We start from the raw sequence: 45,360 nt of genomic DNA on the forward strand, positions 1-45,360 counted from the left end.
GCCGTGTGAAAGTAGGACACCGCCAGACTCCCCTCAAGAAAGCCCAGCTCATACGAGCTGGGCTTTTTGCTTTGTGCCGGCGGAATGCATCCTCCATCGCGCCCACCTTCCCCCTCCGCAGACGGCAAGAAAAAGGCCGGATTACCGGCCTTGGTGCTGCGCGTTTCTCCCTCTCACACTGACGGCTTGGCTGAAGAGCTGGCTGTGGCGTCTTAGCCTGCTCCCTACAGGCCATACCATTCGGAAGTAAAGAGAAGTCCGTCATTGAAGGAGAGTGACGGGCATGGGGAAGGGCAGATGATCGGCCTCCACACGCCGATCGGGGGATGTCAGTGCAACTTCACTTGGGGTTCGGCGCGCTTGGAAAGCAGCCGGCCTATCGTCGCCAGGCACGTCCTTCCCAGCCCATACAGGGCCATCTTGTGCTTGCTGTAGAGCGACAAGTACATCAGGCGTGCGAACTGCCCCTGGATAAACAGGCTCTTGCGGGACAGGGAGCTCATCAGGCTACCCACCGTGCTGTATTTGCCCAGCGAGATCAGCGAGCCCAGGTCGCGATAGGCAAATGTCCGCAGCGGTTTGCCCTGTAGTTGCCGTTTCAGGTTCGCGAGCAACAGGGTGGCTTGCTGGTGGGCGGCTTGGGCGCGAGGCGGTACCCAGCCTTGCTTCTCTTCCCAAGGGCAAGCAGCGCAATCCCCAAGGGCAAAAATAGCCGGATCCAAGGTGGTCTGCAGGGTGGGGGTGACCAGCAGTTGATTGAGCCGATTGGTTTCCAGGCCGTCCAGCCGGGAGAGGAAGTCGGGTGCCTTGACTCCTGCGGCCCAGACCACCAATTCCGACGGGATGAGCTTGCCACTCGCGGTTAGCACGGATGTCTCGGTCACCTCGGTGACCTTTTCTCCCGTCAAAACCGAAACGTTGAGCTTTTGCAGCAGGCACCGTGCGTTGTGCGACAGCTCGGGGGGCAGGGCGGGCAGGATACGGTCTCCGGCCTCGATCAGGGTCAGCCGGATGTCCCGGTCGGGGTCGATGCTTTCCCGCCCATACGCCACCAGTTCACGCGTCGTGTTGCGCAGTTCCGCCGCCAGTTCGACACCGGTGGCCCCGGCGCCAATGATGGTGATCTGCAGTTGCTCGGGGCGCAGCGGCCCGTTTTGCAGGCTGGCGCGGACACAGGCGTTGACCATGCGCTGATGGAAGTGCGCAGCCTGTTCCGGGGTATTCAGGCTGATCGCATGTTGTGCAACGCCCCGGGTACCAAAATCGTTGGTGCCGCTGCCGACGGCCAGCACCAGGGTGTCGTAGGAAATCCGGCGGCGCGGAATCAGCTCCTGTCCGTCGGCATCTAGGGTGGGAGCGACATGGATGACCTTCTCTGCACGGTCCAGCCCATCCATGCGGCCCAGACAGAAACGGAAGCCGTGCCACCGGGCTTGAGCCAGGTAGTCGAGTTCTTCTTTGGCCGGTGTCATGCTTCCGGCTGCAATTTCGTGTAGCAGGGGTTTCCAGATATGGGTGCGGGAGCAGTCGACCAGGGTGATTTCGGCTTGTTGCCGGCGTCCCAGGGTGTCACCTAGCCGCGTTGCTAGCGCCAGCCCGCCGGCGCCTCCTCCCACAATGACGATTTTCTGCATGTTGGACGTGGGCATCGGTGTCTCCTGAGGTGCGTTTGCCTGGCCATGCTTCCTCGTATGCACAATTTGCCTTGTTGGCGGTAATGCGGAAGGGCCGTTAGAATGGCCTGAAATGAGGCCGTTAGCGGCTAATTTGCCCGGTGTGTGCCACCTTCGGCAAACGATATAAATTCAGCACATTGTGAGTGATGGGAACAATAGGTGAGGCGGAAGATACCGAGCATCGAGGCGCTGCAGGCGTTTGAAGCGGCGGCACAGCACCAGAGCTTTACCCGGGCCGCGGAAGAATTGGCTTTGACACAAAGCGCCGTCTGCAAGCAGATCGCGACGCTGGAGGAAATGCTGGGGATTGCCCTGTTTAATCGCATCAAGCGGCGCGTCAGTCTGAGCGAGGCGGGCCAGGTCTATGCCCGGGAGGTGCGGGAGCATCTCGACCGACTGGAGCGCAGCACCTTGTCCATCATGGCGCATCAAGGTTCGGGCGGCGTTATCGAACTGGCGGCGATCCCCACCTTCGCCACGCGCTGGCTGATCCCGCGCCTGCCCGGGTTTTACGCCGAGCACCCCAATATCACGATCAATATTACCACCCGTTCCGATACCTTCATTTTTGCCGACACCGTTTTCGACGCCTCCATTCATTTCGGGACGGGGGTCTGGCCCGGCGCCCATGCCGATCATCTGTTTGGCGAGGAAATGATCCCGGTTTGCAGCCCGCAGCTGCTGGCGCGGCATCCTTGTCCGCAGCCGCAGGACCTGGTCAAGCTGAAGCTCCTGCACCTGTCGGCACGGCACGATGCCTGGCATAAATGGTTTGCCGCGGCCGGGGCCAGCGACCTGAACGCCATGGTCGGCCCGCGCTACGAGCTGTTTTCGATGCTGGTGGAGGCGGCCCGGGCGCAAATGGGGGTCGCCTTGGTGCCGCGTTTTCTGGTGCAGGAAGAGATCCGCTCGGGTTCGCTGGTGACACCCTTCGATATCCCGATGCAGAGCGAGATGGGCTATTTTCTGGTCTACCCGGAAAGCAAGCAGGAGGCCAAAGTCCTTCAGGCTTTTGTCGGCTGGTTGCTCGAGCAAGCCGAGCAGTATCGTTTACAGCTTCAGCCGTAGCGCCGGCCTTCGTCCAGGGCGAGCCCGCCAGGTGCCAACAGACAAGCCCACTACGCCGGCACGCTTCTGATCGGAGGGCGTGCGATGCAGGATGTGTTGGGGGGCCTTGGCGGCGCCTCGCCGGGATGCCGGGTCAGATCGACACGAAGGGCCGGTCTTTGAGCGAGGCTTTGAACCCCTCGACGACCTCGTGCACCTTGCCCCAGCTCGGCAGGGCCTTCATTCGGTTTAACCAGCGTCGCACGTTGGGGTAGTCCAGATATTCGCAGCGTACCAGTTCGCCCACCGCGACCATCTCGGCGCCGACGTAGTCGGCGAGGGTGATCGTGTCGCCGCAGAGAAACCGTCTATCGGGGCCGATCAAGTCCTTGTCGAGGATGCCGAGCCAGTGCTGGGCTCTTTGCTTGCCCCAGGCAATGGTCCCAGCATGGGCCTCCTCGGTTGGACGTTTGTGGTGAGGGAACAATTGCGGGTAGACCAGACCGTAGCCATGGTCCTTGTAATAGTTGCTGTAGAACCACTCCATGGCCTCGTCGACGCGTGCCCGTTGCTTCAGGTCGGCGGGGTAGGCCAACGACTGGGTCATGCCGGCAAGATAGCGAATGATGGCCCCGCTTTCCGTCAGCACAAAGCCGTCGTCATCCAGCACAGGGACCAGGCAACTGGGGTTGATGGCCTGGAACTCGGGCTTGAGGTGTTCGCCGGTCATGAGGTCGACCAGCTGATAATCCAGTGGGATCGCCTCTTCGGCCGCGAACATCATGATGATGCGGCTCGTGGTCGAGGCGGGGTGGTAATAGAGTTTCATCGCGAATTCTCCAAAGGCGGACGTGGGCGTCTCAGGGCCTGGTTCTAGGCGCATTCACCGCAGGGCATGCCGGTTGCTGCTGGAGGATGACGCCACGGAGGCGGGCAACCCCCATCAAATGCGCGGGTAATCGATCGTGACCGATTTGTTGCGCGGTGTGGCCGAACCCCCTGTCCGTGGCGCCGCTGCGCCGGTATTTAGCCCGGCCAGGCAGGCGACGACCTCGTGCGCCGATCTATCCTGCCGGAGCGTTGTGGTGCGCTTTTTCGGTGCGGTCCGCCGTGGTCAGCATGCCCTGGAAAAATGACATGGCTGAGGGTGCCGTTTCATCCTGATTGGACGCTAGTTGCTGGTGGGGTGGATTGCAAGAAAACGGTCCTCGTCTTTCTCTCTCCGCCCGGTGTTGGGTTGGGGGTTAGGGCGAGGCAGGTCGTGCCGGGATGCTGCATTGTTTACCGATAGTAAACAAATTCTTTCTCATAGCATGGTTTTTCTGAATTCTCCGAAGCGATAAATTTTGCATATGAAATTTGCAAAGGGGGGATTTCCCTCCTGGCTTATTAACACATCGGAGTTCATATGAAAAAAGTTGCATTCGTTGTTGCCGGGCTGCTGGTGGCCGGCTCGGTTTTCGCCAAGGACAGCTACGTTGCGCCCACGGACGCCCAGGTTCAGGCCTGGCAGGCCGAACAGGGTAAAATCAAGGCCAGTTACGCTCAGCTGCCGTCGGCAGAGCAAGCCCGCCTCAGTCAGCAGAATGCCTATTGGTCCGCACGCTGGGTCAAAGAGAACCAGGCCAGTCGTTAAGTTTCGTGGGGCGTCAGCCCCCGCTGCCTGTCTCCAGGCTCGATGATCGGGCCGTGAGTTGTCAAAAGGCTGAGCCACCCGGCTCGGCCTTTTTCCTTGCAAGGAGGGGAAATTCAGTCCCTCAGACACGCCAGGTGAGCCGGGTCATGGCGCGGCTTCGGGTTGGCTGGGTTTCATCTCCTTCATCAAGGCGAATGCCTCGTTCTGTCCGACGATCTTGATCGTCATCGGGTCCCCCGCGAAAGGGAATGCCCAGGAGCGTCCCGGGCTGTAACCCACCACCAAGTAGTAGGTTTTGCCCGATTCGGCTTCCAACGTGGCGACCCGTTTCCCTTGTGGGAAGGCCTTGAATCGGAATTCGTGATGGCCTGCTCCGATCGGCAGGGTTTTGTAGGTGAGGCGTGGCAGACTGGCGATTTCAGATCCGTTGTCAGTAATATCCTGGTTGCTGGGCAGCAGGGTTGGGCCACTGATGTTCATGACCACCAGCGTGGCGGATTCGGCGACCTCCTCCGAGGCGGGCGGTGCCTCTGCCGACATGTCAGTCTGCGCCCAAAGCGCCGTGCTCAGGCCCAGCCCGCAGGCGGCAGCAAACCAACGGCAGTTCCTTCTCCAGTTGTTCATGCCTCCTCCTCGTCAAATCGGTTGCGCCTTAAAACTTTTATTTGCCGCTCCCGTGCTTGTCAACCTCGGAACATCAACATGGCAGGGGTGCCATGTCGCGCCCGGTAAGGCCTGTCGGCGTATGGCATGTCGGGTGAGTGAGCTGCGGCTGCTCTTGCGTTAGGATCGAACAAAAGACAGGAGAGTCACATGCCCACATCCATTCCCTCTGCGTGCACGGGTTCCAATCGGTATGCGGTGCGTACTGTCTATCCATGAAACGCTTGCGGCGGGGGCGCTTCGGTTGGCGGGCGGCGAGGGTAGGGGATTACGCGGTGAAGACCAAGGCTGTTAAGCTCGCTGTGACGCACGAGCCGGATTCGAGGCCATGCCGGACTGACCACCATTCCTTGGGTCTGGGTATGGCTTTCCGCAAATCGATTCAGCGGCGACCAGTGGCCACCAAGAAAACATAAGGAGAAATCGGATGAAGCGTCGCTTTGCCACCCTGATGGCAGCGTGTGTTGTCAGCATGGCCGCCCCCATGGCCATGGCGGCCAAACCGCTGGTGTTCTGTGCCGAAGCGGCACCTGAGGGTTTCGATCCGGCGTTGTGGGACAGCGCCTTGACCTATAACGTCACGCGGCAGATTTTCCAGGGCCTGGTGCGATTCAAGCACGGCGGCACGGCGCTGCAGCCGGCCCTGGCAACCGGCTGGGAGGTCTCGGACGATGGTCTGGAGTACACCTTCCACCTGCGCCGCGGCGTCAAGTTCCACCGCACCGACTACTTCCAGCCCAGCCGCGACTTCAACGCCGACGACGTGGTGTTCACCGTCACCCGCTGGATCAATCCGGAGGCGCCGTTCAACAAGGCGTTCCGAACCCAGCTGCTGGGCCCCAACGCCAACGGTATCGCGCAGAGCGTGGCCGCGGTGAAGAAGGTCGACCCTTACACCGTCACGCTGCGGCTGAAGGAGCGCAACTCGACCTTTGTCAATTTCCTGGCGATGGGGTTTGCCGGCATGCAGTCTGCCGAGTATGGCGCCAAGCTGTTGGCCGAAGGGCGAGCCGCCGACATCAACCTGAAGCCGATCGGCACCGGCCCCTTCCTGTTCAAGGGCTATGCCAAGGACGCGGCGGTACGCTATGCCGCCAACCCCGGCTACTGGGGCAAGAAACAGAAAACCCAGAGCCTGGTGTTTGCCATCGTCACCGACCCGCAGGTGCGGCTGCAGAAGCTGAAGAGCAACGAGTGCCAGGTGGCGGCGGCGGTGCGCGAGGCCGATCTGGACGGCCTCAACGGCGCGCCGGGGGTGAAGGTCACCTCCACCGGGGCGATGAACATCTCCTACCTCGCCTACAACCTGCAGCGGCCGCAACTGGCCAATCGCGATGTGCGCGTGGCGCTCGACATCGCCATCGACCGTGATGCGCTGTTCCGCGTGATGTTCCCCAAGGGCGGGGCCATCCAGGCGATCAACCCGTTCCCGCCGTCGGTGTGGAGCTGGAACGGCAAGAACCGGAACGAGTACAACCCGGCGAAGGCGCGGCAGTTGCTGGCCAAGGCCGGCTATCCAGACGGCTTCGCCATCACGCTGTGGGCGCTGCCGGTGCAGCGGCCGACCAACCCCAACGGCAAGCTGATGGCGCAGATGATCCAGCAGGATTGGGCCAAGATCGGCGTGAAGACGACCATCCAGAGCTTCGAGTGGGGCGAGTACCTGAAGCGCGCCGCGCAGGGTGAGCACGATGTCTACATGAGCGGCTGGACCAGCGACGCCGGCGACCCGGATGACTTTTTGTGGGGCACGCTGTCGTGCAGCGTCAGCAAGAATGGCCAGCGCTTCTGCAACAAGGAGTTCGACGAGCTGCTGTTGAAAGCGCGCCAGACCAGTGACCAGCGCCAGCGCAGCGCCTACTACCTCAAGGCGCAGGAAATCTTCAAGCGCGAACGGCCGTGGATCACCGTCGCCCATTCCAAGATCTACATTCCGCTGCGCAACGACGTGGAGGGCTTCGTGATGAACCCCAACGGCTCGTTCGACTTCGAGGACGTCTACCTCAAATAACCCCGGCCACGACGCGCCGCGCGCCGTACCCGCCGCCGGCGCGGCGGGTCACGCCCGCTTCATTTCACATCCTGGCGCAGGAGATGAAAAAACCGCGGCTGACCGAGCATCTGCTCAACAACCTCTTCTTTGACACCTGCGTCTACCTCCAGCCGGGCATCGACCCGGAGACCGGCCACTATTACGACGACACCAAGCGCTACATCGAGGCGGCCGACCTAACTGCCGAAGAGCGCCAGCAGATCTACGAGGGCAATACGCGTCGCGTGTATCCGCGCCTGGATGCAACCCTGAAGGCCCAAGGCCGTTAATAACCGCAAGAAAAATCCTCCCTGCATTGGTGCGCTCGCGTGCGAATCTTTGATTCGCCCAGCAAACGCGTGCCGTACTACTTGTATGTAACTTTGCAGAAACTTCGGCTACGCCTCGTTTTCTGCGGCGGCGCGCCTAGCAGGGATCGCTACGCTGTAGTTGTTAGCGGTTCTTTATCTAGGAAGTGAATATATCTCAAGCAATGAACCCACTGGGCGTGGTGAGGCGCAGCATCGAGCGCGCCGACCCGGCCGCCGTCGAGAAACTGGCGCGCTTCGGCGTGGCCACCCACGAGGCGATGGGCCGCGTCGGCCTGATGAAACCGTACATGCGCCCGATCTACCAGGGCGCCAAAATCTGCGGCACCGCCGTCACTATCCTCTTGCAGCCTGGTGACAACGTGGCGGCCGAGCAGTTGCGCCCGGCCGCTTGGGTGATAGTCGGATCGGGCGTCCGGCATCGCGGTGATACTGGATGTTGAAATGTTATAGCTTGAGCTAGATCAAGCTTCATAAGGATGGCATAATCCGGCGCCGGCTTATAAGTGTTACAAGCAAATAATGGCAAATACATTGGCTGTAACTTACAAAATGCATACTGAATAAACCAGCCCACCCGGAATCGCTTAAGTCATGACACACCTGCCAGACCATCAGCCCGATACCTGTCTCACCCCTGTTTCCGCATTTCCCCTGACCGAACTGCAGCACGCCTACTGGCTCGGTGAGCAGGATGCCTACCGCCTGCATACGCCGGCCTTCCTGCATCGCTGCTTTTTCACCTCGGTACTGGACGTTCCCTTGCTGGAGCGATCCATTCTCGCGGTGGTGCGCTCGCAGCCCTCGCTCACGGTCGAAATCCTGAGCGACGGCACCCAGCGCCCGTTGCCGCCGCCGGAGCGCATCGCGCTGCCGCTCAACGACTACCGCCATGTCACACCGGACGGGGCCAGGGCCTACCTGGCCGAGCGCAAGGCCACGCTGGAGTCCGAGCTGCCGCCGTTCGGATGCGGTCTGCAGTTTTCCTGTTTCATCGACCAGGTGGCCGACGGCTACTACGTCCACTTTCTGTTCCGCCTGATCGCCTTCGATGCGATGTCGATGTGGCTGTTCCTGAACGATATGTGCGGCGTCTACCTCGGGCGTCCCACTCCCCAGCCGCAAGCGGCGAGCTTTGCCGATTTCGTCCAGCTGCGCCGCCAGCAGACGCGCACACTGGGCTACCAGCGTTCGCTGCAGCACTGGCAGGAGCGCGCCAAGGAGCTGCCCAACGCGCCGGAGCTGCCGCTGGTCGATCACGACGCGATTCCGGAGAAATCGGAGTTCCGCCGCATCCGCATCAGCCTCAACGCCCGCCAGGTCGAGGCGCTGTACGAGCAGGCGCGCCGCTGCGGCGTCAGCGTCAACAGCCTGTTGTGCACCATGTACGCCGATGTGCTGCGGCTGTGGTCGAAAAACGCCTCGTTCATCATCAACATGCTGGCGACCCACCGGCCGAACGACGACGACCGCTTCGCCCGCGTGTTCGGCAACTTCGGCAGCACCATGCCGGTCGAGGCGGTGGAGGTGGAGGGCGGCCTGCGCGAGCGTGCCCGCGCGCTGCAGCGCAAGATGTTCCGCGACCTGAAACACATGCAGGTCTCCGGCGTCGAGGTGATCCGCGCCATGGGGCGCAGCGGCAGCGTCGTGCCGGCCATGCCGGTGGTATTCGCGAGCTCCTTGGGTCTGCCGATGGGCGAGCTGCTGAGCCCGGTCGATCTGGGCTGGGAAATCCGCGCCGGCGGCCTGCAGACCCCGCAGGTGCTGCTCGACTGCCAGGTGTACATGGACGGCGAGCAGCTGACCCTGAACTGGGACTACGTGGTCGAGGCCTTCCAGCCGGGCGTGGTCGAGGACATGTTCCAGGCCTTCGGCGATCAGCTGCTGGGCCTGATCGACGGCAGCAGCGCCGACACCCCGCAACTGCCGTGCGTGCCGCAGCGGAACCTGGCCGCGCGCCAGGCCGCCAACGCCTCGGCAAAGACGCTGCCGACCGGGCTGCTGCACGACTTCTTCGCCGCCGCCTGCCGCCAGTACCCGCAACGCGCGGCCATCATCAGTGACGCGCGCACCCTGTCGTACGACGAGCTGTGGCGCCTGACCACCCGCCTGGCCGCTCAGCTGCGCGACAACGACGTTGGCCGAAACGATTTGGTCGCCATTGTCGCGCGCCGCGGCTGGCGCCAGGTAGCGGCGGCGATGGCCACGGTGCAGGCCGGCGGCGCCTACCTGCCGGTGTCCAGCGAACTGCCGGCCGAGCGCAAGGCCTGGCTGACCGGCCAAGAGGGTGTGAAAGTGGCGCTGGTCGAGCGCGACCTGGCCGATGGTTTCGAGCTGCCGGCCGGTGTCACCATGCTGATTCTGGAAGACGTGCTGTCCGACGGCGAGCCCGGCCCGGCGGTTGAGCTGGCATCGGTGCAGGGCGAGCTGGACCTGGCCTACGTGATCTTCACCTCCGGCTCCACCGGCCAGCCCAAGGGCGTGATGATCGACCACCGCGGCGCGGTCAACACCATCCAGGACATCATCGATCGCTTCGGCCTGACGCCGGAAGACCGCGTGATCGGCATCTCGGCGTTCAACTTCGACCTGTCGGTGTACGACATCTTCGCCAGCCTGGGCAGCGGCGCCGCGCTGGTGTTGCCGCCGTACAGCGAAACCCCGTCGCCGGACGACTGGGCGCGCATGGTGCGCGAGCACCAGGTGTCGGTGTGGAACACCGTGCCGGCGCTGCTGGAGATGCAGATCGAGTACCTGGGCGCGCGCGCCGCCAGCGATCTGGCGTCGCTGCGCCTGGTAATGCTCAGCGGCGACTGGATTCCGGTCAGCCTGCCGGGGCGCCTGGCCGCGCAGCTGCCGCACACCGTGCTGATCGGCATGGGCGGCGCCACCGAGGCGTCGATCTGGTCCAACTACTTCGTGGTCGACCGTGTCGATCCGAGCTGGAAGAGCATTCCCTACGGCTGGCCGCTGGCCAACCAGCACTTCCACGTGCTGACCCGCGACCTGCGCCACGCGCCGACCGGCGTGCCGGGCGAGCTGTACATCGGCGGCATCGGCGTGGCCAAGGGCTACTACAACGACCCGGAACGCACCGCCGCCAGCTTCATCACCCACCCGCAAACCGGCGAGCGGCTGTACCGCACCGGCGACATGGGGCGCTACCACGACAGCGGCTACCTCGAGTTCCTCGGCCGCAACGACGACCAGGTGAAAATCCGCGGCTTCCGCATCGAGCTGGGCGAAATCGACGCCGTGCTCGACCGCTGCCCGGGGGTGCGCAGCGCCGCCACCATCGTGCGCCAGGGCCACAGTCAGGACCGCCAGCTGGTGACGCTGTACGTGCCGGAACACGACGAGGTCGGTGAGGCCGCGCTGCGCGAACATCTGGCGCGCACGCTGCCCGACTACATGGTGCCGGCACAGTTCATCGCACTGGAGCAGATTCCGGTGACCGCCAACGGCAAGGTCAACCGCAAGGCGCTGGCCGACATCGCCGCCGCGCTGCCGCCCGCCTGCCGCGAGAAGCGCGCGCCGCGCAACGCCGACGAGCAGCGCCTGGCCGGTATCTGGCAGACGCTGCTGGGCAGCGACGCGCCGGGCATCGACGACAACTTCTTCGAGCAGGGCGGCACCTCGCTGTTGGCGGTGCGCCTGCTCAACGCCATCGCCGCCGAGTTCGGCAAGAGCCTGCCGCTGGCGTCCCTGCTGCGCCACGGCACCATCGTCGCTCAGGCGGCGCTCTTGGCGCAGGACGCGTCGGCCTCGTCCGGGCGCAGTCCGCTGGTCGTGCTGCGCGACGGCAGCGAGAGCACGCTGGTGGTGGTGCACCCGGTGGGCGGCAACGTGCTGTGCTACCGCGAACTGACCGCGCTGGTGCCGGACGGCATGGCCGTGCTGGCGCTGCAGTCGCCGGGCGACGGTAGCGAGCGCGAGGTCGCCGAACTGGCCGCGCGCTACATCGAGGCGCTGTCCGGCCAGCTTGGAGCGTGGCGGCCGCTGCATCTGCTGGGGTGGTCGATGGGCGGTGTCATCGCCCAGGAAATGACGCGCCAGCTGGAAGCTAGCGGCATCGCCCCGCTCGGCCTGACCCTGATCGACAGCTGTCAATCGGCCGACAGCCGCACCGCCAGCCGTCTGGAAGGCTACGCGCTGCTGCGCAACTTCGTGCGCGATCTTCTGGGCAGCACCCCGGTGCCGGAGGCCTTTGCCGCCATCGAGACTCTGGACGCGCGTCTGCAGCCCGAGGCCGCCCTGGCCGTGCTGCGCGAAACCGTGGCGAGCGCAGGCCAGCTCTCGCTGCCGGAGTTCGTCACGCTGCTCGGCGAATACCAGGCCAACTACAACGCCCTGATACGCCATGCGCCGCACGCGATCAGCACGCCGACGCGCCTGTTCCGCGCCACCCGCAAGCAGCAGTTCCCGCTGCTGACCCCCTTCGCCATGCCGGATGGCGGCCACCTGGAGGTGGTGGCGATGGACGAGGATCACTTCTCCATCGTTCAGGGCGAGGCGCTGCGCGCGATCGTGGCTCAGGTGTTGCGCCAGGGCAGCGGAGCGGACCAAACGTTGGCCGAACAACCGCTGCGCTGAGCACGCCCCCCGATAAACCTCGCGATACGCACCCGGCCGCTCAATCCCGGCGCCCGCCGCTGGCGGCGCCGCGGTGTGACCGTGCCGGACACGGCTGCCCGCCGCTCTGGCGGGCAGCACACCGGATACCCTACGGAGTTGTTGCATGACCAACAAAACTGAGCTTTCTCCCGGCTCGCCCCTGCCGACGGGACAGGCCCCGTCCCAAGCCGCGGCTTCCGGCCGCGGCGCTCGCAAGGGGCGCCTGATTCTGGCCCTGATCCTGCTGGCGACGGCGGCGGTGGCCGGCCGCATGTGGTGGCGCAGCCATTACTTTGAAGAAACCGACAACGCCTACCTGGCCGGCCACGTCAGCACCATCTCGCCGCGCATTGCCGGGGTGGTGCACAAGGTGCTGGTGAGCGACAACCAGCTGGTGCGCGCCGGCGACCCCTTGCTCGAACTGGACGCGGCCGACCAGGAAGTGAAGATCGCCCAGATCAAGGCGCAGATCGCCCAGACCGACGAGCAGGTGCGCCAGATCGCCGAACAGCTGGAACAGTCCCGTGCCGAAGCGCAGGCCGCGCAGGCGCTGGTGGCGCGCGCCGCGGCGCAGTTCCAGCGCAACGACGCCGAAGCCAGGCGGGTGAGCGCACTGCACGACGTGCAGCTCAAGTCGGTGTCGAAGTCCGAGCTGGAAAGCGCCATCGCCGCGCGCGACAGCGCCGCGGCCGAGGCGCAGGCGCAGCAGTTCCAGGCCAAGGCCGCCAGCGCCAAGAGCGGATCGGTGGAAGCCGCCCGCGCCGCCGCGCTGGCGCAGAAAAAGGTGCTCGCCGCCCAGCTGCGCGACGCCGAACTCCAGCTCAAGTACACCCGCATCGTCGCCCCGGTCGACGGCCGCATCGGCAAGAAGAGCGTGGAGGTGGGTACGCGGGTGCAGGCCGGCCAGCAGTTGCTGGCGATCGTCCAGGACGGGGTCTGGGTGAACGCCAACTTCAAGGAAACCCAGCTGCACGACCTGTACCCCGGCCAGCAGGCGACGGTGAAGATCGACGCCTTCCCGGGGCAGGCGTTCAGCGGCAAGGTCGACAGTTTCGCGCCGGCGTCGGGCGCGCAGTTCGCGCTGCTGCCGCCGGATAATGCCACCGGCAACTTCACCAAGATCGTGCAGCGTATCCCGGTGAAAGTGCTGCTCGATCCCAACGACATCAAGGCGATGGGCGGGCGTCTGGCGCCCGGCATGTCGGCGTTCGTGGAAGTCGACCTGCGCCAGGGTGCTCCAGCGGCAGGCACGGTGCGCTGATGGCGGCCATGGCTGAAAAAACCGCCGTCGCCGCGCGCCCCATGCCGCCGCCCGCCGCCGTGCTGCCGCTGCCCGAGCCGGCGGTCGACACGCGCACCTGGATCGCCATTTTTGCCGCGATCCTCGGGGTGTTCATGGCGATCCTGGATATCCAGGTCACCAACGCGTCGCTGCGCGAGATTCGCGGCGCGCTGTCGGCCACGGTGGAGGAGGGGTCGTGGATGACCACCTCTTACCTGGCGGCCGAAGTGGTGGTGATTCCGCTCACCGCCTTCTTCGTGCGGGTATTCGGCGCGCGGGTCTACATGTTTGGCAATGTCGTGCTGTTCCTGGTGTTTTCCACGCTGTGCGGCTACGCCTGGAACCTGCCGTCGATGATCGTGTTCCGCGCACTGCAGGGCTTCACCGGCGGCGCGCTGATCCCGACGGCGATGACGCTGATCCTGACCCGGCTGCCGCCCTCCAAGCGCACCATCGGGCTGGCGTGGCTGATGCTGTCGAGCACCATGGCGCCGGCCTTTGGCCCGACGCTGGGGGGAGTGCTGACCAACTTCTACGGCTGGCCGTCGATCTTCTTCATCAACTGGGCGCCGGGCGTGCTGATGCTGGCCGGGCTGGCCTACGGCCTCAAGCGCGAGCCGCTGCAGTTGAAGCTGTTGCGCGAGGCCGACTGGCTGGCGATCACGGCGATGACGGTCGGGCTGGGGTCGCTGATCGTGTTCCTCGAAGAAGGCAACAGCAAGGACTGGTTCGCGTCCGATCTGATCCGCGCCTGCGCGCTGGCGGCGCTGCTGGGCATCGTGGCGTGGGTGGCCATCCTGCAGAGCCGCGGCAAGCCCTTCGTCAACCTCGCGCTGTTCGCGCGCCGCACCTTCGGCGTGTCGTCGCTGGTCGGCGCGGCGGCCGGCATGGGGCTGTACGGCTCGACCTTCGTGCTGCCCCTGTTCCTGTCCGAGATCGCCGGTTACAACTCGCTGCAGATCGGCGAGGTGATCATGTGGATGGGGCTGCCGCAGATCGTGATGATGCCGCTGGCCGCGGCGTTCGCGAAGCGCTTCGACAACCGCGTGATCTGCTCGCTCGGGCTGCTGCTGTTTGCCGGCTCCTGCTTCATGAACGCCACCATGGACGCCACCACCGGCTACGACCAGCTGGTGTTCTCGCAGGTGCTGCGCGCGCTCGGCCAGCCGCTGATCGTGCTGACCTTGTCGAACTTTGCCATCCACCGTATCGAGGCGGCCAACCTGTCGTCGGCGTCCGGCCTGTACAACATGTCACGGATTCTCGGCGGCGCGGTCGGCACCGCGGTGCTGGCCACCACCATCACCTGGCGCGAGCACTTTCACTCGGCGCGTATCGGCGAGTCGGTGTCGCTGTTTTCCGACGCCGTGCAGGAGCGCCTGGGGCAGCTCACCAGCCAGTTCCTGGCGGGCAGCGGCGACCCGGTGGCCGCCCGGCAGCAGGCGCTTGCCGCCCTCGATCACCTGGTGCGCCGCGAAGCCTACGTCTTGGCCTACACCGACAGCTTCTTCATTCTGGGCTGCGTGCTGTTGGCCTCGATTGCCGTGATGTGGCTGGCCGACCGGGTGGTCGCCGGCGGCAAATGACCGCCTGGCGTAACGATTCAAGAGAAAGACCATGTTGAAAAAAACCATGATCTGCACGGCGCTGGCCTCGCTGCTGGCGGGCTGCGCCACCCCGGCGCTGCAACCGCCGGCGCCGACCGAGCTGGTGCCGGCGAGCTACCAGCACGCCGGCGCGCCAGCGGCGCACGACCTACCGCGCCAGTGGTGGCGGCTGTACCACGACGCCACGCTGAACCAGCTGGTGGAAACCACGCTGCGCGACAACCCCTATACCCAGGTGGCGCACCTGCGCCAGATCGCCGCCGAGGCGCAGACCCGGCTGGCCAACGCCGACCGCTTGCCGCAGCTGAACGCCGGCGTCGGTTTCAGCAACTCGCGCACCTCGACCAATACCGCGCTGGGCCAGATCCTGGGCCATCAGACCATCAGCGGCGACAAGATCACCACCGGCTTCGACGCCGCCTGGCAGATCGACGTGTGGAACCGGGTCGGCTACGCCGTGGCGGCGGCCAAGGCCGGGGTGGAGGCGGAGCAGGCCTTCGCCCGCATGGTCGAGCAGACGCTGAGCTGGGAGGTGGCGACCACCTACTGGCAGTACCGCCTGGCCGAATCCGACCTGGCGCTGTTGACCGACATCCGCCAGCAGCGCGCCGAGGCCGAAAGCGTGCAGACTGGACGCTTCGACGCCGGGCTGAGCAGCGAGCTCGACCTGGCGCGGGCGCGCCTCGAACTCAAGAATGCCGATGTCGAGATCGAGGACGCCCGCAAGCGCCTGAGCCTGGCCGAGCACGAGCTGGCCACGCTGACGGTCAAGCCGGTGGCGGCATTCAGCGTGCCGCGCGATGCGGCGTACCGTCTGCCGGATGTGCCCGCGATCAGCCCCGGCCTGCCGGCGTCCATCTTGCGCCAGCGCCCGGACCTGGCGCAGTCGGCGCAGAACATCCGCGCCTTGCTGGCGCAGAAGGAAATCGCCGACACCGCGTTCTACCCGTCGATCAGCCTCACCGGCAACTTCGGCTTCGCCTCGATGGAGCTGCGCAACCTCACCAACAGCGATTCGCGCCAGTTCACCCTGGGGCCGCTGGCCATCTCGCTGCCGATTCTCGACGGCGGCCGCCTCCGCGCCAACCAGAAAATCGCCGGCGCACGCTACCAGGAGGCGCTCAACGTCCACAAGGTGCAGCTGTTGATCGCGCTGCGCGAAGTCGACGATGCGCTGACCGAGGTGGAATCGTGCCGCACCCAGGCCGGGCTGCTCGACGCGGCGCTGGAATCGGCGCGGCGCGTGTCCCTGCTGGCCAAGGCGCGCTACGACAAGGGCGCAGTCAACTACCTGGAAGTGACCCAGGCCGAGCGCGACCTGTCGACGGCCGAGCTCAAGTTCCGGCGCAACCAGCTGAAGGGGCTGCTGGCCTCGACCCAGCTGGTGTACGTGCTGGGCGGCGGCTGGCAAGACGAGGCGACGCCGACGCACTGAGCGGCGGCACCCTACAGGAATCCGTACCCAAACTACCTACTTGTGTTCATTTTTTATCGGGTGAAACCATGTTCTATCAGAAAAATCTGCCGCTCTGGGAGCGGGTGCTGCGCGTCCTCGCCGGGATCGTCGTGATTGCCGTGACTCTGTCTCTGCCACTGGCGGGCTGGCTGCGCACGCTGATCATCGCTAGCGCTGCCGCCTTCCTGTTCTTCGGCTTCATCGGCTTCTGCCCGGCTTGCGCCCTCGTCGGCCGCAAACTGGACGCCAAGAAATAACCGGCGGCTACCGGGCCGATGCGGCCCGTTACCCTCATACAGAGCAACACACCATGATTCAAACCATCGACACCATCATCATCGGCGGCGGGCAGGGCGGCCTCGCCACCAGCTATTACCTGAAGCAGCAGGGCCGCGAGCACCTGATCCTCGAGCAATCCGACCAGGCCGGTTCGGCCTGGCGCGACGGGCGCTGGGATTCCTTCACGCTGGTCACCCCGAACTGGGCGTTCCGCCTGCCGGGAGCCGAGTACAGCGGCGACGCGCCGGGCGGCTTTCTGCAGCGCGATGAAGTGGTCGACATCTTTGCCGGCTACGCCGGGAAGTTCGATCTGCCGCTGCGGCTCAACACCCGGGTGAGCGCGGTCGAAGCCTGCCCGGAGGGCGGCTTCTGGGTGCGCAGCGCGGACGCCACCTACCAGGCCCGCCACGTGGTGGTGGCCACCGGGCTGTTCCAGACGCCGCGCATCCCAAGGTTGGCCGAACACGTTCCGGCCGACGTCGTCCAGCTGCATTCGGGCGACTACCGCAACCCGGCCCAGCTGCCCGAGGGTGGCGTGCTGGTGGTCGGCAGCTCGCAGTCGGGCTGCCAGATCGCCCAGGAACTGCACCAGAGCGGCCGCCCGGTCTACCTGTGCACCAGCGGGGCGGGGCGCATTCCTCGCACTTATCGCGGCCGCGACATCTTCGCCTGGGCGGCGCAGATGGGCTTTTCCGAGCGCACCGTCGACCAGCTGCCGAGCCCCAAGGCCAAGTTCGCCGCCAACCCGCACATGGCCGGCAAGACCGACGGCGGCAGCCTCAACCTGCACCAGTTCGCGCGCGACGGCATCCGCCTGCTGGGGCGTCTGCAGGATGTGCAGGACGGTAAGGCGCTGCTGGCCGGCGACCTGCACGACAACCTGGCCAAGGCCGACAAGTTCGAGGCCGACATGCTGCAGGGCATCAACGCCTACATCGCCCAGGCCGGCATCGAGGCGCCGCTCGAAGCCGTGCCGCGCTGGCTGGACGGCTATGCGCTGGAGGCGCCCCGCGAGCTCGACCTCGCGGTGAGCGGCATCCGCACCATCATCTGGGCGATCGGCTACGACTTCGACTTCGGCCTGGTGAAATTCCCGATCTTCGACGAGGACGGCTACCCCATCCAGCACCGCGGCCGGACCGCGCAGCCGGGGCTGTACTTCGTCGGCCTGCCGTGGCTCCACAAGCAGAAATCGGGCCTCCTGGCCGGGGTGGCAGAGGACGCCGCCCACATCGTCCAGAGCATCTGCGCCGAGCCGGTCGGCGCCGCGTGAGCTTCGCCGTCGGTCGGGCCTCCTGCGGACTGGCCGACGGGCTGTGCGGTAAGCTTGAGTCGAAGGGGGCAGGGCGATGCTGATCGACGACACCCCCGTCAGCCTGCGCCTGGAGCGGCTGCGCCCGGGCATCGGGCCGCAGCTGTTCGCCGGGCCGCAGCCCGTAGAAGTGCCGGCCTGGCCGGGAACCGCGTTGCGCCAGCTGTCGCTACGGCGACTGGATACGCTGCTGGACGGGCTGGCGCTGGCCGGCGTGGTGCCTGCCTGCGCGCAGGCCATCCGCCCCCATCAACTGGCCCATCTAGCCGGGCGGCTATGCGCCGAAGCCGCGCTGCACGCGCTCACCGGCCGCTACCACTCTATTGGCCGGCAGCCTGACGGCGCGCCCTGCTGGCCGGCGGGCGTGCTGGGCTCGATCACCCACGATGCGCACGGTGCGCTGGCGCTGCTGGCGTACCGAAGCGACTACCGCTGGCTGGGCATTGACGTGGAGCCACTGCTCGACGACGCCGGCTGCGAGGCGGTGCGCCATGCCTGCCTGACACCTCGCGAGCGCCGCTGGCTGGCGGCGGCCCGGCGGCCGGCGGCAGAAGCGACGCTGCGCTTCTCGGCCAAGGAAGCCTACTACAAGGCCGTGCACCCGGTGCTGGGCGGACCGATGGGCTTTCTCGACGTCGAGCTTGCCCCGCTCGAGCCCGACCGCCAGACGTTTCGCGTCGTGCCGGCGGCCAACCCCGAGGCACGCGACGGCCTGCCCGTCCTCGAAGGCCGCTTCGTGGAAGAAGGCGGCCGCGTGGTGGCCGTTATCGCGGTCTAGCTGCCGCGAGGCGGAAACCTCCACTGCGGTTGCCGAAATACGCGCCGGCGCGGGAGCGTGATGGCCGAGGGGCCGCGTGAAAGGAAGCGCTACGGCGCCGGGAGGGGGCATGTTCGGGATGCCTGCGTTCATCATCGCCTGACTGGCTGATGGATTGGCCCCGGGAGAGGGCATGAAAAACACGGCACGATAATGACGTTGGGCTACAATCGAGGCATGAAAACCCGACTCTATCCTCGTTGGCCGTTCGTCCCGTGCCGCCACCACGGCACTCCAGGGCAAGGGGTGCCGGCTGTCGCGGCCGTCCTGATGACGTTCACCTCGTGGTTGGCGATAGCGCTTGCCCTGCTGGCGGGGCCGGCTTTCTCCGCTCAGGCCGCGACCATCGAATTTGTTGCGCAGGCAGATGGCACCACGCGGGTCGATCTGTTCGGCGACAAACCCTGGTCGGAAACAATCCTGGTGGACATGTTCCCCCGCGAGGCAATGGCCTGGTCAAATCAGCAATGGCCGGTGATCCAGGACATCGACAGTGGGAAGCGCACGACGATCGGCCTGCTCCGGCTCTACCCGGGGCAAAGGCTGACCGGCCGCACCCACGCCAAACCCGGCAAGTCCAGCGCGCCTTCCCAGGGCTACTATCCCTACCAAGTGCCGGCTGATGCGGGCACGTTCTCCGAGGATGGCCGCTATCGTCTGAGCAGTTTCCAGGAACATATGATCGTGGCCAGCCGGGGAGGGGTGATCGCCGCCCTGGAGGCTACCGACCTTCCTTCGGCGCGTTTCCTGCGCATTGTTCATGACGATGGGTCGGTCGGAAGTTACCTGGGCCTTGCCCCGTATCCCGCCAGTCAGCCAGGTGTCCACGTCGATGCCGGCCAGCCCTTGGGGGTGAATCTGTCCAACCTGGAGTTTCAGTTCAGTGTCGAAATTCCGACGACCCGTTTTGTGCCGGGCGACCAGTACACGCTACAGCCGATAGCCAAGTGGGTTCGCGAGGACGGTCAACGCGCCGCCCCCCAGCCGCCATCTGCCGCAATGCAGGGCAACGCCGATAGTCTGGCAAGGCTTAGCAGGCTGCCTGATGGGCGAGAAGGAGCCGCCGCCTCGATCCCCATCCCGCCGTGGGCCAAACGCCTTCTCGTTATTGTCCTCGTGGCCAGCCTGCTGTGGTTCCTGTGGACCCTGCGCGTTCCGCGCCGGGCACGGTCCGAGCGCTTGCGGGAAGGGGAAACGTCCTACCGGCATTCGGCCTACCAACCGGGGCGCGCCAACGAGCCGCATTTGGATGCCTACGCCCGCCTGCTGCGCGCCGTGCATGGCGATGTGTCCCGTGCGGAAGCGCTGATGAATTATGAAATCAAACGCGGATCGAAGCGTTCCCGTGCCGCCCTGGATGCGCTCGATCGTCTCATCCGGGATCGTGGCTATTGAGGGCATCCGTTGCGTTGTTCCAAGGGGAGAGGGCTTCGTCTGGCGATACCCAGTCGCTGGTTTGTTCGCTAAAGTGAGCCATTGACCGAAAAATTGCCTCAATCAGGCCAGGCCCCCGTTAAGCCCTATGCGTATCCCACCGCTGAAAAGCATTATTGCGTTCGAGAGTGTCGCAAGAACAAAAAGCGTCAATCGCGCGGCCGAAGAGCTGGGCCTGACGGCATCCGCCGTGAGCCATCAGATTGCCAACCTCGAATCGAAGATTGGTCGCCCCCTGTTTACCCGCATGGGAAGAGGCCTGGTGCTGACCCCCATCGGTGAACAGTATCTCTCCGAGGTAACGGGGTCGCTGGCCGATCTCAGCCGCGCCACGGAACGCGCGGCCAATCAGAGCGAGGTCGACATTCTGCGGGTGCATTCCAGTCCCAGCTTCGGGCTGATGTGGCTGCTGCCGCGCCTGACCTCGTTCCAGGAGATGAACGGCGATATCCAGTTGAACCTGGCCTGCTCGTACGAGGATGTCTCGTTCACGGGCGGCTATTACGACGTCGATATCCGTTATGGCTATGGGTACTGGAAAGACGTCGAAGTCAGGACGCTGCGCAATGAATACATCACTCCGCTGGCCTCGAAGGATTACCTCGCGAAATACCCGATCAAGACGCCGGAGGACTTGCTCGGCCAGCGCCTGATTTTTTCCGAGACACCGTTAGTGAAGTGGCAACAATGGTTCGGCCGCCACGGCGTAGCGGCTGCGCATACCACGTTCGACTTTTCATTCGACCGCTCCTACATGTCGCTGGAGACGGCCGCGCTGGGCATCGGCATCGCGCTGGAGAGCACGCTGCTGGCCTCGGTGCATCTGCAGCGCGGCACCCTGGTTCCCGTGTTTGGCGAACTCTATGCCGTCGAAGTGGGTGCACACCATCTGGTTTGTCCGTCGCAGAATGCCGATCTGCCCCGCGTGGCCCGATTCATCGAGTGGATTGAAAAGCAGTTGGGCCCCAAAAAAACCTGAGCTTTCGCCTTTTCCGCTCTTTTCTGCCATAACACGCTTCCTGGTCGGGGGCGTGTTTCCTGTCGCGAGCAAATCCGACAACCGATTTCACACCTGAAAATTTCTCAGCAATAGTTGAACGGGACTGCGTTGATCCTCCTCGTTGCCGGATGCAAAGTTGAGCCACAACAAAGTCACCTGGAGACAATGATGTTGCTCGAAAACAAGGTAGTGATCGTAACTGGCGCGGCTTCTCCGCGTGGCATCGGCAAGGCGACCGCCAGAGTGCTGGCCGCCAACGGCGCGCGCGTCGTGATTCTGGACCTGCGCGAAGAGGATGCCGTGGCGGCGGCGCGCGACCTGGGCGAAGGCCACCTCGGCCTCGCCTGCAACGTCACCCGCAAGGAAGACTGCCTGGTGGCCGTGGAGGCCGTGCTGCAGAAGTATGGCCGGGTGGATGGCTTGATCAACAATGCCGGCATTACCCAGCCGCTGCGAGTGATGGACATCGCGGCGGAGAATTTCGACGCCGTGGTCGATGTGAACCTGCGCGGCTCCCTTTACATGTCGCAGGCCGTGATCCCGCACATGAAGAAGCAGAGCAGCGGCAGCATCGTCTGCATGTCGTCGGTGTCCGCGCAGCGCGGCGGCGGCATCTTCGGCGGCCCGCACTACAGCGCCGCCAAGGCCGGCGTGCTGGGCCTGGCGCGCGCGATGGCGCGCGAACTGGGCGGCGACAACGTGCGCGTCAACTCCATTACTCCGGGGCTGATCCAGACCGATATCACCGGCGACAAGCTCACGCCGGAAATGCGCGCGGAGATCATCAAGGGCATCCCGCTCAACCGGCTCGGCAACGCCGAGGATGTGGCCAATGCCTGCCTGTATCTGATCAGCGATCTCTCTTCCTATCTGACCGGGGTGACACTCGACGTCAATGGCGGCATGTTGATCCACTAAAACCGATAACGAGCCCGTCGCCATGAACGGCGGGCCGCCATGCCCGGAATGAAACCGGAGCATCTCTGGAGGAGAAAACCATGAAGTCAAAAAGCATCGCCGCGCCCAGTGCCGGCGGCATCACGATGCCTCATCAATCGGCGGATGCCGAGGCCAGACTGTACGCCAAGGTGCAGTGGCGGCTGATCCCGTTCCTGATGTTGTGTTACCTGGGCGCCTATCTCGATCGCGTCAACGTCGGCTTCGCCAAGCTGCAGATGCTCAACGACCTGAAGTTCAGCGAGACCATTTATGGCCTTGGCGCCGGCATCTTCTTCCTGGGCTATTTCTTGTTCGAGGTGCCCAGCAACATCATTTTGCATCGAGTGGGGGCGCGCAAATGGCTCGCCCGCATCATGCTCACCTGGGCGTTGATCTCGGCAAGCTTCGTGTTTGTCAAAACCCCAACCTCGTTTTACGTCATGCGCTTCCTGCTCGGCATGGCCGAGGCGGGCTTTGCGCCAGGGGTCATCCTCTACCTGACTTACTGGTTTCCGTCGGTACGCCGCGCCAAGGCCTTGTCGATGTTCTTCATGGCCATTCCGCTGGCGGGGATCGTTGGCGGCCCCTTGTCCGGCTATATCATGCAAGCCTTCCAGGGCTATCACGATTTGGCGGGCTGGAAATGGCTGTTCATGCTGGAGGCGCTGCCGTCCCTGGTGCTCGGCGTGGCGATCCTGTTCTATCTGGAAAACGGCATCGATGAGGCCAAGTGGCTCAACGACCAGGAAAAGGCGCTGCTCAAGCACAATGTCGCCAGCGAGGGCGCGCACAAGGTCGAGCACCTGTCGATTGCCGCCTTTGTTCAAGACCGTCGCTTGTGGCTGATGGCGGCCATCTACTTCTGTGTCGTGCTCGGCCAGTACGGGCTCACCTTCTGGCTGCCCACCATCGTCAAGAAAGCCGGCGTGCAAGACCCGCTCTGGGTTGGCGTCCTCACCGCGCTGCCGTACATCTGCACCATCATCGCGTTGCCGCTGATCGGCATGAGCGCGGACCGTCGCCGCGAGCGGCGCCTGCATCTGGCGGTTCCCATGATCTTGTCCGCCGCTGCGTTCTTGCTGCTGCCCCAACTGTCTTCCGTCAGCGCCTCGATTGCCTGCCTGAGCGTGGCCGCCGCGGGGATCCTGTCCGCCTCCTCGATGTTCTGGGCCTTGCCGAGCGCCATGCTGGGGGGCGTATCCGCTGCCGCCGGCATTGCCGCCATCAACTGCATCGCCAACCTGGCGGGCTTCTTTTCGCCGGCCATCGTCGGCTGGCTCAATGATCTGACCGGTCATTCCACCGCGGGCCTGGTGTTTATCTCGCTGGTCGTCTTCTTCGGTGTGGCCTTGGTGTTCCGCGTCCCTGCCAAGACCGTCAACCGCTAATCACTCGAACCCAAGGCGGGCATTCGCCCGCCTCCTCTATCACTGGAGACCAACATGGACAGTCCGTCGCATAAGCCGACGCCGACTCTGGCTGATCGCGCCTATCGAATTCGCCGTTACGCCCTGCAGATGGGGGAAGTGCAAGGCCAGGGCTACGTGGGCCAGGCCCTTGGCTGGGCCGACGTGCTCGCCGTCGCCTACGGCCACGCCATGAATTACCGGCCGGAAGAGCCGGAATGGGAAGGCCGGGACCGCTTCCTGCTTTCGCATGGCCACTACGCCATTGCCCTTTACGCAGCCTTGATCGAAGCCGGCATCATCCCCGAATCCGAGCTGGAAACCTACGGCAGCGACGATAGCCGCCTGCCCATGTCCGGCATGGCCACCTACACCCCCGGCATGGAAATATCCGGCGGCTCGCTGGGGCAAGGTTTGCCCATCGGAGTGGGGATGGCACTGGGGCTGCGGTTCAAGAACAACCCGGCCTTCGTCTACAACTCGATGTCCGACGGCGAGCTGGACGAAGGCTCGACCTGGGAGGCGGCGATGTCCGCGGCCCATCACGGCCTGTCGAATCTGATCTGCCTGGTCGACATCAACAACCAGCAGGCCGACGGCCCCTCCAGCAAGGTGCTGGGCTTCGAGCCCTTGGCAGACAAATGGGCCGCCTTCGGCTGGCACGTGCAGCGCATCGACGGCAACGATCTGCCCGCCGTGATCGAGGCCTTCGATACCGCCCGCAACCTGCAAACGGCCCAGCCGCGCGTCATCCTGTTCGATACCCTCATGGGCAAAGGCATTCCGTTCCTGGAACAGCGCGACAAGAACCACTTCATCCGGGTGGAGGCCGCCGAATGGCAGCAGGCCATTGCGATTCTCGACCAATCCCAGCAACAGGAGGCCGTATAAATGAACACCGCCGAAAAGAAACCGCGTCTGACCACCTCGGCGATGATTGCTTCCATTGCCGCCGAGGGCCAGCGTGTCAAAAGCGCACCATTCGGGAACGCCCTGGTCGAGCTGGCCGCCTCTCGCCCCGACATCGTCGGCATGACGGCCGATCTGGCCAAGTACACGGATTTGCACTTGTTCGCCAAGGCTTACCCGCAGCGCTTCTTCCAGATGGGCATGGCCGAACAACTCCTGATGGCCGCCGCTGGCGGCATGGCCAAAGAAGGCTTGTTGCCGTTTATCACCACCTACGCGGTATTCGGCACCCGGCGCGCCTACGACTTCATCCATCAGGTCATCGCCGAGGAAAACCTCAACGTCAAACTCTGCTGCGCGCTGCCCGGCCTGACCACCGGCTACGGCCCCAGCCACCAGGCTACCGACGATCTGGCCATGATGCGCGGCGTCCCCGGCCTCACCATCGTCGACCCCTGCGATGCGCTCGATGTCGAGCAGGCCGTGCCGGCCATCGCGGCCCACAACGGGCCGGTGTACATGCGCCTGCTGCGCGGCAACGTGCCGCTGGTGCTGGACGAGTACGACTACCGGTTCGAGCTGGGCAAGGCCAAGATGCTGCGCGACGGCCGCGACGTGCTGATCCTCTCATCCGGCTTCATGACCATGCGCGCACTCGAAACCGCGGAAGAATTGCGCAAGCACGCTATCGACGCCGCGGTGCTGCACAGCCCGACCATCAAGCCGCTCGATGCGGAAACCATCTTGCGCGAAGTGGCGAAACCGGGCCGGCTCGTGGTGGTGGCGGAAAACCATTCCGAGATCGGCGGGCTGGGCGAAGCGGTGGCGCGTCTGCTGCTGTGCTCTGGCGTGCGACCGGCCGCGTTCCGACAGATTGCACTGCCGGATGCCTTCCTGGACGCCGGCGCCTTGCCGACCCTGCATGACCGGTACGGCATCTCGGTCGAGGCCATGGTGACCCGGATCAAGAGTTGGCTATAGGCTCTGTTTAGCGATCTCTGATCGAAAAGGCTCCCGGCTCGTTGGGAGCCTTTGTCGTTGCTTGGCGTCATGTCCGTGATCGCCAGGAAATGTCGGCCCCCAATCAGGCGGTGAATGCGCGCAAGGCCGTCAACGGCACATGCAGGGCTTCGTCACGGGCAAATGCCTCGAGCAGGTAGTCGACGGTGGCGCGCACCCGTGGCGCAAGCAAGGCGCGGTGCGGGTATTGCAGCGCCATCTCGTAGGTGCCGGGGTGGTGGCAGTCGGCCAAGACCACCTTGAGCGAGCCGGCGCGCAGATGAGGCCAGGCGTGATGGATGCCCACCTGGGCGATGCCGAGGCCGGCCAGCGCCGCCTGCGCCAGGGCCTCGGGTGCCGATACGGTGATGACGGCGGGGGCAGGCTCCCGCTCGTCCAGGCTGCCGTCCGCCAGCCGGAAGCACCACGGCGAGAGCCGTCCGCCAAGAAAACGCCGGGCGATCAGGCGATGTTGTGGCAGGTCCTGCGGCGTGCGGGGAACCCCGTACCGGGCCAGGTAGGCGGGAGACGCGATCAGCACCATGTTCAGGCGGCAAATCAGTCGCGACACCAAGGCGGAGTCGACGAGCTGCCCGCCCCGGACCGCCAGGTCGTAGCCCTCTTGCACCAGGTCGACCCGGCGGTCGTCGAAGTCCACCTCGACGCTCAACGCGGGATGGCGCTCCAGCAAGCCGGGCAGGGCGGGCATCACCTGGTCGCGCCCGAAGGCGGCGCTGGTCGAAATGCGCACGCGCCCGGCCGGCACCACGCGCTGTGCGGCCACGGTATCCACCGCGGCGTCCAGCGCATCCAGTGCGATGCGCGCCTGTTCCAGGAAGGCGAGGCCCTCGGCCGTGAGCTTGAGCGAGCGGGTGGTGCGATTCATCAGGCGCACGCCGAGTCCCTGTTCCAGGCTGGCCACATTCTTGCTCACCGCCGCCGAGGAAATGCCCAGGCTACGTGCCGCGGCGGCAAAACTGCCGCTCTGGGCGGCCTGCACGAAGGAAAGGATGGCGCGCACGCGCTGCGATGAATCCATGGTGCTGCAACCGGTGTTGAATGCGTCATTATCAACTTGAAGTTATGGAATTATCAACCAGGCAATGCGTTATTTTCGTGAATCGACTTGTCCATAATCGGCGACATCCATCACCCGATCCGACAAGGAGAACGCAATGCTGATTTCGATCGTTTACGATAGTGTCCATGGCCATACCGCCAAACAAGCCCAGGCCGTGGCCGAAGGCGTAGGCCAGGTGCCCGGAGCCGAAGCGCAACTGATCGCCGTGGCCGACGGCCCGATCCAGTGGGAAACGCTGGCCGCCAGCGACGCCATCATCTTCGGTTCGCCCACCTATAACGGCACGGTCAGCGCCCGCCTCAAGCAAGTCATGGAAGATTCCACGGGCCCGGCGTGGGTGCCGCAGACCTGGCGCAACAAGATCGCGGCCGGCTTCACTAACTCCGGCGCCCTGCACGGCGACAAGCTCAACAGCTTGATCACCATGGCGTTGTTCGCGGCCCAGCACGGCATGATCTGGGTCGGGCTCGACCTGTTCCCCGGCCGCACGCCGGATGAACGCAACCGCATCGGCGGCTGGCTGGGCGCGATGGCGCAGTCCGACGACGTGTCGCCCGAACTGTCGCCAATCCCTAGCGACCTGCAGACCGCAGCCGACCTTGGCCAGCGTGTCGCCGAGATCACGCGCCAATTCAAGTAAGGAGGGCACGGCAATGTCCACTCTGAATCCATGCCATGCCGCCATCACCATGGACGATGTGCGCTCGGTCTCACCGGCGCTGGCCCAGCTCACTCAGGACGCGATCGTCGGCAAGCTGTGGCAGCGGCCCGATTTGCCTGCCCGCGAGCGCAGCATGGTGACGCTGGCCGCCTTGATCGCGTGCAACCAGCCCCTGGGCTTGCCGCATTACGTCAATCTCGCGCTTGAGCACGGCGTCAGCCCTGGCGAGATTTCCGAGATCGTCACGCACCTGGCGTTCTATGCAGGTTGGCCGAACGCCTTTTCCGCGGTGATAGCGATCAAGGACATCTTTGCCCAGCGGGGCATCGCCTTCGACCCGTTGTCTTCGGCTGGTTTTGACCTTGCCACGGGCACGGTTGCCGGCTTTGGCGAGTGAAAGTCCAGAGTTTTAGGCAAGCAATCCGCCGGATCCGGCTATGGGTGGGCACTCGGTACTCGGGACAATAGCGGGCATCGCAACCTCAGCCACTCAACGGAGAAATCGCCATGAGCAGAGCCAAAGCCTATGCCGCATTGAACGCCCACAGCGCACTGGTGCCCTTTGACATCGAGCGCCGCACCCCGGGTCCGGACGACGTGCAGATCCAGATCCTGTATTGCGGCGTCTGCCATTCCGACCTGCATACCGCGCGCAACGAATGGCACAACACCCTGTACCCGTCCGTGCCGGGCCACGAGATCGTCGGCCGCGTCGTCGCGGTGGGCGAGCGGGTGCGCCGCTTCAAGGTCGGGGATCTGGCTGGTGTCGGCTGTATGGTCGACAGCTGCGGGCATTGCCCGTCCTGCCACGACGGCGAGGAACAGTTCTGCGACCACGGCTTCACCGGCACCTACAACGGTCCGCTGCTCGGCGGGGAGAACACCTACGGCGGCTACTCGCAGAGCATCGTCGTCAAGGAGTCCTTCGTGCTGCACATCCGCCACCCGGAGCAGGATCTCGCCGGAGTCGCCCCCTTGCTTTGCGCCGGCATCACCACCTATTCGCCGCTGCGCCAATGGGGTACGGGCCCGGGCAAGAAGGTCGGCATTGTCGGCCTGGGCGGCCTCGGCCATATGGGCGTCAAGATCGCGCATGCGATGGGCGCCCATGTGGTGCTGTTCACCACCTCGGCCGGCAAGATCGACGACGGCAAGCGCCTGGGCGCGGATGACGTGTGCGTCTCTACCGATCCCGAGCAGATGGCGCGCCATGCCGGCCAGCTCGACTTCATCCTCAATACCGTCGCCGCACCACACTCGCTGGACCCTTATGTGGAATTGCTCAAGCGCGACGGCACGATGACGCTGGTGGGGGCGCCGGCCGAGTCGCACCCGGCGCCGAACGTGTTCGGGCTGATCTTCAAGCGGCGCCGCATCGCCGGTTCGCTGATCGGCGGCATCCGCGAGACGCAGGAGATGCTGGATTTCTGCGCCGAACACGGCATCACTTCCGATATCGAGCAGATTCCGATGGCCTATATCAACACGGCCTACGAGCGGATGCTCAAGAGCGATGTGCGTTACCGCTTTGTGATCGACATGGCGAGCCTGGCATGACGGCGTTGGCGATGCCGCCTGCCGTCTCGCGGCGGCAGGTGTGGAGCGCCGTCGGCTCGATGGCGCTGTGCGTGGCGATGCTGATCGCCGCGGAGTTCATGCCGGTCAGCCTGCTGACCCCGATCGCCGCTGATCTGCACGCAAGCCAAGGCATGGCCGGACAGGCGATCTCGATCTCCGGCCTGTTTGCCGTCGTCACCAGCCTGCTGATCGCCAGCATCGCCGGGCGCTTCGACCGCCGTCATGTGTTGATGACGCTGACCGGGATGATGCTGGCCCTTGGCCTGGCCGGCGTCGTCGGCATGTATGGGGCCACGGCGCTGATCTAACGCTATCTGTATGGCCTGACGTAATCATTGCCGCGAAGCAGGCGGGGAAGGCCGCCTGCTCGCCGTGGCGTCACGCCGAAAGGGTATCGATCCGTTGCATGTTTTCGTCGGCCGAGGCCCCTACACCCATGGCCTGGAGTAAGCCCATGATGTCGCGAGCCGGCGGCGCGCCGAACATCCGGTGATATTCGCGCCCGAACTGGGACGCACTTTCATAGCCGACGCGGAAGGCGGTGGTCGCCGCGTCCAGCCGGTCGTTGAGCATCAGCCGGCGCGCTTCGTGCAGGCGCAGTTTCTTCTGGTATTGCAGCGGGCTCATCGCCGTCAGCGCCTTGAAGTGGTGATGGAAGGTCGAGGCGCTCATCTGTACCGAGGCGGCGAGTTCTTCGACCCGCAAGGCCTTGGCGAAATTGGCCTGCAGCCAGTCGATCGCGCGCGCGATGCGGTGGCTCTGGCTGCCGGCCGTGGAGATTTGCCACAGATGGGCACCAAAATCGCTCATCAGCAGGCGGTACAGGATTTCCCGCAAAATCAGCGGAGAGAGCACCGGGATGGTTTCCGGCTCGTCGAGCAGTTCGATCAGGCGCAGAAACGATTTGAGAATCGCCGTGTTGGCCTGGCCGACCGCGATGCCGCGCGAGGTCGGCTGTGGGCGCGGGGGAGACAGATTGCCCTCCACCATCAATTCGGCCATCGCCTGCAGATCGATGGGCATCCACAGCGCCAGATAGGGTTGTTCCGGGCTCGCTGTCGTGATGTTCGCAATGGTCGGCACATTCACCGCGGTGACCAGAAGCTGGCACGCGTGATACGAGAGCGTTTCCTCGCCGAGCAATACCCGCTTGCTGCCCTGGACGATCAGCGCAATGCCGGGTTCGAAAATGCAGCGGATCGGCTCGGACGGCATTTGCAGCCGGTATAGCGTCAGCCTCTGGATGGGGGTGACATAGGGGGCCGCATCGCTGTTCACCCAATTGGCGATGGCGGCGGCCAGTTCCTGACGTACGGCTTCGAGCTGTTCCTGTTCGCGGGCCTGCTGTTTCAATTTCCACTCCTCAACGCTGCTGGCGGCCATGCTACATCAGCTGTTTCGTACTATCTTTCATTCTGCATGGAGGACGGAGGATTAGGCTAGAAAGTCACAGAATCCGACTATCCCCCGCCTGCGGACAGTCAGGACAATACCTTGAATTGTTTGCGTTCACTCGGAGCCACGTCATGATCACTCTCAACATAAACGGCCAGGCGATGCGTGTCGACGCCGCACCGGACACCCCGCTGCTCTGGGTGCTGCGCGACATGCTGCAGATGACCGGCACCAAGTTCGGCTGTGGCATGGCGCTGTGCGGCGCCTGTACCGTGCACCTCGACGGCCAGCCGATCCGCTCTTGCAGCACGCCGGTTTCCGCCGCCAAAGGCAAGAAGATCACCACCATCGAAGGCGTGGGCCACGACCGGGTTGGCCAGGCGGTGCAGCAAGCCTGGCAGCAGCTCGACGTGGTCCAGTGCGGCTACTGCCAGTCCGGCCAGATCATGAGCGCTGTGGCGCTGTTGCACAGCAACCGCAACCCGAGCGACGCCGATATCGACAATGCGATGGGCGGTAACGTGTGCCGCTGCGGTACCTACGTGCGCATCCGCGCCGCCATCCACGAAGCAGCCAAGCTGCTGGCCTGACCGGGAGAACACCATGACCAGCAGTATCGAAAATGTTAGCCGCCGCCGCTTCCTGCAAGGCGCGGCCGGCCTGACGCTGGCGATCTACCTGCCGGCAGCCAAGGCCGCCAGCGCCGCCCCAGCGGCTAAGGCAGGCGCGGCCGGCGCCAATGCGGCACATGCCGCCTTCGAACCGAACGCCTTCCTGCGCATCGGCGAGGACAACAGCGTCACCGTCATCTCCAAGCATCTCGAAATGGGGCAGGGCACCTACACCGGGCTCGCCACCATCGTGGCGGAAGAACTGGACGCGGACTGGAACCAGGTGCGGGTGGAAAGCGCGCCGGCCGACGCCAAGCGCTTCAACAACCTGTTCTGGGGGCCCGCCCAGGGCACCGGCGGCAGCACGGCCATCGCCAACTCGTGGGAGCAACTGCGCAAGGCCGGCGCCACGGCCCGCGCCATGCTGGTGGCGGCGGCAGCCAAGCAGTGGAACGTGCCGGCCGGCGAGATCACCGTCGCCAACGGCGAAGTGCGGCATGCCGCATCGAGCCGCAAGGCGAGCTTCGGCCAACTTGCGCGTGCCGCCGCCGAGCTGACGCCACCGACAGAGGTGAAACTCAAGGACCCGAAGGATTTCAAGCTGATCGGCCAGCGCATCCCGCGCAAGGACAACATCGACAAAACCACCGGCAAGGCCGTGTACACCCAGGACATCCACCTGCCGGGCATGCTCACCGCCGTGGTGGCCCACCCGCCGCGCTTCGGCGCCAAGGTGAAGTCGTTCAACGCCGCCAAGGCCAAAGCCGTCAAGGGCGTGGTGGCCGTGCTGGCCATCCCCACCGGGGTGGCGGTGCTCGCCCGCGATACCTGGAGCGCCAAGAAGGGGCGCGACGCGCTGGTGGTCGAATGGGACGAAAGCCAGGCGTTCAAGCTCGGCTCGGCGCAGATTCTGGCGCGCTACCACGAACTGGCCGGCCAGCCCGGAGCCGTCGCCCGCAAGGCCGGCGATGCCGAACAGGCCCTGGCGGGCGCCGCCCACACGCTGGAAGCGTCCTACGATTTTCCCTATCTCGCTCATGCGGCGATGGAGCCGATGAACTGCGTGGTGCACTGGAGCAAGGACGGTTGCGAAGTGTGGAACGGCGACCAGATGCAGACCGGCGACCAGATGGCGCTGGCCAAGCTGTTTGGCCTCAAGCCCGAGCAGGTGCGCATCCACACGCTGTATGCCGGCGGCAGTTTCGGCCGCCGCGCCAACAAGGACGCGGACTACGTGCTCGAAGCCGCCCATATCGCCAAGGCGCTCAACCGGCGCGTTCCGGTCAAGCTGGTCTGGCTGCGCGAGGACGACATGCGTGCCGGCTACTACCGCCCCATGTTCCACCATCGCCTGCGCGCCGGGCTGGACAGCCAGGGCCGTCTGACCGGCTGGCAGCATCGTCTGGTGGGGCAGTCCATCCTGGGCGGCTCGCCCTTCGCTGCCATGGTCAAGGACGGCATCGACCCGGTCTCGGTGGAGGGGGCGGCCAATCTGCCCTATACCATCCCCAATATCCTGGTGGATCTGCATACTCCGACCGATATCGGCGTGCCGGTGCTGTGGTGGCGCTCGGTCGGCTCGACCCATACCGCGTTCTCGACCGAGACTTTCCTCGACGAGCTGGCGCATACGGCGGGGCACGACCCGGTGGCTTGGCGCCTGGCCATGTTGGCCGAACACCCGCGCCATACCGCCACGCTCAAGTTGGCAGCCGACAAGGCCGGCTGGGGCACGCCGCTGGCCCCCGGCAAGCCGGGCGAACGGCGCGGGCGCGGCGTAGCGGTGCATGAGTCGTTCAACACCGTGGTGGCGGAGGTGGCCGAAGTGACGGTACAGCCGGACGGCAGCTTCCACGTGGATCGCGTGGTATGCGCGGTGGACTGCGGCATCGCCATCAACCCGGACGTGGTGCGGGCGCAGGTGGAAGGCGCGATCGGCTTCGCCCTGGCCCCGGTGCTGTACGGCGCCATCACGCTGAGCGACGGCAAGGTGGACCAGTCCAACTTCCACGACTACCCGCCGATCCGCATGGCGGACATGCCTCGCGTCGAGGTGCATATCGTACCCTCCGCCAACAAGCCGACCGGCATCGGCGAACCGGGCGTGCCGCCTTTGGCGCCGGCGGTGGCCAACGCGCTCGCGGCAGCGACCGGCAAGCGCATGCGCAAGCTGCCGATCAGCGCCGAACTGCTGAAGGTGTAACCATGAACAGTACCGACCGGCAGGTATTGGACGCGGCCTTGCGGTGGGCGGCGGACGGGCATCGCTTCGCCTTGGTGACCGTGGCGCGCACTTGGGGCTCGGCGCCGCGCCCGCCGGGTTCCTGGATGGCGCTGCGCGACGACGGGCAGGTGCAGGGCTCGGTGTCCGGCGGTTGCATCGAAGCGGACCTGATCGAACGCCTGCTGCGGGAAGGCTTCGCTTCGAGCGAGCCCTATGCGGTGAAATACGGTGTCACGCAGGACGAGGCGCGCCGCTTCGGCCTGCCCTGCGGCGGTACCATGGAACTGGTGATCGAACCCTCCCCCGATCTCGGAGCGCTGGAGACGTTGAGTGCGGCGATCGCACGCGGTGAACTGGCCCGCCGTACCGTCGTCATCGGCCAGGAAGGCTGTACGGTCACGGCAGCTTCGGCAGCGGAAACGCTCAGTTGGGATGGGCATACGCTGAGCACCATGCATGGCCCGGCCTGGCGCCTGCTGATCATCGGCGCCGGACAGATTTCCAGTTACCTCGCGCAGATGGCGCAGGCGCTGGATTACCAGGTGCTCATCTGCGACCCGCGCAGCGAGTACGCCGCGGAATGGCAGGTGCCGGGTACAAGGCTGTTGCCCGGTATGCCGGACGACGTGGTGCTGGAACTCAACCCCGATGCGCACACCGCCGTGGTGGCGCTGACGCACGACCCCAAGCTGGACGACATGGCCTTGCTGGAGGCGCTCAAGGCGCCGGCCTTTTACGTCGGCGCGCTGGGCTCCCGCCTCAACAACCGGCGGCGGCGCGAACGGCTGCTCGAGCATTTCGACCTGACGGCGGACGAAGTCGCCCGCCTGCACGGGCCGGTCGGCCTGCCGATCGGCAGCCGCACGCCGCCTGAGATCGCTCTGGCCGTGCTGGCCGAGATGACCGCGGTGCGCAACGGCGTGTGGTCACCGGACGGCTTGCGCCCGAAACGCGCTGCCGCCGAAGCCGGCTGCCGCGCCGCATGAGCGTCTCGCCCAAATCTCACCCGATCGTCGGCATCCTGCTGGCGGCCGGGGCCAGCCGTCGATTCGGAAGCGACAAGTTATCGCATAGGCTGCCGGACGGCACGCCGATGGCGGTCGCTGCCGCCGCCAGTCTTCTGCCGGTGTGTGCACGTGTCGTGGCGGTGCTGCGCCCCGGACGGGACGAATTGGCCGCAGCGTTGACGGCGGTAGGTTGTGAAATCGTGCTTTGCCCGGAGGCCGAGGGCGGCATGGGGCATAGTCTGGCCGCTGGCGTGCGCGCCACGGCCGATGCGGCCGGCTGGATCGTCGCGCTGGCCGACATGCCGTTCATCGCCAGCAGCAGCCATGCCGCCGTCGCCGCCGCCCTGCAGGCCGGCGCCAGCCTGGCCGCCACGCAATACCGAGGGCGACGCGGCCACCCGGTAGGCTTTGCCCGCGCCTGGCAGAACCCATTGGCTGGACTGACCGGTGACCAGGGCGGCAAAACCCTGCTGGAACAACACCATCAGAAGCTAACCCTGTGCCCCGTCGATGATCCTGGCGTGGTCCGGGATATCGATTATCCGCGAGACCTGATCGATGCCGGTTCGGGGACAAGCCCTTGTGAATGACTTGATCGTGCCAAGCACGTCACCGCTTTCAGGAAGGCATTTCGGCATGGCGTCATTATCGCTGAAAGCGGATAACGAACAGCCCGGCCCTCTGCTCTTGGGCTGCTGTCTAGGCAAAGGTGGGGCATGAGGGCTGGAGGTGCGCAAACACAAGCAAAGCAAGGCAGGAGGCATAAGCGGGCCTCGATCTGGGGTGGCTGCGTCAAACGAATTGGCGGATCAAATCCTTGCGTGGCAAGGGTTTCAGGCGATGGGAAAACTCAAACGGCCGGAGTCGATCAGAAAAACCGATGGAATCCGCCGCTCATCGGAAGCATAAGCTGGCCGTTTGGCCACTTTATGCTGCCTGTCACACAGCCGCTTGCTGCTCCGGCATGGAAAGATGTCGCGCCGAGCCCCTAATTGTGCGATCCATAACCGGCCCGGCTCGGGCGATGAGAACACGGGCACGGCAGCAAGACGGGAGAGTGTCGAAGGCTTCATCCGATAGCTACAGCCAGGCTGCCCCCTCACTGTTAGCCGTTTCCTGATATCCCAGGTGAGGGCACGCCTTGAAGCAGATCCCGGAAACCAGCGGATGCGTAGCCGGCACCTCGTACCGGACATACTGAAGAACGAAACTCCGTGACGCACCCACGGCCCGTCTTATTGCGAAGTCAAAACTTGCCAAGCCCCTCTTGCTGGGCAAAACGAGACATCACATAATAACGGGACACCTTGATGTCGTGACCCTTCGCCTTTATACAAGCGAAGTCGCACCTGTTCATGACAATCCAAAGGGCCGATAGCTCAGCTGGGAGAGCGCTGCGTTCGCAATGCAGAGGTCGGGAGTTCGATCCTCCTTCGGTCCACCATTCCCCCGATTTCCTGTTTTGTTGTGTGACTGGAAGCATAAAGTGGCCAAACGGCCAGCTTATGCTTCCGATGAGTCGCAAATTTCATCGATTTTTCTGATCGACTCCGGCCGTCGGAGCTTGTCTCATCACCTGAAACCATTGCGATACAATGGTTTGAGCCATCAGTGCCTTTGAACGCTCCATTCCACAGCGCGGCCAGCTTATGGTTCCGAATCGTGGTGCGTGGCCAGCTTATGCTTCCTGCCTTGCTTTCCTTGCATTTGCGCACCTTTACCCATCATGAGGCCCTTTCGAAAGGGCTGTTGCCCCATGAGCAGATGGCCCAGCTGTTTGATTAGAGAAACTTGGTGAGAACGCAGTGTGTGCAAGTTTTGCACACACTGCAGTTGACCTGCATGCCAGTGTTAGGCTGGTTGGCCCCTACGCGCGTCAATCATGTTGGTTCCCCGAGCTCCAAGTTTTAGAAACGCCAAACTGCTTCAGTGAATTTCAGCGCAGTCCAAACCAAGCCGTGACGACCTCGGTGAGGTATGCTACGAATGTGCTCTCTCACCCTTCTGACTGGCTCCTATTGAGCAGGCCCAGCGTCGCTTCAGGGTCGGAAATGCGCCTTTCGAGTGGCAAAAAGCCGACGTTCGACGCCGGTGATAGAGAAATGGCCGGTATGGGGCCCCTGAGCAGACGCTCAGGGCAAATAGGGCGTAGGACCGCTAAGGCCGAAAATCTGCCTGTCATTCAATTCGAAATCTGACGTTACGCTGTCTTTGTTTCAATAGGTACGACTTGAGTGACTGGCTGATTGCAATACGTTGCCCATGCTTGCATGAGCTGTCTACGCTGAGACAGTAGTTGGTCACGTGCATAGGCTGCTCGAGTCTGGTCATTGTTGACGTGTGCCAAGGCAAGCTCGGAAACTTCATCGGCAAATTCGGTGCCTTTGCAGCTGCGTGCCCAATCCTTGAACGTACTACGGAAACCATGCGTGGTGATATTGGATACCTGCATTCTGTCATACAAGGCTTTGAAAGCCTGATCGGACATCACACTCCCTTTCGGGGTAGGGAAGATCAATGGGTTGCCGACAATTCTGGGCAGCGTCTTCAACAGAGTGTATGCCGCATCGGACAAGGGGACGGTGTGACTTTTACTGGCCTTCATCCGTTCCGCACTCACAGTCCAGGTTCTGCCTTGCATATCAATTTCATCCCAGGTTGCGCCTCGAACCTCACCCGAGCGTGCCGCAGTGAGGATGGCAAATTCCAGAGCTTTGGCCGATGTGCCGCTGCGTTTGCGAAGCATGGCCATGAACGTGCCGATCTGACTGAAGGGAAGGGCAGCATGATGTTCAACTTTTTGAACCTTGCCTGGCGCGGGTAAGACGTGCTTCAGGTTACTCTGCCATGCGGCGGGGTTTTCACCTTCCCGATAGCCAGACACTTTGGACCAGTCAAGAATGGATTCAAGCCGGCCGCGAAGACGGCTGGCAGTTTCATTTTTGGCATTCCATAGTGAAGCCTTGCCACCCTCCTTGGTAGGCACCTCCTGGCGTAGTACGAGCAGAATGGCGTCATTATCGATGGAGGTGATTGGGAAGTTGCCAATCAGGGGGAAAGCGTAGGTGGTCAGCGTCGATGTCCATTGCTTGGTGTGTTTGTCATTTCGCCATTCGATCCTCTTGTCCTCAATGAAGGCAAGAGCACACTGTTCAAAGGTTTTGGACTTTCTTGCCGCGAGCTTGGCTTTTTGCTTCTCTTGAAGCGGATCGATACCGTTACGGATTTGCTTGCGAAGGGTACGCGCTGTATCTCGGGCTTCTGCGAGGGAGACTTCAGGGAATGATCCCAGGCCAATACTCAGGCGTCGGACGACCTCTTTACCACTTTGATTGATGCGGGAGCCCATGGCGGCGCAGAGAACCCAGGCGCGTGAGTTGCCGACGATGCGCAGGTACAAGCCATCGACACCCCCGACGGCATGCTTGCCATTGTCTTTGAGTTTCGAGACGGCAAGGGCAGACAATTCTTTTGCTTTTTTAGGTATAGAGTAATATCCTTGTACTGCATAGTGTCCTGCATAAAGTAGCGGATTTTAGAAGACCCTACAAGACGGTACTGGACATAAATATCAGTAACATATTGATATTAAAATTAATTTTTAGACGTTGCTGGACTGCAAAAGACGACGGTTGCAAGGACCCCCTCTCCGCCAGAATTCAAAAAAGCCCGCTGAATGCGGGCTTTTTGCTTTTCCGGCGTGGCGCACACTCGGATGCCGCCGGGATACCCTGGCTGCGCGTGCCGGACAGGGGCGGGGTGGCTTGGGGTGTCGCCAATTTTACCCCACGCGCCGCCACTGACAGTGCTATCTTCTTATCATCTCCTCATACAACTGAAAGGCATGTTGTGGCCCTTGAGTTTCAACCCGTCCACGCCGGCGCGCGTTTGTCCGAGCAAGTGGCTGAGGCACTGGCCGAGGGTATCCATTCGGGCGCCTTGCAGCCGGGCGACAAGCTGCCGTCCGAAGCCCAGCTGGTCGATCAATTCAAGGTGAGCCGCACCGTGATTCGCGAAGCGGTGTCCCAGTTGAAGTCGCTGGGTCTGGTCATTTCGCGCCAAGGCTATGGGGTGCTGGTGCAGGAGCCGGGGATTCGTCCGCTCTCGTTCGATGCGGCGCATACCGCCTCGATGGAGGCGGTGGTGCAGATGGCCGAGGTGCGGCGCGTGCTGGAGGCCGAGGCAGCCGGCCTGGCGGCGGCGCGTCGCAGCGAGCAGGATCTGGCGGCGATCCGCGCGGCCGTGGCCGCACTGGCCGAGGCGGCGCAAAGCGGTCGCGACGGGGTGGAGGAAGACGTGAACTTTCACCGCAGCATCGCCGCGGCCGCCGGCAACCCGTTCCTGATTTCGACGCTGGATTACCTATCGCAGTACCTGCGCGGCGCCACCCAGGTGACGCGGGCCAACGAAGCGCGCCGCGAGGATTTCTTCAAGGAAGTGCAGGACGAGCACAACGCCATCGTCAGCGCCATCGAACGCGGCGACCCGGCGCGCGCGCGCAAGGCCGCCGCCTCCCATATGGATAACGCGATTCGCCGCATCCGCGCTGCCGACCCGGCGTTCTGGGACCAGGAAGGCGAGAAGCTGGCGCAAACGCTGCGCATGCGCTGACGTTCAGATAGATGCGGCGGGCCGCCTCACCCCGCCGCCGCATCTCCCTTTCCGCAGACGGCCGAGACGGTCGTATCGACCGTGCTCAAGGCACGGCCCGGCAAATCGACCGCACCGACTTCGCCTCGGGCGCGGCGTTCCCGATCAAATCCCACCGCTATCCGCCATGGCGAACCGCGCCGCGGCATGGTCCGGCTTGACGCTGCCGCCGTGCCGCAGCGGCACGGCTTCGGCCAACGTTGAGCCGGCTCGGGCCAGGCCCGGCATGCGGAAAAGAAAAATGGATGATCGGGAAAGGGTCAGGCGGGCCGAACGGCAGCGGGGAAATCGCCGCGGTACTGTTCGACGATGCTGCGGAAATCGGTGTCGGCCTTGAGCCCCAGGCATTCCCCGCGCGGCGACTCGAAGCGCGCCGGCCAGCTACCGACTATGCGGGCGATGGTGTCGTCGGGGACGAAGCGCACAAGGGAGCGCGCCTGGCTGCCGCCGACGCTTTCCAGCGCGTCGAGCATGTCCTGCACGCGCACCGTGAGGGCTGGTAGGTTGAGCGCGGTGCGGCCGCCGAAGGCCTCGCGGCTGGCTTCGAATACCGCGATCAGCCCGGCGATGGTGTTGGCCGGCGAGGCCAGCGCCACCTCGGTGTCGGGCGAGACCGGGCAGATCGCTTCCTGTCCCGCCAGGGGTTCGCGGATGATGCCGGAGAGGAAGCTGGAGGCGGCGCCGTTGGGGCGGCCCGGCCGCACCGAGACCGTCATCAGCCGCGCCACGCGGCCGTCGATGAAGCCCTTGCGGGTGTAGTCGGCCACCAGCTGCTCGCAGATGAACTTCTGCACGCCGTAGGACGACTGCGGCGTGGGCAGGGTGTCGTCGCGCACCACCGCCGGCAGAGGCAGCGCCGGGTCGCTGCCGAACACCGCCACCGAGCTGGAGAACACCAGGCGCGGCGCGTTGGCTGCAGCGCGCAAGGCGTCGAGCAGGGCGCGCGTGCTGTCGAGGTTGGAACGCAGGCCGAGCTCGAAGTCGGCCTCGCATTCGGACGACACCGCCGAGGCGAGGTGGAACACGCCGTCGAAACGCTCGCCGTTGAGCTGTTCGGCCAACTCGAGCACGGTGCCGACGCGCACCTGCACGCGCGGGTCGGCGCGCAGGTCGTCGGGTGCAGCCACCAGGTCGGCCAGCACCAGCCGTTCGATGGCGCGTCCGGCCAATTCGCCACGGGCGAGCAGGGTGCGCGCCAGCCGTGCGCCGATGAAACCGGCGCCGCCGGTAATCAAGAGCTTCATCGTTGGGCCTCCTTGTACGGCTGGAACCAGGCGAGTCCGGCCGAGGTGCCGTTGCGCGGGCGGTATTCGCAGCCGATGTAGCCGTCGTAACCCAGCTCGTCGAGTAGCGCGAACAGATAGGGGTAGTTCAGCTCTCCGCTGTCCGGCTCGTGGCGCTCCGGCACGCCGGCGATCTGCACGTGGCCGACGCCGGCTAGGTGGCGGCGCAGGCGCATGGCGATGTCGCCCTCCATGATCTGGCAGTGGTACCAGTCCATCTGCACTTTCAGGTTGGGCTCGCCTACCTCGGCCACGATGTCGTGCGCCTGCTGCTGGTGGCTGAGGAAGTAGCCCGGCATGTCGCGCTGGTTGATCGGCTCGATCAACAGTGTGATGCCGTGCTCCGCGCAGCGACGGGCGGCGTGGCGCAGGTTGGCGACGAAGGTGGCGCGCAGGGCGGTGAGGTTGGCGCCTTGTGGCACCAGTCCGGCCATGGCGTGCAGGCGGCGGCAGCCGGTGGCGTGTGCATATTCCAGCGCACGCTCCACCGAGGCGGCGAATTCCTCCTCGCGTCCCGGCAGGGCGGCGATGCCGCGCTCGCCCGCGGCCCAGTCGCCCGGCGGCAGGTTGAACAGCGCCTGGGTCAGGCCGTGGGCGGCGAGGCGGGCGGCGATGTCGGCCGCCGGGTAGTCGTAGGGAAACAGGTACTCCACGGCGCGGAACCCGTCTCGGGCGGCCGCGGCGAAGCGGTCGAGGAAGTCGTGTTCCGTGTACATCATGGTCAGGTTGGCAGCAAATTGCGGCATGGTGATCTCTTTGCTTCAGCTAATGAATGGTCAAGCAATGGGTAACCTGGATGGCGACATCGGCGAAGAGACCACGGACCAGGCGCCCGGAACGCAGCGTCGAATCGGGTCTCTGTCGCCGTGTTGACAACAGGTTTAGCGGTTAACCAGCTTGGCCGGCGTGCGCAATACCGCGATGGCGCCCACCACCAGGCTGCCGGCGAGCACGTACATGCCGGCGGCGGTGCTGCCCGTCATGTCTTTGAGTGTACCGATCAGGTAGGGGCTGACGAAACCGGCGAGGTTGCCGACCGAGTTGATCACCGCGATGCCGGCGGCGGCGGCCGTGCCGCCGAGGAAGGCCGTCGGCAGGGACCAGAACAGCGGGGCGCAGGTCAGCACTCCGGCCGCGGCCAGCGACAGGAACACCAGGGAGACGGCGGTGTTCTGGGTAAACGATGCCGCGACGACGAAACCGACGGTGCCCATCATGGCGGGGATCACCAGGTGCCAGCGGCGCTCGCGGCGGGCATCCGCGCTGCGGCCGAAGCCGTTCATGGCAATGATCGCGGAGAGGAAGGGGATGGCGCTCAGCACGCCGATGGACAGGTTGCTGGTGACCCCGGTCGATTTGATGAAGGTGGGCATCCAGAAGGTCAGTCCGTATTGACCCATCACGAAGCAGAAGTAGATCAGGCTCATGAACCACACCCGGGCGTCTTTGAACGCGCTCAGGGCGTGGGCGCTGTGGTCCTTGTGCTTGGTGTCTTCGGCGATGGCCTGGGCCACCACGCTCTTCTCTTCCTCGCTCAGCCACTTGGCCTTGGCCACGGAGTCGTCGAGGTAGTACAGCACCACCAGGCCCACCAGCACCGCCGGTACCGCTTCGATCACGAACATCCACTGCCAGCCGGCCCAGCCGCCCACGCCGCCGAAGGCATCCATGATGAAGCCGGAGAGCGGGTTGCCGAAAATGCCGGAGACCGGGATCGCCGACATGAACATCGCCACGATCTTGGCGCGCCGGTGCGACGGGTACCAGTAGGTGAGGTAGAGGATGATGCCGGGATAGAAGCCGGCTTCGGCCAACCCCAGCAAAAAGCGCATCACGTAAAACGCGGTGGGCGTGTTGACGAAGGCGAAACCTGCCGAGACCAGGCCCCAGGTGATCATGATGCGGGCGATCCAGACCTTGGCGCCGAAGCGGCTCAGGGCGAGGTTACTCGGCACTTCGAACAGGAAGTAGCCGAGGAAGAAGATGCCGGCGCCGAGGCCGAACATGGTTTCGCTGAAGCCGAGCTGTTGCGACATCTGCAGCTTGGCGAAGCCGACGTTGACGCGGTCGAGATAGGAAACCACGTAACAGAGGATGATCAGTGGCACGATGCGCCACGATACCTTGCTGAATACACTGTCTTCACGACTCATGGTGGCCGTGCCGGTTTGCTGCTGGGCAATACTGCTCATGGTAATGTCTCCTCTACTGTAGTTAATGTGCGCTACCGTGTTGTTTTTATTGGCGACGCACTGTCATTACCTGGAACGGGCCAGGGTGCAGCGTGACTGGTCTCCCAGCCGTACTACCAGCGCGCCGCGAAGGTGCGCCGTAATTCTTCGATCTGTTGTTCGCTCAGGGGCGCCGGACGGGGCTGAACGGTCAGCCACAGCCGGGCGGTTTCTTCCAGTTCCTCCAGCGTGGCCATGGCGTTGGCCGGGCTGTCGTGCCAGACGTTGGGGCCGAGCCGCTCCAGCATCACCGCCCGGATCGGCACGCCGCGCCGGCGCGCCGCGGCGATGGTTTCCGCCACCCGTTCGGCCGCCTCGGGGTCGCCGGGGCGGTGGTAGGGAATCAGCGGCACGTGGCCCACCTTCATCACGAAGTACGGCGTGATCGGCGGCACGATGTCGGCCTCGCTCCACACGCCTTGCAACGTCAGCGCCACCAGGTGGGTGGAGTGGGTATGGATCACGCAGCGCGCCTCGGGCTCGGCCTGGTAGATGCGCCGGTGCAGCGCCAGCGTCTTGCTGGCACGGTCGCCGCTTTGCTGCTCGCCGGCGGCATCCACCCAGGCGATGCGTTCGGGCTCGAGAAAGCCCAGGCAGGCGTCGGTGGGGGTGATCAGGAAGCCGCCGCCTTGTTCATCGTCCAGCCGCACGCTGATGTTGCCGGCGCTGGCGTGGACGTAGCCGCGCTCGAACAGCGAGCGCCCGACGCGGCACATCTCCTGGCGCAGGAAGTCTTGATCGGGTGTCATGTCACTGCACCTGCTGCAAGGCTTTGCCGAAGAAATCGACGCTGCCGAAGTTGCCGGACTTGAGCGCCAGCAGCAGCGGCCGGCCCTCCACCTGGGTCCACGGCACGCCGGGGTCGATGGCGGCGCCGATGCGCAGCTGGCTGACGCCGAGCGCCTGCACCACCGCGCCGGAGGTCTCGCCGCCCGCCACCACCAGGCGGCGCACGCCGTTTTCGGCCAAGCCGTGCGCGATCTGCGCCAGACACTGCTCCACCAGCTGGCCTGCACGCTCGACGCCGAGCTCGGCCTGCACCGCGCGCACGTCGTCCGGGCGCGAGGTGGCGTAGACCAGCGCCGGTTCGGCTTGCGCCAGCACCCAGGCGATCGCCTCGGCGGCGAGCGGACGGCCGGTGGCGAGTTCGCGCGGATCGAGGCGCAGCGCGGGGCGGCCGGCGGCTATCCAGTGTTGCACCTGGCCGTTGGTGGCCTGCGAGCAGGAGCCGGACAGCACCGCGGCAGCACCGCCGACGGCGGGCAGGTCGGCGGCGCTGGCATCCGGCGTTACCCAACCCCGCGCGGCGTAGACCTCGGACAGGCCCAAGGCCACGCCGGAGCCGGCGGTGATGAGCGGCAGCTCGGCGCAGGCGGCGGCGATGGTGCGCAGGTCGTTGTTGGAAATCGCATCCACCACCGCGCAGCGCACTCCCTTGCCGCGCAGTTCGGCAAAGCGCGCCTGCAGCGCCGCCGTGCCCTGCGCCACGGTGTCGTAGCGCGCCAGGCCGACGCGGCCGGAGACTTGCGCCTGCAGCACGTTGACCAGGTTGGCGTCGGTCATCGGGGTGAGCGGGTGATGGCGCATGCCGGAGTCGGACAGCAGTTGGTCGCCGACGAACAGGTGGCCGCGGAACACGGTGCGGCTGTTCTCCGGGAAGGCCGGGCAGGCGATGGTGAAGTCGCTGCCGAGCGCCTGCAGCAGCGCCTCGGCCACCGGGCCGATATTGCCCTCGGCGGTGGAGTCGAAGGTGGAGCAGTACTTGAAGTAGAACTGGCGCGCGCCGCCGGCACGCAACCACTCGAGGGCCGCGAGCGAATCGCGCACGGCTTCGACGCCTGGGGTGGTGCGCGACTTGAGCGCCACCACCACAGCGTCGGCGTCGGGCGCCGGGCCGTCCGGCACGCCGATCACCTGCACCGTTTTCAGACCCGCGCGCACCAGCATGCTGGCGACGTCGGTGGCGCCGGTGAAGTCGTCTGCAATCACGCCGAGGATCATGCGGCCTCCTTGCCTTGCGGCAGCTCGATGCCGGTGAGCGCGGCGTAGAGTTTGATCACGGCGCTGTCGTCTTCCTGGCCGTGGCCGGCGGCGGCGGTGCCGAGGTAGAGCTGGTGCGCGGCGGAGGCGAGCGGCAGCGGGAAGGCGAGCTGGCGTGCCGCATCCAGCACGATGCCCAGGTCCTTGATGAAGATGTTGACCGCCGACAGCGGGGTGTAGTCGCCGGCGAGGATGTGCGGCACGCGGTTCTGGAACATCCAGCTCATGCCGGCCGAGTTGCAGATCACCTCGTATAGCTCGTCGGGACGGGCGCCGGCGCGGATGCCGAGCGCCATCGCCTCGCAGGCGGCGGCGATGTGCACGCCGGCCAGGTGCTGGTTGACCATCTTCACGGTGGAGCCGACCCCGGCCTTGTCGCCCAGGCGGTAGATCTTGCCGGCGTAGGCCTCGAGCAGCCCGCCGGCGGCGGCGAACGCTTCCGGCGTGCCCGACGCCATCACCGTCATCTCGCCGGCGGCGGCCTTGGCCGCGCCGCCGGACACCGGGCCATCGATCAGGAACACGCCGCGCTCGGTCAGGCGCGCTTCCCACTGTGGCGGCAGGGTGGGGTCGACCGTGGCGGCGGTAACCACCACCGAGCCCGGCTTGAGATGGGCCGCGATGCCGTCGTCGCCGAACAGCACGCTCTCGGTCTGCGCGGCGTTGACCACCAGCACCAGCACCACGTCGCTGTGCCGCGCCAGCTCGGCCGGGCTGCCCGCCACCTTGCCGCCCTCGGCGGCAAAGCGCTCGCACACCTGCGGATTGAGGTCGAAACCCCAGGTGCCGACGTCGCGGCGCAGGGCGCTCAGCGCGGCACCGAACCCCATCGAGCCGAGGCCGATGACTCCAAGCGTTTTACTCATCTTTTGTCTCCGTCTGTCTCGAGTGGGGCGGAGGTCGGCCCGCACTCGATTTTCTGAACTGTGGGGTGATGCGGTGCCCCGACGCTGCCGTCGAGAGCGGTCAGCCACGCGGGGTTTTTACGTCTTGTAATCTTGTCATCAGGTTATCATACAAGTTTGATGGAAACGCAAGAAATGTTTCGGGGTGGTTTTGCTGCTGTTGCATAAATGCAGGAGAGGCAGTGCGGTGGCGGGCGGGGCCGGGGACACGTCATATCAGGACGTGCCCGGCGGCGGGGTGCCGGGGAGGGGGGCGG

General features: G+C 64.8%; 39 protein-coding genes and 1 tRNA gene. 28 read left to right on the top strand and 12 right to left on the bottom strand.

The features are described 5' to 3' along the window. Nucleotides 1–329: 329 nt before the first annotated feature. On the bottom strand, nt 330–1,649 hold the full coding sequence (locus AC3WG5_RS15525) for an NAD(P)/FAD-dependent oxidoreductase (RefSeq protein WP_492569424.1): 1,320 nt from the start codon (nt 1,647–1,649) through the stop codon (nt 330–332). A gap of 186 nt (nt 1,650–1,835) precedes the next feature. Here AC3WG5_RS15525 and gcvA point away from each other — a divergent pair, with 186 nt between their 5' ends. Next, nucleotides 1,836–2,744 carry a transcriptional regulator GcvA gene (gcvA, locus tag AC3WG5_RS15530; protein ID WP_492569426.1) on the top strand — a complete coding sequence of 303 codons (909 nt, stop codon included), beginning with the start codon at nt 1,836–1,838 and terminating at the stop codon, nt 2,742–2,744. Nucleotides 2,745–2,877: 133 nt separating this feature from the next. Here gcvA and AC3WG5_RS15535 read toward each other — a convergent pair whose 3' ends face one another. Continuing rightward, complete coding sequence (locus tag AC3WG5_RS15535; protein WP_482580913.1) at nt 2,878–3,552, bottom strand: glutathione S-transferase family protein; 675 nt, start codon at nt 3,550–3,552, stop codon at nt 2,878–2,880. A gap of 579 nt (nt 3,553–4,131) precedes the next feature. Here AC3WG5_RS15535 and AC3WG5_RS15540 point away from each other — a divergent pair. Next, entirely contained in the window at nt 4,132–4,359 is a 228-nt protein-coding gene (locus tag AC3WG5_RS15540; protein ID WP_492569428.1) for a hypothetical protein, read from the top strand. 144 nt (nt 4,360–4,503) lie between these two features. Here the strand turns inward: AC3WG5_RS15540 and AC3WG5_RS15545 are convergent, their stop codons facing one another. Beyond that, nucleotides 4,504–4,983, bottom strand: coding sequence for a hypothetical protein (locus AC3WG5_RS15545; protein ID WP_492569430.1), 480 nt, complete (start codon nt 4,981–4,983; stop codon nt 4,504–4,506). A gap of 466 nt (nt 4,984–5,449) precedes the next feature. Between AC3WG5_RS15545 and AC3WG5_RS15550 the strand changes: the two genes are divergently transcribed. From AC3WG5_RS15550 to AC3WG5_RS15625, 16 genes are all read left to right on the top strand, one after another. Next, the gene (locus AC3WG5_RS15550; RefSeq protein WP_492569432.1) at nt 5,450–7,033 is read left to right on the top strand and encodes an ABC transporter substrate-binding protein; all 1,584 of its coding nucleotides are present in this window, start codon (nt 5,450–5,452) and stop codon (nt 7,031–7,033) included. An 83-nt stretch (nt 7,034–7,116) separates the two neighbouring features. Next, nucleotides 7,117–7,344, top strand: coding sequence for a hypothetical protein (locus AC3WG5_RS15555; RefSeq protein WP_492569433.1), 228 nt, complete (start codon nt 7,117–7,119; stop codon nt 7,342–7,344). Between the two features lie 203 nt (nt 7,345–7,547). Beyond that, nucleotides 7,548–7,826, top strand: a complete 279-nt coding sequence (locus AC3WG5_RS15560; protein ID WP_492569434.1) for a hypothetical protein — start codon at nt 7,548–7,550, stop codon at nt 7,824–7,826. 151 nt (nt 7,827–7,977) lie between these two features. Further along, on the top strand, nt 7,978–11,976 hold the full coding sequence (locus tag AC3WG5_RS15565; RefSeq protein WP_492569435.1) for a non-ribosomal peptide synthetase: 3,999 nt from the start codon (nt 7,978–7,980) through the stop codon (nt 11,974–11,976). A gap of 145 nt (nt 11,977–12,121) precedes the next feature. After that, nucleotides 12,122–13,258 (top strand): HlyD family secretion protein, encoded by a 1,137-nt coding sequence (locus AC3WG5_RS15570; protein WP_492569436.1) that lies wholly within the window; start codon nt 12,122–12,124, stop codon nt 13,256–13,258. An 8-nt stretch (nt 13,259–13,266) separates the two neighbouring features. Next, nucleotides 13,267–14,865 carry an MDR family MFS transporter gene (locus tag AC3WG5_RS15575; protein ID WP_492569438.1) on the top strand — a complete coding sequence of 533 codons (1,599 nt, stop codon included), beginning with the start codon at nt 13,267–13,269 and terminating at the stop codon, nt 14,863–14,865. Between the two features lie 31 nt (nt 14,866–14,896). Continuing rightward, the gene (locus AC3WG5_RS15580; protein WP_492569439.1) at nt 14,897–16,321 is read left to right on the top strand and encodes an efflux transporter outer membrane subunit; all 1,425 of its coding nucleotides are present in this window, start codon (nt 14,897–14,899) and stop codon (nt 16,319–16,321) included. 68 nt (nt 16,322–16,389) lie between these two features. Further along, nucleotides 16,390–16,599, top strand: a complete 210-nt coding sequence (locus tag AC3WG5_RS15585) for a YgaP family membrane protein (RefSeq protein WP_294866255.1) — start codon at nt 16,390–16,392, stop codon at nt 16,597–16,599. A gap of 53 nt (nt 16,600–16,652) precedes the next feature. Beyond that, nucleotides 16,653–17,894, top strand: coding sequence for an NAD(P)-binding domain-containing protein (locus AC3WG5_RS15590; RefSeq protein ID WP_492569441.1), 1,242 nt, complete (start codon nt 16,653–16,655; stop codon nt 17,892–17,894). 76 nt (nt 17,895–17,970) lie between these two features. After that, on the top strand, nt 17,971–18,711 hold the full coding sequence (locus AC3WG5_RS15595) for a 4'-phosphopantetheinyl transferase family protein (protein WP_492569442.1): 741 nt from the start codon (nt 17,971–17,973) through the stop codon (nt 18,709–18,711). A gap of 216 nt (nt 18,712–18,927) precedes the next feature. Next, nucleotides 18,928–20,145, top strand: a complete 1,218-nt coding sequence (locus tag AC3WG5_RS15600; RefSeq protein WP_492569444.1) for a hypothetical protein — start codon at nt 18,928–18,930, stop codon at nt 20,143–20,145. Between the two features lie 127 nt (nt 20,146–20,272). After that, on the top strand, nt 20,273–21,163 hold the full coding sequence (locus AC3WG5_RS15605) for a LysR substrate-binding domain-containing protein (protein ID WP_492569446.1): 891 nt from the start codon (nt 20,273–20,275) through the stop codon (nt 21,161–21,163). Between the two features lie 186 nt (nt 21,164–21,349). Then, nucleotides 21,350–22,102 (top strand): SDR family NAD(P)-dependent oxidoreductase, encoded by a 753-nt coding sequence (locus AC3WG5_RS15610; protein ID WP_482580930.1) that lies wholly within the window; start codon nt 21,350–21,352, stop codon nt 22,100–22,102. Between the two features lie 80 nt (nt 22,103–22,182). Further along, on the top strand, nt 22,183–23,511 hold the full coding sequence (locus AC3WG5_RS15615; RefSeq protein WP_492569448.1) for an MFS transporter: 1,329 nt from the start codon (nt 22,183–22,185) through the stop codon (nt 23,509–23,511). Between the two features lie 54 nt (nt 23,512–23,565). Beyond that, nucleotides 23,566–24,420: a transketolase gene (locus AC3WG5_RS15620; protein WP_008953521.1), complete on the top strand. Its 855-nt coding sequence runs from the start codon at nt 23,566–23,568 to the stop codon at nt 24,418–24,420. After that, nucleotides 24,421–25,419 carry a transketolase family protein gene (locus AC3WG5_RS15625; RefSeq protein WP_492569450.1) on the top strand — a complete coding sequence of 333 codons (999 nt, stop codon included), beginning with the start codon at nt 24,421–24,423 and terminating at the stop codon, nt 25,417–25,419. A gap of 103 nt (nt 25,420–25,522) precedes the next feature. Here AC3WG5_RS15625 and AC3WG5_RS15630 read toward each other — a convergent pair whose 3' ends face one another. Then, complete coding sequence (locus AC3WG5_RS15630) at nt 25,523–26,476, bottom strand: LysR family transcriptional regulator (protein ID WP_008953523.1); 954 nt, start codon at nt 26,474–26,476, stop codon at nt 25,523–25,525. Nucleotides 26,477–26,612: 136 nt separating this feature from the next. Here AC3WG5_RS15630 and AC3WG5_RS15635 point away from each other — a divergent pair, with 136 nt between their 5' ends. The 4 genes from AC3WG5_RS15635 to AC3WG5_RS15650 all read left to right on the top strand — a co-directional run bounded on the left by AC3WG5_RS15635 (nt 26,613) and on the right by AC3WG5_RS15650 (nt 29,065). Then, nucleotides 26,613–27,158: a flavodoxin family protein gene (locus AC3WG5_RS15635; RefSeq protein WP_482580936.1), complete on the top strand. Its 546-nt coding sequence runs from the start codon at nt 26,613–26,615 to the stop codon at nt 27,156–27,158. Between the two features lie 49 nt (nt 27,159–27,207). Beyond that, nucleotides 27,208–27,576 (top strand): carboxymuconolactone decarboxylase family protein, encoded by a 369-nt coding sequence (locus AC3WG5_RS15640; protein WP_492569452.1) that lies wholly within the window; start codon nt 27,208–27,210, stop codon nt 27,574–27,576. Nucleotides 27,577–27,686: 110 nt separating this feature from the next. Next, nucleotides 27,687–28,736: an NAD(P)-dependent alcohol dehydrogenase gene (locus tag AC3WG5_RS15645; RefSeq protein ID WP_492569454.1), complete on the top strand. Its 1,050-nt coding sequence runs from the start codon at nt 27,687–27,689 to the stop codon at nt 28,734–28,736. Then, nucleotides 28,733–29,065 (top strand): hypothetical protein, encoded by a 333-nt coding sequence (locus AC3WG5_RS15650; protein ID WP_008953528.1) that lies wholly within the window; start codon nt 28,733–28,735, stop codon nt 29,063–29,065. Before AC3WG5_RS15645 ends, AC3WG5_RS15650 begins: the two co-directional genes overlap by 4 nt. Before the next feature lie 70 nt (nt 29,066–29,135). Here the strand turns inward: AC3WG5_RS15650 and AC3WG5_RS15655 are convergent, their stop codons facing one another. Then, nucleotides 29,136–30,140, bottom strand: coding sequence for an AraC family transcriptional regulator (locus tag AC3WG5_RS15655; RefSeq protein ID WP_492569456.1), 1,005 nt, complete (start codon nt 30,138–30,140; stop codon nt 29,136–29,138). Nucleotides 30,141–30,283: 143 nt separating this feature from the next. On the opposite strand from AC3WG5_RS15655, the gene AC3WG5_RS15660 reads away from it, so the two are divergent. The 5 genes from AC3WG5_RS15660 (at nt 30,284) to AC3WG5_RS15680 (ending at nt 35,438) form a co-directional block, all read left to right on the top strand. Then, nucleotides 30,284–30,742: a (2Fe-2S)-binding protein gene (locus AC3WG5_RS15660; protein ID WP_492569457.1), complete on the top strand. Its 459-nt coding sequence runs from the start codon at nt 30,284–30,286 to the stop codon at nt 30,740–30,742. 13 nt (nt 30,743–30,755) lie between these two features. Continuing rightward, nucleotides 30,756–32,966, top strand: coding sequence for a xanthine dehydrogenase family protein molybdopterin-binding subunit (locus AC3WG5_RS15665; RefSeq protein WP_492569459.1), 2,211 nt, complete (start codon nt 30,756–30,758; stop codon nt 32,964–32,966). 2 nt (nt 32,967–32,968) lie between these two features. After that, the gene (locus AC3WG5_RS15670) at nt 32,969–33,973 is read left to right on the top strand and encodes an XdhC family protein (RefSeq protein WP_492569461.1); all 1,005 of its coding nucleotides are present in this window, start codon (nt 32,969–32,971) and stop codon (nt 33,971–33,973) included. After that, nucleotides 33,970–34,584: a nucleotidyltransferase family protein gene (locus AC3WG5_RS15675; protein WP_492569463.1), complete on the top strand. Its 615-nt coding sequence runs from the start codon at nt 33,970–33,972 to the stop codon at nt 34,582–34,584. Before AC3WG5_RS15670 ends, AC3WG5_RS15675 begins: the two co-directional genes overlap by 4 nt. Nucleotides 34,585–35,362: 778 nt before the next feature. Then, a tRNA-Ala gene (locus tag AC3WG5_RS15680) sits at nt 35,363–35,438 on the top strand. 756 nt (nt 35,439–36,194) lie between these two features. Here the strand turns inward: AC3WG5_RS15680 and AC3WG5_RS15685 are convergent. Then, the gene (locus AC3WG5_RS15685; protein WP_492569465.1) at nt 36,195–37,460 is read right to left on the bottom strand and encodes a tyrosine-type recombinase/integrase; all 1,266 of its coding nucleotides are present in this window, start codon (nt 37,458–37,460) and stop codon (nt 36,195–36,197) included. A 422-nt stretch (nt 37,461–37,882) separates the two neighbouring features. Here AC3WG5_RS15685 and AC3WG5_RS15690 point away from each other — a divergent pair, with 422 nt between their 5' ends. Beyond that, nucleotides 37,883–38,605 carry a FadR/GntR family transcriptional regulator gene (locus AC3WG5_RS15690; protein WP_492569467.1) on the top strand — a complete coding sequence of 241 codons (723 nt, stop codon included), beginning with the start codon at nt 37,883–37,885 and terminating at the stop codon, nt 38,603–38,605. 299 nt (nt 38,606–38,904) lie between these two features. Here AC3WG5_RS15690 and denD read toward each other — a convergent pair whose 3' ends face one another. The 6 genes from denD to ltnD form a co-directional block, all read right to left on the bottom strand. Next, a complete protein-coding gene (gene denD / locus AC3WG5_RS15695) occupies nt 38,905–39,888 on the bottom strand; it encodes a D-erythronate dehydrogenase (RefSeq protein ID WP_492569469.1) in 984 nt (327 codons plus the stop codon). Then, entirely contained in the window at nt 39,885–40,673 is a 789-nt protein-coding gene (gene otnI / locus AC3WG5_RS15700) for a 2-oxo-tetronate isomerase (protein WP_492569471.1), read from the bottom strand. Before otnI ends, denD begins: the two co-directional genes overlap by 4 nt. Before the next feature lie 135 nt (nt 40,674–40,808). Further along, nucleotides 40,809–42,119, bottom strand: a complete 1,311-nt coding sequence (locus AC3WG5_RS15705; protein ID WP_482582832.1) for an MFS transporter — start codon at nt 42,117–42,119, stop codon at nt 40,809–40,811. 113 nt (nt 42,120–42,232) lie between these two features. Beyond that, nucleotides 42,233–42,907, bottom strand: coding sequence for a class II aldolase/adducin family protein (locus AC3WG5_RS15710; RefSeq protein ID WP_492569472.1), 675 nt, complete (start codon nt 42,905–42,907; stop codon nt 42,233–42,235). 1 nt (nt 42,908) lies between these two features. Next, nucleotides 42,909–44,159: a 3-oxo-tetronate kinase gene (otnK, locus tag AC3WG5_RS15715; protein WP_492569473.1), complete on the bottom strand. Its 1,251-nt coding sequence runs from the start codon at nt 44,157–44,159 to the stop codon at nt 42,909–42,911. Then, nucleotides 44,156–45,172 carry an L-threonate dehydrogenase gene (gene ltnD, locus AC3WG5_RS15720; RefSeq protein ID WP_492569475.1) on the bottom strand — a complete coding sequence of 339 codons (1,017 nt, stop codon included), beginning with the start codon at nt 45,170–45,172 and terminating at the stop codon, nt 44,156–44,158. The genes otnK and ltnD overlap by 4 nt, the downstream gene beginning before the upstream one ends. Nucleotides 45,173–45,360: the final 188 nt, after the last annotated feature.

This window comes from Pseudogulbenkiania sp. FW507-F1, assembly GCF_058781125.1.

Bases quoted from the DNA above. Each gene is read 5' to 3' on its own strand.
- AC3WG5_RS15655 (WP_492569456.1), bottom strand. From the start codon at position 30,140: ATGGCCGCCAGCAGCGTTGAGGAGTGGAAATTGAAACAGCAGGCCCGC.
- denD (WP_492569469.1), bottom strand. From the start codon at position 39,888: ATGAAGCTCTTGATTACCGGCGGCGCCGGTTTCATCGGCGCACGGCTG.
- otnK (WP_492569473.1), bottom strand. From the start codon at position 44,159: ATGATCCTCGGCGTGATTGCAGACGACTTCACCGGCGCCACCGACGTC.
- AC3WG5_RS15575 (WP_492569438.1), top strand. From the start codon at position 13,267: ATGGCTGAAAAAACCGCCGTCGCCGCGCGCCCCATGCCGCCGCCCGCC.
- AC3WG5_RS15585 (WP_294866255.1), top strand. From the start codon at position 16,390: ATGTTCTATCAGAAAAATCTGCCGCTCTGGGAGCGGGTGCTGCGCGTC.
- AC3WG5_RS15675 (WP_492569463.1), top strand. From the start codon at position 33,970: ATGAGCGTCTCGCCCAAATCTCACCCGATCGTCGGCATCCTGCTGGCG.
- AC3WG5_RS15535 (WP_482580913.1), bottom strand. From the start codon at position 3,552: ATGAAACTCTATTACCACCCCGCCTCGACCACGAGCCGCATCATCATG.
- AC3WG5_RS15550 (WP_492569432.1), top strand. From the start codon at position 5,450: ATGAAGCGTCGCTTTGCCACCCTGATGGCAGCGTGTGTTGTCAGCATG.
- AC3WG5_RS15665 (WP_492569459.1), top strand. From the start codon at position 30,756: ATGACCAGCAGTATCGAAAATGTTAGCCGCCGCCGCTTCCTGCAAGGC.
- AC3WG5_RS15610 (WP_482580930.1), top strand. From the start codon at position 21,350: ATGATGTTGCTCGAAAACAAGGTAGTGATCGTAACTGGCGCGGCTTCT.
- AC3WG5_RS15630 (WP_008953523.1), bottom strand. From the start codon at position 26,476: ATGGATTCATCGCAGCGCGTGCGCGCCATCCTTTCCTTCGTGCAGGCC.
- AC3WG5_RS15545 (WP_492569430.1), bottom strand. From the start codon at position 4,983: ATGAACAACTGGAGAAGGAACTGCCGTTGGTTTGCTGCCGCCTGCGGG.
- AC3WG5_RS15615 (WP_492569448.1), top strand. From the start codon at position 22,183: ATGAAGTCAAAAAGCATCGCCGCGCCCAGTGCCGGCGGCATCACGATG.
- AC3WG5_RS15595 (WP_492569442.1), top strand. From the start codon at position 17,971: ATGCTGATCGACGACACCCCCGTCAGCCTGCGCCTGGAGCGGCTGCGC.
- AC3WG5_RS15645 (WP_492569454.1), top strand. From the start codon at position 27,687: ATGAGCAGAGCCAAAGCCTATGCCGCATTGAACGCCCACAGCGCACTG.
- AC3WG5_RS15555 (WP_492569433.1), top strand. From the start codon at position 7,117: ATGAAAAAACCGCGGCTGACCGAGCATCTGCTCAACAACCTCTTCTTT.
- otnI (WP_492569471.1), bottom strand. From the start codon at position 40,673: ATGCCGCAATTTGCTGCCAACCTGACCATGATGTACACGGAACACGAC.
- AC3WG5_RS15670 (WP_492569461.1), top strand. From the start codon at position 32,969: ATGAACAGTACCGACCGGCAGGTATTGGACGCGGCCTTGCGGTGGGCG.
- AC3WG5_RS15565 (WP_492569435.1), top strand. From the start codon at position 7,978: ATGACACACCTGCCAGACCATCAGCCCGATACCTGTCTCACCCCTGTT.
- AC3WG5_RS15600 (WP_492569444.1), top strand. From the start codon at position 18,928: ATGAAAACCCGACTCTATCCTCGTTGGCCGTTCGTCCCGTGCCGCCAC.
- AC3WG5_RS15560 (WP_492569434.1), top strand. From the start codon at position 7,548: ATGAACCCACTGGGCGTGGTGAGGCGCAGCATCGAGCGCGCCGACCCG.
- AC3WG5_RS15540 (WP_492569428.1), top strand. From the start codon at position 4,132: ATGAAAAAAGTTGCATTCGTTGTTGCCGGGCTGCTGGTGGCCGGCTCG.
- AC3WG5_RS15660 (WP_492569457.1), top strand. From the start codon at position 30,284: ATGATCACTCTCAACATAAACGGCCAGGCGATGCGTGTCGACGCCGCA.
- AC3WG5_RS15705 (WP_482582832.1), bottom strand. From the start codon at position 42,119: ATGAGCAGTATTGCCCAGCAGCAAACCGGCACGGCCACCATGAGTCGT.
- AC3WG5_RS15620 (WP_008953521.1), top strand. From the start codon at position 23,566: ATGGACAGTCCGTCGCATAAGCCGACGCCGACTCTGGCTGATCGCGCC.
- AC3WG5_RS15580 (WP_492569439.1), top strand. From the start codon at position 14,897: ATGTTGAAAAAAACCATGATCTGCACGGCGCTGGCCTCGCTGCTGGCG.
- AC3WG5_RS15605 (WP_492569446.1), top strand. From the start codon at position 20,273: ATGCGTATCCCACCGCTGAAAAGCATTATTGCGTTCGAGAGTGTCGCA.
- AC3WG5_RS15570 (WP_492569436.1), top strand. From the start codon at position 12,122: ATGACCAACAAAACTGAGCTTTCTCCCGGCTCGCCCCTGCCGACGGGA.
- AC3WG5_RS15640 (WP_492569452.1), top strand. From the start codon at position 27,208: ATGGACGATGTGCGCTCGGTCTCACCGGCGCTGGCCCAGCTCACTCAG.
- AC3WG5_RS15625 (WP_492569450.1), top strand. From the start codon at position 24,421: ATGAACACCGCCGAAAAGAAACCGCGTCTGACCACCTCGGCGATGATT.
- AC3WG5_RS15590 (WP_492569441.1), top strand. From the start codon at position 16,653: ATGATTCAAACCATCGACACCATCATCATCGGCGGCGGGCAGGGCGGC.
- AC3WG5_RS15525 (WP_492569424.1), bottom strand. From the start codon at position 1,649: ATGCCCACGTCCAACATGCAGAAAATCGTCATTGTGGGAGGAGGCGCC.
- AC3WG5_RS15710 (WP_492569472.1), bottom strand. From the start codon at position 42,907: ATGACACCCGATCAAGACTTCCTGCGCCAGGAGATGTGCCGCGTCGGG.
- AC3WG5_RS15635 (WP_482580936.1), top strand. From the start codon at position 26,613: ATGCTGATTTCGATCGTTTACGATAGTGTCCATGGCCATACCGCCAAA.
- AC3WG5_RS15650 (WP_008953528.1), top strand. From the start codon at position 28,733: ATGACGGCGTTGGCGATGCCGCCTGCCGTCTCGCGGCGGCAGGTGTGG.